50 protein-coding genes, 3 tRNA genes and 1 pseudogene (1 of these 54 running past the window's edge) are annotated in these 57,671 nt (G+C 61.3%); 24 read left to right on the top strand and 30 right to left on the bottom strand.

The window, feature by feature from the left end; all coding sequences use genetic code 11:
- The 8 genes from PQU95_RS10850 to PQU95_RS10815 form a co-directional block, all read right to left on the bottom strand.
- A protein-coding gene (locus PQU95_RS10850) for an ABC transporter ATP-binding protein (protein ID WP_227303020.1) crosses the window boundary here: on the bottom strand, positions 1-222 show its 5' portion. The gene continues 549 nt to the left of window position 1, outside the view; only the first 222 of its 771 coding nucleotides appear in the window; the start codon lies at positions 220-222; the stop codon falls past the left edge of the window.
- Positions 223-225: 3 nt separating this feature from the next.
- On the bottom strand, positions 226-1,290 hold the full coding sequence (locus tag PQU95_RS10845; protein WP_272752014.1) for an ABC transporter permease subunit: 1,065 nt from the start codon (positions 1,288-1,290) through the stop codon (positions 226-228).
- A 12-nt stretch (positions 1,291-1,302) separates the two neighbouring features.
- Entirely contained in the window at positions 1,303-2,232 is a 930-nt protein-coding gene (locus tag PQU95_RS10840) for a branched-chain amino acid ABC transporter permease (protein WP_272752013.1), read from the bottom strand.
- Between the two features lie 499 nt (positions 2,233-2,731).
- Positions 2,732-4,081 (bottom strand): N-succinylarginine dihydrolase, encoded by a 1,350-nt coding sequence (gene astB / locus PQU95_RS10835; RefSeq protein ID WP_272752012.1) that lies wholly within the window; start codon positions 4,079-4,081, stop codon positions 2,732-2,734.
- A complete protein-coding gene (gene astD / locus PQU95_RS10830; RefSeq protein ID WP_272752011.1) occupies positions 4,078-5,538 on the bottom strand; it encodes a succinylglutamate-semialdehyde dehydrogenase in 1,461 nt (486 codons plus the stop codon). The genes astB and astD overlap by 4 nt, the downstream gene beginning before the upstream one ends.
- Positions 5,538-6,569 carry an arginine N-succinyltransferase gene (astA, locus tag PQU95_RS10825; protein WP_272752010.1) on the bottom strand — a complete coding sequence of 344 codons (1,032 nt, stop codon included), beginning with the start codon at positions 6,567-6,569 and terminating at the stop codon, positions 5,538-5,540. Before astA ends, astD begins: the two co-directional genes overlap by 1 nt.
- Positions 6,566-7,603 (bottom strand): arginine/ornithine succinyltransferase subunit alpha, encoded by a 1,038-nt coding sequence (gene aruF, locus PQU95_RS10820; RefSeq protein ID WP_272752009.1) that lies wholly within the window; start codon positions 7,601-7,603, stop codon positions 6,566-6,568. The genes astA and aruF overlap by 4 nt, the downstream gene beginning before the upstream one ends.
- A gap of 107 nt (positions 7,604-7,710) precedes the next feature.
- Complete coding sequence (locus PQU95_RS10815) at positions 7,711-8,931, bottom strand: aspartate aminotransferase family protein (RefSeq protein WP_272752008.1); 1,221 nt, start codon at positions 8,929-8,931, stop codon at positions 7,711-7,713.
- Here PQU95_RS10815 and PQU95_RS10810 point away from each other — a divergent pair.
- The 3 genes from PQU95_RS10810 to PQU95_RS10800 all read left to right on the top strand — a co-directional run bounded on the left by PQU95_RS10810 (position 8,915) and on the right by PQU95_RS10800 (position 11,581).
- Positions 8,915-9,397 carry a hypothetical protein gene (locus PQU95_RS10810; protein WP_272752007.1) on the top strand — a complete coding sequence of 161 codons (483 nt, stop codon included), beginning with the start codon at positions 8,915-8,917 and terminating at the stop codon, positions 9,395-9,397. The genes PQU95_RS10815 and PQU95_RS10810 overlap by 17 nt on opposite strands.
- 58 nt (positions 9,398-9,455) lie before the next feature.
- Positions 9,456-10,439 carry a response regulator transcription factor gene (locus tag PQU95_RS10805; RefSeq protein ID WP_272752006.1) on the top strand — a complete coding sequence of 328 codons (984 nt, stop codon included), beginning with the start codon at positions 9,456-9,458 and terminating at the stop codon, positions 10,437-10,439.
- 101 nt (positions 10,440-10,540) lie between these two features.
- Positions 10,541-11,581, top strand: coding sequence for an oxidoreductase (locus PQU95_RS10800; protein ID WP_272752005.1), 1,041 nt, complete (start codon positions 10,541-10,543; stop codon positions 11,579-11,581).
- A 15-nt stretch (positions 11,582-11,596) separates the two neighbouring features.
- Here PQU95_RS10800 and PQU95_RS10795 read toward each other — a convergent pair whose 3' ends face one another.
- Together PQU95_RS10795 and PQU95_RS10790 are read right to left on the bottom strand one after the other, a co-directional pair.
- Entirely contained in the window at positions 11,597-12,340 is a 744-nt protein-coding gene (locus PQU95_RS10795; protein WP_272752004.1) for a response regulator transcription factor, read from the bottom strand.
- Positions 12,322-14,361: a PAS-domain containing protein gene (locus PQU95_RS10790; RefSeq protein ID WP_272752003.1), complete on the bottom strand. Its 2,040-nt coding sequence runs from the start codon at positions 14,359-14,361 to the stop codon at positions 12,322-12,324. Before PQU95_RS10790 ends, PQU95_RS10795 begins: the two co-directional genes overlap by 19 nt.
- 178 nt (positions 14,362-14,539) lie before the next feature.
- On the opposite strand from PQU95_RS10790, the gene PQU95_RS10785 reads away from it, so the two are divergent.
- The 3 genes from PQU95_RS10785 to PQU95_RS10775 all read left to right on the top strand — a co-directional run bounded on the left by PQU95_RS10785 (position 14,540) and on the right by PQU95_RS10775 (position 18,540).
- Positions 14,540-16,180, top strand: coding sequence for an acyl-CoA synthetase (locus PQU95_RS10785; protein WP_272752002.1), 1,641 nt, complete (start codon positions 14,540-14,542; stop codon positions 16,178-16,180).
- 387 nt (positions 16,181-16,567) lie between these two features.
- Positions 16,568-16,879, top strand: a complete 312-nt coding sequence (locus tag PQU95_RS10780; RefSeq protein WP_017510027.1) for a DUF485 domain-containing protein — start codon at positions 16,568-16,570, stop codon at positions 16,877-16,879.
- A complete protein-coding gene (locus PQU95_RS10775; protein ID WP_373321396.1) occupies positions 16,876-18,540 on the top strand; it encodes a cation acetate symporter in 1,665 nt (554 codons plus the stop codon). Before PQU95_RS10780 ends, PQU95_RS10775 begins: the two co-directional genes overlap by 4 nt.
- Positions 18,541-19,093: 553 nt before the next feature.
- On the opposite strand, the gene pnp is transcribed toward PQU95_RS10775, so the two are convergent.
- The 7 genes from pnp to rimP form a co-directional block, all read right to left on the bottom strand.
- Entirely contained in the window at positions 19,094-21,235 is a 2,142-nt protein-coding gene (gene pnp, locus PQU95_RS10770; protein WP_017510025.1) for a polyribonucleotide nucleotidyltransferase, read from the bottom strand.
- Between the two features lie 170 nt (positions 21,236-21,405).
- The gene (gene rpsO, locus PQU95_RS10765) at positions 21,406-21,675 is read right to left on the bottom strand and encodes a 30S ribosomal protein S15 (protein ID WP_026108156.1); all 270 of its coding nucleotides are present in this window, start codon (positions 21,673-21,675) and stop codon (positions 21,406-21,408) included.
- Between the two features lie 72 nt (positions 21,676-21,747).
- Positions 21,748-22,671 carry a tRNA pseudouridine(55) synthase TruB gene (gene truB, locus PQU95_RS10760; RefSeq protein WP_272752001.1) on the bottom strand — a complete coding sequence of 308 codons (924 nt, stop codon included), beginning with the start codon at positions 22,669-22,671 and terminating at the stop codon, positions 21,748-21,750.
- The gene (gene rbfA, locus PQU95_RS10755) at positions 22,668-23,105 is read right to left on the bottom strand and encodes a 30S ribosome-binding factor RbfA (RefSeq protein WP_272752000.1); all 438 of its coding nucleotides are present in this window, start codon (positions 23,103-23,105) and stop codon (positions 22,668-22,670) included. Before rbfA ends, truB begins: the two co-directional genes overlap by 4 nt.
- Positions 23,106-23,239: 134 nt before the next feature.
- Positions 23,240-26,170 (bottom strand): translation initiation factor IF-2, encoded by a 2,931-nt coding sequence (infB, locus tag PQU95_RS10750; RefSeq protein ID WP_272751999.1) that lies wholly within the window; start codon positions 26,168-26,170, stop codon positions 23,240-23,242.
- A gap of 47 nt (positions 26,171-26,217) precedes the next feature.
- Positions 26,218-27,693: a transcription termination factor NusA gene (gene nusA, locus PQU95_RS10745; RefSeq protein ID WP_272751998.1), complete on the bottom strand. Its 1,476-nt coding sequence runs from the start codon at positions 27,691-27,693 to the stop codon at positions 26,218-26,220.
- A gap of 48 nt (positions 27,694-27,741) precedes the next feature.
- Positions 27,742-28,170: a ribosome maturation factor RimP gene (gene rimP, locus PQU95_RS10740; RefSeq protein ID WP_272751997.1), complete on the bottom strand. Its 429-nt coding sequence runs from the start codon at positions 28,168-28,170 to the stop codon at positions 27,742-27,744.
- Between the two features lie 284 nt (positions 28,171-28,454).
- Between rimP and PQU95_RS10735 the strand changes: the two genes are divergently transcribed.
- The 4 genes from PQU95_RS10735 (at position 28,455) to dapE (ending at position 32,880) form a co-directional block, all read left to right on the top strand.
- The gene (locus PQU95_RS10735; protein WP_272751996.1) at positions 28,455-30,131 is read left to right on the top strand and encodes a long-chain-fatty-acid--CoA ligase; all 1,677 of its coding nucleotides are present in this window, start codon (positions 28,455-28,457) and stop codon (positions 30,129-30,131) included.
- Between the two features lie 150 nt (positions 30,132-30,281).
- Positions 30,282-31,397, top strand: a complete 1,116-nt coding sequence (locus PQU95_RS10730) for a PilT/PilU family type 4a pilus ATPase (RefSeq protein ID WP_272751995.1) — start codon at positions 30,282-30,284, stop codon at positions 31,395-31,397.
- Between the two features lie 8 nt (positions 31,398-31,405).
- On the top strand, positions 31,406-31,756 hold the full coding sequence (locus PQU95_RS10725; RefSeq protein ID WP_272751994.1) for an ArsC family reductase: 351 nt from the start codon (positions 31,406-31,408) through the stop codon (positions 31,754-31,756).
- A complete protein-coding gene (dapE, locus tag PQU95_RS10720) occupies positions 31,753-32,880 on the top strand; it encodes a succinyl-diaminopimelate desuccinylase (protein ID WP_272751993.1) in 1,128 nt (375 codons plus the stop codon). Before PQU95_RS10725 ends, dapE begins: the two co-directional genes overlap by 4 nt.
- 73 nt (positions 32,881-32,953) lie before the next feature.
- Here dapE and recR read toward each other — a convergent pair whose 3' ends face one another.
- The 5 genes from recR to hrcA all read right to left on the bottom strand — a co-directional run bounded on the left by recR (position 32,954) and on the right by hrcA (position 38,103).
- Positions 32,954-33,553, bottom strand: a complete 600-nt coding sequence (recR, locus tag PQU95_RS10715; protein ID WP_227302999.1) for a recombination mediator RecR — start codon at positions 33,551-33,553, stop codon at positions 32,954-32,956.
- Between the two features lie 68 nt (positions 33,554-33,621).
- A complete protein-coding gene (locus PQU95_RS10710; RefSeq protein WP_272751992.1) occupies positions 33,622-33,960 on the bottom strand; it encodes a YbaB/EbfC family nucleoid-associated protein in 339 nt (112 codons plus the stop codon).
- Positions 33,961-33,965: 5 nt separating this feature from the next.
- The gene (dnaX, locus tag PQU95_RS10705; protein ID WP_272751991.1) at positions 33,966-35,909 is read right to left on the bottom strand and encodes a DNA polymerase III subunit gamma/tau; all 1,944 of its coding nucleotides are present in this window, start codon (positions 35,907-35,909) and stop codon (positions 33,966-33,968) included.
- 105 nt (positions 35,910-36,014) lie between these two features.
- Positions 36,015-37,031: a lytic murein transglycosylase B gene (gene mltB / locus PQU95_RS10700; protein ID WP_272751990.1), complete on the bottom strand. Its 1,017-nt coding sequence runs from the start codon at positions 37,029-37,031 to the stop codon at positions 36,015-36,017.
- A 52-nt stretch (positions 37,032-37,083) separates the two neighbouring features.
- On the bottom strand, positions 37,084-38,103 hold the full coding sequence (hrcA, locus tag PQU95_RS10695) for a heat-inducible transcriptional repressor HrcA (protein WP_272751989.1): 1,020 nt from the start codon (positions 38,101-38,103) through the stop codon (positions 37,084-37,086).
- A 243-nt stretch (positions 38,104-38,346) separates the two neighbouring features.
- On the opposite strand from hrcA, the gene recA reads away from it, so the two are divergent.
- From recA to PQU95_RS10675, 4 genes are all read left to right on the top strand, one after another.
- Positions 38,347-39,411 carry a recombinase RecA gene (recA, locus tag PQU95_RS10690; protein ID WP_272751988.1) on the top strand — a complete coding sequence of 355 codons (1,065 nt, stop codon included), beginning with the start codon at positions 38,347-38,349 and terminating at the stop codon, positions 39,409-39,411.
- Entirely contained in the window at positions 39,411-39,875 is a 465-nt protein-coding gene (gene recX / locus PQU95_RS10685) for a recombination regulator RecX (RefSeq protein ID WP_272751987.1), read from the top strand. The genes recA and recX overlap by 1 nt, the downstream gene beginning before the upstream one ends.
- Before the next feature lie 205 nt (positions 39,876-40,080).
- Positions 40,081-42,711 carry an alanine--tRNA ligase gene (gene alaS / locus PQU95_RS10680; RefSeq protein WP_272751986.1) on the top strand — a complete coding sequence of 877 codons (2,631 nt, stop codon included), beginning with the start codon at positions 40,081-40,083 and terminating at the stop codon, positions 42,709-42,711.
- Between the two features lie 152 nt (positions 42,712-42,863).
- Positions 42,864-43,700 (top strand): transporter substrate-binding domain-containing protein, encoded by an 837-nt coding sequence (locus PQU95_RS10675; RefSeq protein WP_272751985.1) that lies wholly within the window; start codon positions 42,864-42,866, stop codon positions 43,698-43,700.
- Positions 43,701-43,792: 92 nt separating this feature from the next.
- On the opposite strand, the gene PQU95_RS10670 is transcribed toward PQU95_RS10675, so the two are convergent.
- The 4 genes from PQU95_RS10670 to PQU95_RS10655 form a co-directional block, all read right to left on the bottom strand.
- Positions 43,793-43,868 (bottom strand) — tRNA-Asn (locus PQU95_RS10670).
- 45 nt (positions 43,869-43,913) lie between these two features.
- A tRNA-Asn gene (locus tag PQU95_RS10665) sits at positions 43,914-43,989 on the bottom strand.
- 47 nt (positions 43,990-44,036) lie between these two features.
- Positions 44,037-44,112: transfer RNA gene (locus PQU95_RS10660), tRNA-Asn, on the bottom strand.
- A gap of 93 nt (positions 44,113-44,205) precedes the next feature.
- Positions 44,206-47,127 carry an Rne/Rng family ribonuclease gene (locus PQU95_RS10655; RefSeq protein ID WP_272751984.1) on the bottom strand — a complete coding sequence of 974 codons (2,922 nt, stop codon included), beginning with the start codon at positions 47,125-47,127 and terminating at the stop codon, positions 44,206-44,208.
- 514 nt (positions 47,128-47,641) lie between these two features.
- Here PQU95_RS10655 and PQU95_RS10650 point away from each other — a divergent pair.
- The 7 genes from PQU95_RS10650 (at position 47,642) to PQU95_RS10620 (ending at position 53,145) form a co-directional block, all read left to right on the top strand.
- On the top strand, positions 47,642-48,586 hold the full coding sequence (locus PQU95_RS10650) for an RluA family pseudouridine synthase (RefSeq protein WP_272751983.1): 945 nt from the start codon (positions 47,642-47,644) through the stop codon (positions 48,584-48,586).
- A 5-nt stretch (positions 48,587-48,591) separates the two neighbouring features.
- Positions 48,592-49,248, top strand: coding sequence for an HAD-IIIA family hydrolase (locus tag PQU95_RS10645; protein WP_272752086.1), 657 nt, complete (start codon positions 48,592-48,594; stop codon positions 49,246-49,248).
- Positions 49,227-49,583, top strand: coding sequence for a Rieske (2Fe-2S) protein (locus PQU95_RS10640; RefSeq protein ID WP_272751982.1), 357 nt, complete (start codon positions 49,227-49,229; stop codon positions 49,581-49,583). The genes PQU95_RS10645 and PQU95_RS10640 overlap by 22 nt, the downstream gene beginning before the upstream one ends.
- A gap of 14 nt (positions 49,584-49,597) precedes the next feature.
- Positions 49,598-50,539: a S49 family peptidase gene (locus PQU95_RS10635; protein WP_272751981.1), complete on the top strand. Its 942-nt coding sequence runs from the start codon at positions 49,598-49,600 to the stop codon at positions 50,537-50,539.
- Positions 50,540-50,604: 65 nt separating this feature from the next.
- Positions 50,605-51,399: a flagellar motor protein MotD gene (motD, locus tag PQU95_RS10630; RefSeq protein ID WP_272751980.1), complete on the top strand. Its 795-nt coding sequence runs from the start codon at positions 50,605-50,607 to the stop codon at positions 51,397-51,399.
- Between the two features lie 37 nt (positions 51,400-51,436).
- A complete protein-coding gene (locus PQU95_RS10625) occupies positions 51,437-52,027 on the top strand; it encodes a malonic semialdehyde reductase (protein WP_272751979.1) in 591 nt (196 codons plus the stop codon).
- A gap of 98 nt (positions 52,028-52,125) precedes the next feature.
- Positions 52,126-53,145: a quinone-dependent dihydroorotate dehydrogenase gene (locus PQU95_RS10620; protein ID WP_272751978.1), complete on the top strand. Its 1,020-nt coding sequence runs from the start codon at positions 52,126-52,128 to the stop codon at positions 53,143-53,145.
- A gap of 71 nt (positions 53,146-53,216) precedes the next feature.
- On the opposite strand, the gene PQU95_RS10615 is transcribed toward PQU95_RS10620, so the two are convergent.
- From PQU95_RS10615 to fur, 3 genes are read right to left on the bottom strand one after another with little or no spacing between them, the layout of a single operon-like run.
- Positions 53,217-53,948 (bottom strand): arginyltransferase, encoded by a 732-nt coding sequence (locus PQU95_RS10615; RefSeq protein WP_272751977.1) that lies wholly within the window; start codon positions 53,946-53,948, stop codon positions 53,217-53,219.
- Complete coding sequence (gene aat / locus PQU95_RS10610) at positions 53,935-54,636, bottom strand: leucyl/phenylalanyl-tRNA--protein transferase (RefSeq protein WP_272751976.1); 702 nt, start codon at positions 54,634-54,636, stop codon at positions 53,935-53,937. The genes PQU95_RS10615 and aat overlap by 14 nt, the downstream gene beginning before the upstream one ends.
- A complete protein-coding gene (fur, locus tag PQU95_RS10605) occupies positions 54,633-55,070 on the bottom strand; it encodes a ferric iron uptake transcriptional regulator (protein ID WP_272751975.1) in 438 nt (145 codons plus the stop codon). Before fur ends, aat begins: the two co-directional genes overlap by 4 nt.
- 87 nt (positions 55,071-55,157) lie before the next feature.
- Between fur and PQU95_RS10600 the strand changes: the two genes are divergently transcribed.
- The 3 genes from PQU95_RS10600 to PQU95_RS10590 all read left to right on the top strand — a co-directional run bounded on the left by PQU95_RS10600 (position 55,158) and on the right by PQU95_RS10590 (position 57,450).
- Positions 55,158-55,538 carry an outer membrane protein assembly factor BamE gene (locus PQU95_RS10600; protein ID WP_272751974.1) on the top strand — a complete coding sequence of 127 codons (381 nt, stop codon included), beginning with the start codon at positions 55,158-55,160 and terminating at the stop codon, positions 55,536-55,538.
- Positions 55,539-55,541: 3 nt separating this feature from the next.
- Entirely contained in the window at positions 55,542-56,348 is an 807-nt protein-coding gene (dapB, locus tag PQU95_RS10595; protein WP_017508889.1) for a 4-hydroxy-tetrahydrodipicolinate reductase, read from the top strand.
- Between the two features lie 562 nt (positions 56,349-56,910).
- Positions 56,911-57,450 carry a hypothetical protein gene (locus PQU95_RS10590; RefSeq protein WP_272751973.1) on the top strand — a complete coding sequence of 180 codons (540 nt, stop codon included), beginning with the start codon at positions 56,911-56,913 and terminating at the stop codon, positions 57,448-57,450.
- Here PQU95_RS10590 and PQU95_RS10585 read toward each other — a convergent pair.
- Positions 57,418-57,671: pseudogene (locus tag PQU95_RS10585) on the bottom strand (hypothetical protein); the annotation flags it as partial. The gene PQU95_RS10590 and the pseudogene PQU95_RS10585 overlap by 33 nt on opposite strands.

The raw sequence follows: 57,671 nt of genomic DNA, 5'->3' as shown, positions 1-57,671 counted from the left end.
CGGAGGGGCACGGAACAGGTCTTTTCCGTCAAAGGTAAAGGTACCTTCGTCCGGGGTGTACAGGCCGGTCAGCACGTTGAACATGGTGGTTTTACCGGCACCGTTCGGGCCGATCAGACCGTAGATTTCGCCTTTGTTAATGTGCAGGGCAACATTATTCAGGGCATGAAGGCCGCCAAAGCGTTTGTGGATGCCTTCGATTTTCAGCAGAACTTCAGCCATGGCTTAACCTTTCTTGGCATCTTCAAACTCGGCTTTGCGGCGCTTGGACGGCCACATGCCTTCTGGGCGGGTCAGCATCATGATTACCATGGCAAGACCGAACAGCAGCATACGTGCGTTTTCCGGGTCGACAATCATCCGGCCGAACGTGTGCATTTGCAGCGGGCCAATCACGTCACGCAGGATTTCCGGCGCAATGGTCAGCACGACAGCACCCAGGATGACGCCAGGGATATGACCCATGCCACCCAGTACCACCATGGCCAGAATCATGATGGATTCCAGCAAGCCGAAGGATTCCGGCGAAATGAAGCCCTGGAACGAAGCAAACAGACCACCTGCCACACCACCGGACAAAGCACCCAGTGCAAACGCCAGCAGTTTGATGTTGCGGATGTTCAGACCCATGGCCGAAGCGGCAATCTGGTCTTCACGCATGGCTACCCAGGCACGGCCGATACGCGAGTACTGCAGGCGGTAGGCCATGATCACCACACCCACGGTCAGCGCCAGGAACAGGTAGTAGTACATGTGTACCGGGTTCAGCGCAAAGCCGGCTACATCAATGGTTTTACCCATGGATAAGCCACCGATCTGGATCGGGTCGATCAGGTTGATACCCTGCGGGCCGTTGGTGATGTTGATCGGCGCGTTCAGGTTGTTCATGAAGATACGGATGATCTCGCCGAAACCCAGGGTGACGATGGCCAGGTAATCGCCCTTCAGCTTCAGTACCGGCGTACCCAGCAGCAAGCCGAACAAGGCAGCGCACAGCGCACCCAGCGGAATGCTGATGTAGAACGGCAGGTGAATATCGAAGTGCGGCGAACCCAGCAGCGCGAAGGTGTAGGCACCCACAGCGTAGAAGGCGATAAAGCCCAGATCCAGCAGGCCGGCAAAGCCCACCACGATGTTCAGGCCCAGGGCCAGCATCACGTACAGCAGGGCGAAATCGATGGTACGTACCCAGGAATTACCCAGGGTGCTACCCACCACGAAAGGCAACACTGCCAGCACGATGGCCGAGGCAATGAATACGCCGAGTTTTTTGTTGGCATTCATAGTCATACGTACCCCGTGTTAAGCGCGATCGGCCATCTTCTCGCCCAGCAGGCCAGAAGGACGGAAAATCAGCACCGCAATCAGCACCATGAAGGCAAAGATGTCCTGATAGTGCGAGCCCAGGAAACCACCGGTCAGGTCACCGATATAACCGGCGCCCAGACTCTCGATGATACCCAGCAGGATACCGCCGGCTACCGCGCCACCCAGGTTGCCGATACCACCCAGCACCGCTGCGGTAAACGCTTTCAGGCCGATCATGAAGCCCATGTAGTAGTGAGCCTGATCGTAGTTGGTAGCCACCATCACACCGGCAATGGCACCCAGTGCCGAGCCGATAACGAAAGTGGCAGAAATGATGGTGTTAACGTTTACGCCCATCAGGCCGGCCACGGCCGGGTTCTGGCTGGTAGCACGCATGGCGCGGCCCAGTTTGGTTTTTTCAACCACCACCAGCAGGCCAGCCATCAAGCTGATGCACAGCACCACAATGCCGACTTGCAGCTGGGTGATGGTAGCACCGAACACGTCGATGGTTTCGTGGTCCAGAATAGGCGGAAACGGGATGTAATTACGACCCCAGATCAGGATGGCAGCTTGCTGCAGCACGATGGACAGGCCAATCGCGGTAATCAGCGGCGCCAGTTTCGGTGCATTACGCAGCGGGCGATATGCCACGCGTTCGATCACGAAGCCCAGCAACATACACGCCGGGATAGCAACCAAGAGGCCGATAAGCACCAGAACGGGGCCTGGCAAGGTCACGCCTGCGCTGGTCAGCAGGGAAATAACGGTGATGGTAACCATGGCGCCAAACATCACTACTTCGCCGTGAGCAAAGTTGATGAGGCCCATGATCCCGTACACCATGGTATAGCCAAGTGCGATAAGGGCATAAATACTGCCCAGCACAAGTCCATTCAGGATCTGTTGCAGAAAAATGTCCACGGTGGGATCTCCTTAGATTGATGGTCCCGATAGCTTTATCCGGGGGTTTACCCTCTATATGCCATCTTGTTGGCCGCATCTCACAGACTGTCAACTGTAAGACAAGCCGAGCGGATTATGTAGGTGTATCCAATTGACTGTCAATCTTAAAGAAAGGCGGATTTCACCTTTTTGCAGCATTTTTTTATTTTTTTGCAAGCATTTGATTTTACTAGTGTTTTTTAGTCAAAACGGGGGCGGGGCAATATATTGCAGTGCAAAATATTACGCATTTGGAATGTTATTTTCGAATGTGCCGGGTTTTAAAAATTTTCGTTTGCAAACCTTAATAGCGCTATTAATTTTCCATTCCGAACAATACTGCGATCCCGACGTTTCGTTTTTGCGAATATGTGACGGCAACATTCTGTATACAATCTACCGTATTCGTTTGTGACCGCCAGACAGCAAAAAGCCGTAGCCCGGGAAGGCTACGGCTTTTCATGCCAAGTGGCAGTGATCAGGCCAGCTGGAACGGGTAAACCGCGCCAAGACCCAAAATGCCGGTGAGCTCATCCAGTGCAGTACGACACTCCACCAGCAGCTGTGGATCAGCCAGATCCTCGGGCGCCAGGCGGTCGCGATAATGCCGGTCTACCCAAGCATTAAGTGTGCCAAATAGCGTTTCGCTCATCATCACATTCGGGTTTACCGCTGCGATCTCGCTGGCAGACAGTGCCACGCGCAGGCGCAGGCAAGCCGGGCCACCACCGTTCTGCATGCTTTGCTTGAGGTCGAACACGCGGATTTCGGCAATCGGGCCGCCGCTGTGCACCAGTTTCTGCAGATAAGTCCAGACGCGCTCGATATTGCGGCACTCTTCCGGCACCACAATGATCATCTTGCCGTCGGCACGCGACAGCAGCTGGCTGTTGAACAGATAGCTTTTTACCGCATCTTCCACCGTCACCTCGGCCTGCGGCACTTCAATGGGGACAAACTGCCCGCCTACTGCGGCCAACTTGCGCGCCAGCTCGTCCAGTACATCCTGCTGCTGCAGGAAGGACTTCTCGTGATGGAACAGCACATTGCGGTTGCCCACCGAAATCACATCGTTATGGAACACGCCGGCGTCGATGGTGTCCGGGTCTTGCTGGGCGTACACCACGCCGCCTTCCTTCAGGCCGTGCAGGCGTGCTACCGCATGGCAGGCTTCCAGCGTCTGGCGCGCGGGGAAGCGTGCCGGTTTCGGGTAACGCGCGTCGAAAGCTGAAGCCCCGAACACGAAGAACTCCACCCCTGCCCCGTCGTACTCGTGACAGAAGCGCGTATGGTTGGCCGCACCTTCGTCGCCAAAGTGCATCTGTGCCGGCAGCGCCGCGTGCACGGCAAAGCGGCTTTCATCAGCAAACATGGCTTGCAGGATGCGGCGCGTGGTCGGGTGCTCGATGGAGCGGTGAAACTTGTTGTTCAGGTTGGCCGGGGTAAAGTGCACGCGCCCGTCGGCCGTATCGCCCGATGGGCTGACCGTGGCGGCGTTGGCCGTCCACATGCACGAAGCCGACGTAGCCGCAGCCAGAATGGCAGGGGCTTCCTTGGCAGCGCGGGCAATCACCTGCGCATCGGTACCGCCAAAGCCCAGCTGACGCAGGCTGGCGACATCCGGGCGCTCGTGCGGAGCGAGTACGCCCTGCTTGAAGCCCAGATCGTGCAGCGCCTTCATTTTGGCCAGACCCTGCTTGGCCGCCAGCTTGGGGTTGGACGCCGCACGCTGGTTGCCGGTAGAGGCCACATTGCCGAACGACAAGCCGCTGTAGTTGTGCGTCGGGCCCACCAGGCCATCAAAGTTCACTTCAAAGGCTTGGCTCATAGCGTCATCCCCGGGGAAAGTTGCGCCGGTACGCTCAGGCTGTCGCACTCCAGCGAGGCCACCGGCCAGGCGCAGTAATCAGCCGCGTAGTAGGCGCTGGGGCGATGGTTGCCCGAGGCGCCGATACCGCCAAAGGGTGCCGCGCTGGAGGCGCCGGTCAGCGGCTTGTTCCAGTTCACCACGCCGGCACGCGCTTCCAGCAGGTAGTCTTCGTACTGCGCGCGGTCGTCGGACAGCACACCGCCGGCCAGGCCAAAGCGGGTGTCGTTGGCAATATCGATGGCTTGCGCAAAGTCGTGGTAGCGGATGACTTGCAGCAGCGGGCCGAAGAACTCGTCGTCCGGGCGCTGCGCGTGGGTGGTATCGATAATACCGGGGCTCAGCAGCGCGCCGGTGGCCGACAGCCGTGTCATTTCCAGCAGTACCTTGCCGCCACTGGCCTGCAAGCTGGCCTGTGCGGCCAACAGTGCCTCGGCGGCGGCATTGGAAATCACCGAACCCATGAATGGCTGCGGCTCGTCGTTATACAGGCCTACTTTAAGGTTGGCCGCTACCTGCACCAGGCGCGCGATAAACGCATCGCCTTCGGCGCCGGCAGCCACCAGCAAGCGGCGGGCGCAAGTACAGCGCTGGCCGGCCGACACAAAGGCCGACTGGATAACGTGGTGCACTGCGGCATCCACATCGGCGACCTTGCCCACGATCAGCGGGTTGTTGCCCCCCATTTCCAGCGCCAGGATTTTCTCCGGCTGGCCACCGAAGGTCTTGTGCAGCAGGTTGCCGGTGGCAGAGCTGCCGGTAAAGAACAGGCCGTCGATACCGTCGTGGTTGGCCAGCGCGATACCGGTTTCCTTGGCGCCTTGCAGCAGGCTGATCACACCAGCCGGCAAGCCGGCTTCGGCCCACAGGCGCACGGTTTCCTGCGCAGTCCACGGTGTCAGCTCGGATGGTTTGAACACCACGGTGTTACCGGCGATCAGCGCGGGCACAATGTGGCCGTTGGGCAGGTGGCCAGGGAAATTATAGGGGCCGAACACCGCTACCACGCCGTGCGGCTTGTGGCGCAATACTGCCTGGGCATCGCCCATGGGGGCGGCGCGCTCGCCGGTGCGCTCGTGGTAAGCCTTGATGGAGATGTCCACCTTGTTCACCATGGTGGTGACTTCGGTTTGCGCTTCCCACATCGGCTTGCCGGTTTCGCGGGCAATGATCTCGGCCAGCTGGGCCTTGTTGGCCGCCAGCAGTTCACCAAAGCGGCGGATGATGGCCAGGCGCTCGTCCAGCGGCAGGCGTGCCCAGGCTTTGAAAGCAGCGCGGGCGGCGGCCACGGCGCGGCCAACTTGTGCCGCGCTGGCTGCCTGGCCTTGCCAGATCACCTCGCCGGTGGCCGGGTTGGTTTTGTTCAGCAGCTCGCCTTCGCCGGCGAACCAGCTGCCATCGATAAACTGGGTAGTCACTATGCACTCTCCTTGGGCGACAGTGTGACAATACGCACGGGGTCGCCCTGCTTGATATTCAATGCGCCGGCCTGTTCGGCGCTCAGCGTTACACCCTCCGGCCCGCGTACCAGCTCGGCCAGAATCACGCGGAAACTGTCGTAGCCGGTATTGGCTACCAGGTACCAGTCGGCTTCGCCAGCCGGCTGGCTAGCGATGCTGGCCGGCAGCAGGCGGCTATCGCGTACGGCACGCACGTCCTGTACGTAGGCCTGTACGGTAGGGCCGGCGTCGAAAATGTCGACGTAGCCTTCGTAGCGGAAGCCCTCGCTATGCAGCATGGCCACCGCAGGGCGCGTGTTGTCGTGAGTCTTGCCGATAACGTCTTGCGCGGCTTGCGGCAGAAAGTCGATATACACCGGAAACTTGGGCATCAGCTCGGCCACGAAGGACTTCTGCCCCACGCCGGTCAGGTAGTCGGCCTCGGCAAACTCCATCGAGAAGAAATGGCGGCCCAGCGCTTCCCAGAACGGCGATTTGCCGTGCTCGTCGGACACGCCACGCATTTCGGCCACCACCACCTTGCCAAACAGCTGGTGGAATTGCGCCAGAAACAGGAAGCGGCTCTTGGACAGCAGGCCGCCGTTCTTGTTGACGCGGAAATCCGGGTGCAAAAACAGCGTGCACAGCTCGCTGTAACCAGTGTGGTCGTTGGACAGGAACAGTGTTTCGTGGCGGGTGTAGACGTCCAGCTCTTCGGACGCGTGCACGATATTGCCCACGCGGTAGTTGTACCAGGGCTCTTTCAGGCCCACGGCCGCTTCCAGTGCACAGATGCCGCCAACGCGGCCGCTATCGGTGTCTTCCAGCACAAACACGTAGCCACGTTCGGCCAGTTCGGCTTCGCCGCTAAAGCTGCGCTCGGAGCGCGCAATGCGTGCGGCCAACCTGTCTTCGTTTACTGGCAGGCTGGTGAGCCCAACCCCGGCGCTACGCGCCAGGTCCATCAAACCGGGCAGATCCCCTGCCCGTACGGGGCGAATCACCATCATGCTTGCGCCCTCCCGGCTTCAGGCAGCAACGGGGCAGTGCAAATGCGCTGACCGCTGCTGACAGACAGCGCGCGGGCTGTCTCCTGGGTAATGAACATCACATCGTCTACCAGGCTGGCGTGCGCCTGCGTGGCGGCAAACTGGCCACTGCGGTGGTTGGACAGCAGCATTTCCTGTGCGCCGGCCGGCAACACCGGGGCCACCTCTACCTGGTAGATACCCTGCTGACGCAGCGAGAACAGCTGGTCTACTTCGGCAGTCAGCACCGCGCCGCCGTCGAAGATGTCGATATAGTCGTCGGCCTCGAAACCCTCGCGCGACAGAATGCTGAACGGGCGCTCGAAATCGGGGTGAATCTGGCCAATGGCGTTCTGCGCCGCATCCGGCAGCAGGGGCACGTAGATAGGGTAAGTAGGCATCAGTTCGGCAATAAAGGTCTTGCTGCGCTGGGCAAAGGCCTGCTCTACCTGCGGAAAATCCATATTGAAGAAGCGGCGGCCAATGGCATCCCAGAACGGCGACTGGTCGTTTTCGTCCAGCATGCCCTGCATTTCTACCAGGATGCGGCGGCCAAAGCGTTCGCGCGCTGCAGCCATGTACAGCAGGCGGGCACGCGACAGCAGCTCGTAGGCGCGCAGCTGGTACTGCGGCGAACAGAAGAAACCGCACAGCTGCACCATGCCGGTCAGGTCGTGGCACATGGTCAGCACGTGGATGCGGTTATTGACCTTCAGCGCACGCGAGGCGTGCACCATGGTTTCGCTGCGGTAGCTGTAGAACGGCTCTTCAAAACCGGCAGACGCGCTGATGGACGCGGTGCCGATCACCCGGCCTTCGTCTTCCAGCACGAACATATAGTATTCACGCCCCGTGCCGGCGATGGCTTCGTGTTCGAAAGCCCCCAGCGAGGTCTGGATTTTTTCGTAAAGCTTTTCCCGATTGTTCGGCAAGCTGGTAACGCCAATGCCACTCTCCACCGCCATGGTTTCAATGAGCGGCAGATCGGAAATGCGTACTGGGCGCACGATCAGCATGAAAGCCTCTCTCTCGTTGTGTTCATGAGGCAGGCGCAGCCTGCCCCGCACCGCTGCCTGTCCGGCAGCGGCGTTCCTTTGTATTGTTGGTATTGACGGACTAAGGCTTAGTGGCGGCTGGCAGCAACTACGGCAGCCACCGCGGCGTCGAAGCGCGCCAGGCCGTCGTCGATGTCCTGCTCGGCAATCACCAGCGACGGGGCAAAGCGCACCACCGACAGGCCGGCAACCAGCACCATCAGCTGCTCGGCTTCGGCTGCTTTCAGGAAGTCACGCGCGCGGCCGGCAAACTCGTCCGACACCACGGCGCCAATCAGCAAGCCCATGCCGCGTACTTCTTTAAAGACGTTGTACTTGGCATTGATGGCGTTCAGGCCATCCACAAAGCGCTGATGCTTGGCGCGTACCCCCGCCAGCACTTCCGGGCGGCTGACAATTTCTACGACCTTGCCGGCAACCGCAGACGCCAGCGGGTTGCCGCCGTAGGTGGTGCCGTGGGTACCTACTGCCAGGCTCTTGGCAATGGCAGCAGTGGTGAGCATGGCACCGATAGGGAAACCGCCGCCCAGGCCTTTGGCGCTGGACAGGATATCCGGCGTTACGCCGTATTCCTGGTAGGCGTACAGCGAGCCGGTGCGGCCCACACCGGTTTGTACTTCGTCGAACACCAGCAGCGCGTTGTGCGCAGTGCACAGCTCGCGGGCGGCCTGCAGGTACGCCGGGTCGGCCGGCAGCACACCGCCTTCGCCCTGTACCGGCTCGATCACCACCGCGCAGGTCTTGTCCGAGATAGCCGCCTTCAGTGCGTCGATATCGTTGAACGGCACGTGGGTAATACCGGCCGGGTTCGGGCCAAAGCCTTCGGCGTACTTGGGCTGGCCGCCTACGTTCACGGTAAACACGGTACGGCCGTGGAAGGAGTTGGTGCAGGAGATGATTTCGTACTTGTCGGCGCTGTAGTGGTCGGCTGCGTATTTACGCGCCAGCTTGAACGCCGCCTCGTTGGCTTCGGCACCGGAGTTACAGAAGAACACGCGCTCGGCAAAGGTCTTTTCTACCAGCGCGCTGGCCAGCTGCAGGGCCGGCTCGTTGGTAAATACATTGGACACGTGCCACAGCTTGCCGGCTTGCTCGGTCAGGGCGGCCACCACTTCCGGGTGGCAGTGGCCCAGCGAGTTCACGGCAATGCCACCGGCCAGGTCGATGAATTCGCGGCCCTGCTGATCCCACACACGGGAACCTTCCGCCTTTACCGGGATAAAACCGGCCGGGCTGTAGTTGGGCACCATGACCTGGTCGAATGTGTCGCGAGTGACAGTGTTGCTCATTGATGGGTTCCTTCCTGCAATTTGTCGCAATTATTGTTTGTCCACAGCCCGCGCTGCGTACGCCGCGCACTGTTACATCAGTCTTGCAACGATTCTAATCGAATCTCTGCAGCAGGCCATATCCTCTTTGCGACATGCGCTTACACATTTACCAGCCTTGTCCAACAATGTGCCAATCCATAAAAGTGTTTTAATTTCAGCCATTTACAATATTGAAATGCAAAATCGCGTCACGCATTTCAGCTTTTGGGCCACGCCCAGCGGCAACGGCAATGCCACCACCCCCTGCTGTCCGCGCTCGGCAAACCATGCGGCCAACCTTGGCCAGGTGCGCCGTGCGCTGGCCAACACGGCGCAACACCAGCGCTCACCCGCTATCTGTCAGCCAGAATCACTACAATTCGGTCAGCAAAATATCGAAATAACATCTAACTTTTACAACAGATGCAGTAAAGTTACGGGCTAATTGACAAGCAGCCGCCACGGCAGGTCTGCGCATTCCAGATTCAAGCAAGGAGATAGGCATGTCAGAAGCAAAGCTGCTGGTCGTCGAGGACAGTAAAACCCAGCGTGCTTTTTACGCCAGCGTACTGGAGGGGCACTACGCCACGCGCTTTGCCACCCAGGGCAAGGAAGCACTGGCACTGGTAGAGGATGACACTCCGGATGTGATCCTGCTGGACGTGGAAATGCCGGAAATGGACGGCTACGAAGTGTGCCGCCGGCTACGCGAGCAAGGGTTGGACATGCCCATTCTGTTCATCTCGGCCCATGTGGAGCTACAAGAACGGCTGCAAGGCTACGACGCGGGCGGCAATGACTTTCTGTGCAAACCCATCGACCCGCGCGAACTGCTACTGAAACTGGCCCTGGTACTACGCCAGCGGGACGAACAGCGCCAGCTGCAGGAAAACGGCCGCAGCGCCTTTTCTGCCGCGATGACCGCCATGAGCGCCATGTCGGAAATGGGTGTGCTGGTAGACTTCATCCGTAACATCAACAAACTGGACAGCTACCAGGACATCACGCAATCCATTGGCAATACGCTGGAAGCGTACGGCCTGCATGGCTGCATGCAGGTATACGGCAGCCAGGGTGAACACCTGCACGCTACCGATGGCCAGGCCACACCGCTGGAAGCCAGCATCATCAGCAATGCGCGTACGCTGACGCATATCTACTCGTCCGGCAGCAACACCTCCTTCAACTACCCGCACTGCTGCCTGGTGGTACGCGACATGCCGCTGGACGACGAAGACCGCTGCGGCCGCCTGCGCGACCACCTGGCGATCCTGGCCGAGGTGGCCGCCTCGCGCGCGCAAGGCCTGGACGAGCTGCACCGCGAAGTCTCTGCCCTGCAAGCCCGCATCCAGGCGCAGCAAGCCAGCCTGGTAGAGCTGCGCCGCCAGCTACCGGGTGCCAGCGCTACGCTGGGCCTGAGCCCGGACCAGCAAACTGCCGTTGGCCGCCTGTTCGACCAGCTGATGCTGAGCCTGCAAAAAAGCTAAGCTCCGCGCCCATCGCCAGCCCGTGTACTTGCTAGCGTACACGGGCTTTTTCATGCAAGCTTTGCTACCGGCCACACGGCCAGCCTTACTGTGGAGCGCGCATGAAAACCCACCTGAATGTTGCCCTGATCGGCTACGGCTACGCCGGCCGCACCTTTCACGCCCCGCTGATTCGCGCCGAATCACGCCTGCGCCTGCATACCATCGTCAGCAGCAAAGGCGAACAGCTATTGGCCGAGCAACCCGGCGTACAGCTTGTCAGCGACCTGGCACAAGCCCTGGCCAACCCCGACATCGACCTGGTGGTGATTGCCAGCCCCAACGACTGCCACTATCCGCAAGCGGACGCCGCACTGCGCGCCGGCAAACACGTCGTGGTGGACAAGCCCTTCACCACCACGCTGGCCGAAGCACGTCAGCTGCAAGTACAGGCCAGCCAGCATCAGCGCCTGCTATCGGTGTTTCACAACCGCCGCTGGGACGCCGATTTCCTCACCCTGCGCCAGTTGCTGGACGCTGGCTCCCTGGGGCAGATCAGTCTGTTTGAATCGCGGTTCGAGCGCTACCGCCCGCAGGTACAGGCGCGCTGGCGCGAGTCCGCCGTGGCCGGTGGCGGCCTGTGGTTCGACCTGGGGCCACACCTGCTGGACCAGGCACTGCAGCTGTTCGGCCTGCCGCACGCGCTGCACGCCGACCTGGCCACGCAGCGCAATGGCGCCGTGGCCACCGATTACTTCCACGTCACCCTGCACTACCCGCGCCTGCGTGTACTGCTGTCGGCCAGCTGCCTGGTGAGCGGTGGCTCACCGCGCTTTGCCGTGCACGGCACCCTAGGTAGCTACGTGAAATACGGCCTGGATACACAGGAAAGCCAGCTGAAGCTGGGCGAGGTGCCCGGCTGCGCCGGCTGGGGCCACGACCCGCTGCCGGGCCTGCACTATGTACAGCAAGACGGGCAGGAACACGGCCACGCGGTACCGATGCTGGCCGGTGACTACCGCCACTACTACGCCGGCGTGGCGGCGGCCATTCTGGCGGGTGCGGCCAACCCGGTGCCCGCCAGCCAGGCTATCGACGTGATGCAGCTTATCGAGCTGGCCAGCGCCAGCGCCGCGCAGGGCCATACGCTACCGGTACGCTAGCCCGGCGCTTGGGCATCAGACCCACTCCACCTTGCTGACAAACAGATAGCCCGCACCGTATACCGTCTTGATCAGGCGCGGGTTGTAGCTGTCGTCTTCCAGCTTGCGGCGCAGACGCGAAATGCGCACGTCGATGCTGCGGTCGTAGGGCGAAATGTCATCCTGGCCCAATAGCTGCTCGCGCGGCAATACGCGGTTCGGCCGCTCCAGAAAGCGCTGCAGCATCTGGCCTTCGCCGGCGCTAAGCGTGCGTTCGCTGCCATCGGCGGCCAACAGTTTGTAGCTGTCCATTTCGTAGCGCCAGCCGGCAAAACAGGCACAGCGGGTTGGGTTGGCCGCACCGCCTTCGGCCGGCTTGTCGCAGCGGCGCAGGATGCTGCGTACCCGCGCCACCAGCTCGCGCGGCTCGAACGGCTTCATGATGTAGTCGTCGGCGCCGGTTTCCAGCCCCATCACGCGGTCGCCCACGTGGCCGCGCCCGCTCAGGATGATCACGCCACAGCGCTGCTGCTCGCGCACCTGGCGCACAATGGCCATGCCGTCCATATCCGGCAGGCCCAGGTCGACAATGACCAGGTCTGGCGGCTGCTGGCGCACACGCTGCAGCAGTGATGCACCGGTACGGAACGACTCGCAGCGAAACTGGTAATCGCGCAGTATGGTGACAATCAGCCGCGAAATGGACAGATCGTCTTCTACCAGGTACACCAGCTTGTCGCCGATGGCTGGCTCGGCAGGGCTCAGGCTTGCGGTGGGCACAACATTACCTCGTCTAGCAAAGCGGCCAACTCGGCCGGGGTGAAGGGTTTTTCCAGCTTGGGAAAGCCGCTGCTGGCATGGTGGCCGCTATCGTCGTAGCCACTCATCAGTACCACGCGGATTCGCGGTAGCAGGCTGCGCGCCAGTTGTGCCAGCGCGCGGCCATCCAGCGTACCGGGCATGACAATATCACTGAGCAGTAAGCCGATATCCGGAATGTTTTCCAGCATCAATGCCGCTTCGTCGCCGCTTTCCGCCTCCAGCACCGGGTAGCCCAGGCTGGTGAGCTGCAGGCGCACCACGCGGCGCACGTCGGCATTGTCTTCTACCAGCAGGGTAAGCGGCCGCTCGCGCCCGCCGGCCTTGCCGCTGAAGTTCAGCCGCCCGGCCGGCTGCGCAGCAGGCTGGGTGTGCGGCAGGCGCAGGGTAAAGCGTGTGCCTTTGCCCGGCGTGCTGCTCACGTGCACAGCCCCGCCAGACTGGCGGGCAAAGCTGTACACCATGGCCAGGCCCAGACCGCTGCCGCTACCAAAGCGCTTGGTGGTAAAAAAGGGCTCGAACACACGCAGCAGCAGCTCGGGAGACATGCCGCAGCCGGTGTCGGCGACCTCGATACACACGTAGTCGCCCGCTTGCAGCTGCCATTCAGCCGCCTCGCGCTCGCCCAGCCGGGCCAGGCTGGCCGACAGCTGCAGGCTGCCGCCGTCGGCCATGGCGTCGCGCGCATTCAGTACCAGGTTCAGGATGGCGCTTTCCAGCTGGTGCGGGTCGGCCATGGCAAACAGCGGCGCCGGCGGCAGCTGGCTTTGCAGGGCAATGCTTTCGGGCAGCGAACGGCGTATCAGCTGCAACATGTCCTGCAACAGCGCGCCGATATCCACCGCGCTGGGCAGCAGCGGCTGCTGGCGGGCAAAGGTCAGCAGGCGGCGCACCAATGCTACGCCACGCTCGGCCGCTTGCAGCGCTGGGTCGAGGTAGCCCAGCAGTGCCGTGTTGCTTTGCTCGTGCCGGCGCAGCTCGGCCAGATTGCCGATGACCACGGTGAGCATATTGTTGAAGTCGTGCGCCAGGCCGCCGGACAGCTGGCCTACGGCCTCCATTTTTTGCGCCTGCACCAGCGCCGACTGGGTTTGCTTTTGTTCGGTAATGTCAAAAGACAGTACAAAGCAGCCCAGCACCTCGCCATCGGGGGCGATCTCCGGCACCAGCGTACTGCGCGCAAAAATATGCGTGCCGTCGTCTTTCTCCATCGAGTATTCGTAGGTCACCTGCTTGCCGGTGAGCGCCTCGTTCACATAGCTCACCACCGCCGCGTAAAACTTGCTGCCCAATGCGCCCTCGATGCGCTGCCCCACGATGTGCTCGTTGCGGCGGCCAAACCAGTCGCTATAGCCCTTGTTGGCATAGCGGTACACGTGGTCTTTATCGAAGTAGGCAATCAGTGCCGGGATGGTGTCGGTAATCAGCCGTAGCCGCTCTTCGCTACGCTGCAGCGCGGCGGTGATCTGCACGTTGGCCGCATGCGCCTCGCGCAGGCGCTGGTTGGCGGCCTCCAGCTCGGCGGTGCGCGCACGCACGTGCGATTCCAGGTCGGCCTTTTGCTGCTGCTGTAGCCGCTCGTAAGCCTGCTGCTGGGTTTTGTCGGTGTACAGTGCGATAAAGCCGCCCGATGGCAGCGGCTCGCCACGCACGCGCAGCACCGAGCCGTCCGGGCGGATGCGCTCGGTATCGTGCGGCTCGAAGCGCATGGCCAGTGCCACACGCTCGGCTACCTGCTGCTCGGGGTCGCCGGGGCCGTACTCGCCACGGTAGGCGTTATAGCGCATGTAATCGGCAAACGGTGTCCCCACCTGCCCCAGCTCGGCGGGAAAATCCAGCAAATCCAGAAAGCGCTGATTACACGCCAGCAGGCGCAGCTGGGCGTCAAACACGGTGACGCCCTGGTCTAGCAAATCCAGCCCGTATAGCAGCATGGCATTACGCTGCGAGCTGTCCAGCCCGGCCTCGGAGTGTTGCAGCATGACGACGTTTTCCCCGCCCATGGCAATGGCTTATCGAAATAAAGCCCGATTTTAGGCCAGCTTGCACCACAAAAGCGCGACTGAAATCATTCGTTACAATTGCCACAAACTTGCGCAAGGGTTGGGGGCAATCATCGTGTAGATAATGACAGCAACACAGACAGAGGAGTGTGACCGGATGTCCCTGCACAGCTACCAGCAAGACCTGCCCCAAACTGCGGCCAACCATGTGCCGCTGTCGCCGCTGAGCTATATCGAACGCGCGGCGGCGGTTTACCCGCACCGCACCGCCATCGTGCACGGCAGCCAGCGTTTTAGCTGGCAGCAGGCCTACGAGCGCAGCCGCCGCCTGGCCAGTGCGCTGGCCAGCCATGGCATCAGCAAAGGTGACACCGTGGCGGTGATGCTGCCCAATATCCCGGCCATGCTGGACTGCCACTTTGGCGTGCCGATGTGCGGTGCCGTGCTGAACACCCTGAACACCCGCCTGGACCCGGAAGCCATCGCCTTCATGCTGCAGCACGGCGAGGCGCGGGTGCTGATTACCGACCGCGAATTCTCGTTCACCATCGCCCCGGCACTGGCGCTGCTGGACAAGCCGCTGCTGGTGATTGATGTAGACGACCCGGAATACGCCGGCCCGGGCCAGCGCCTGGGTAGCATCGAATACGAAGCCTTTATCGCCGGTGGCGACCCGGACTACGCCTGGCAGCTGCCGGACAACGAATGGGACGCTATCTCGCTGAACTACACCTCCGGCACCACCGGCAACCCCAAAGGTGTGGTCTACCACCACCGCGGCGCCTACCTGAACGCCAGCTGCAATATCCTGGACTGGGGCATGCCGCGCCACGCCACCTACCTGTGGACGCTGCCGATGTTCCACTGCAACGGCTGGTGCTTCCCGTGGACCATGGCGGCCAACGTAGGCACCAATGTGTGCCTGCGCCGTGTGGACCCACGCCTGATCTTCGAGCTGATCAAGACCCACCGCGTGAGCCACTACTGCGGCGCACCGATTGTGCACAATATGCTGATCAACGCGCCGGACGACTGCAAACAGGGTATCGAACACCAAGTGAACTGCCTGGTGGCCGGCGCCGCGCCGCCATCGGCGGTGATCGAAGGCATGGAAACCCTGGGCTTCAACATTACCCACGTGTACGGGCTGACCGAAACCTACGGCCCGGCGTCGGTATGCGCCAAGCAAGACGAATGGGCGGACATGGATATCGGTGGCCGCACCGAGCGCAATGGCCGCCAGGGCGTGCGCTATACCATGCAGCAAGGCATGACCGTGATGGACCCGGCCACCATGACCGAAGTCCCGCACGATGGTGAAACCATGGGCGAGATCATGTTCCGCGGCAATCTGGTAATGAAGGGCTATCTGAAAAACGCGCGTGCCACCGAAGAATCGCTGGCCGGCGGCTGGTTCCACACCGGCGATCTGGCCGTGATCCAGCCGGACGGCTACGTGAAGATCAAGGACCGCTCCAAGGACATCATTATTTCCGGTGGCGAGAATATCTCGTCCATCGAGGTAGAAGACGTGCTGTGCCGCTTCCCCGGCGTGATTTCCGCCGCCGTGGTGGCGCTGCCGGACCCGAAATGGGGCGAGGTGCCGTGTGCCTTCCTGGAAATGCGCGAAGGCGTAGACGGCGACGAGGCCGCGGTGATCGAACACTGCCGCGCCCACCTGGCGCGCTTCAAGGTGCCCAAGCGCATTATCTTCGGGCCTATCCCCAAGACCTCTACCGGCAAGATCCAGAAGTTTCTGCTGCGCCAGCAAACCAACGCTGCCGCAGCCATCCAGTAACCCGCCGCACCGGCAGCGCCTGCGGCCAACCCTGCAACAGGGGTGTTCTGGTTGGCCGCATCGTGCCGGCATGGCAGGCCTCGTAGCTACGCTGCGAACATTTCCCCCTTATTCCCCCGCCTCGGCGGGGATTTTTTTTGCCCTGCCGCCCGCCGCATTTTGTTGCAAGGCTGCCACGCCCACAGGCCCGCACAGGTGGCCACAGCCAGCAAAAACCCCTGCCAGAGCGCGCCTGGCAGCCAAACAGGCCGCATTCATGTTTCGTTACATTTCACACACAGTTGCGCAAGGTTGACAGGGAATCATCAGGCATAAGCGAGCAAAAGCTCGAGACCAGCCGCCACAGAGCGGCCCCCGCAGCAATACAACCGAGAAACAGGAGAGATCATGACTGGCAATGCAACACACGCCATCCGGCAACACCCGCAATTCGCTACCCTGGTGAAAAGGCGCTCTACCCTGGCCTGGACTCTGGCCGCGCTCACGCTGGGCACCTATTACCTGTACATGCTGGTGGTAGCACTGGCACCGGACACCTTGCACCAGGCACTGCACAGCGGCGGCGTGCTGTCTGTCGGCGTACCGGTAGGCGCCGCCATCATCGTGTTTACCTGGGCGCTCACCGGCTATTACGTGTACCGCGCCAATACCGAGTTCGACCGCCTGACCGCCACCATTCTGCAGGAGAGCCAGCCATGATGCGCACCCTCGCTACCCTGCTGGCGCTCTCTGCCAGCCCGCTGGCCCTGGCTGGCCCTGCCATGGCCGGTGCCGTGGAGAAACAGCCGTTGAATGTGGCCGCCATCGGCATGTTCATGGTGTTTGTGGTGCTGACGCTGGGCATTACCTACTGGGCTTCGCGCCGCACCCGCTCCGCCAGTGACTTCTACACCGCAGGCGGCGGCATTACCGGCTTCCAGAACGGCCTGGCCATTGCCGGCGACTACATGTCTGCCGCCACCCTGCTGGGCCTGTCCAGCATGGTGTTTGCCAAAGGCTACGATGGCTTTATCTACACTGTCGGCTTCTTTGTAGGCTGGCCCATCATTACCTTCCTGATGGCCGAGCGCCTGCGTAACCTGGGCCGCTTCACCTTTGCCGACATCGCCAGCTACCGGCTGGACCAGACCAAGATCCGCACCTTTGCCGCCTTCGGCTCGCTGACCGTGGTGAGCTTCTACCTGATCGTACAGATGGTGGGTGCCGGCCAGCTGATCCAGCTGCTGTTTGGCCTGGATTACCCGGTAGCCGTGGTGGTGGTTGGCGTGGTGATGATGGCTTATGTGATCTTTGGCGGCATGATCGCCACCACCTGGGTACAGATCATCAAGGCCGTGCTGCTGCTGGCTGGCGGCACCACGCTGGCCTTCATGGCCATGTCGCGCTTTGGCTTCAGCTACGAAACGCTGGCACGCGAAGCCATCACCGTACACAAAGATGGCCTGGGCATGATGGGCCCGGGCAGCATGCTGGCCGACCCGGTGAACGTGGCGTCGATGTCGCTGGGCCTGGTATTCGGTATTGCCGGCCTGCCGCACATCCTGATGCGCTTCTTTACCGTGCCCAATGCCAAGGAAGCACGCAAATCGGTGTTCTACGCTACCGGGTTTATCGGCTTCTTCTTTCTGGTGGTATGCACACTGGGCTTTGCTGCGGTGGTGATCATCGGTAAAGACCCGCAGTACTTTGTGAACGGCGAGCTGGGTGGCAAGCTGGTAGGCGGCGGCAATATGGTGGCCATGCATCTGGCCAAAGCCGTGGGCGGCAACCTGTTCCTGGGCTTCTTGTCTGCCGTGGCCTTTGCCACCATCCTGGCGGTGGTCGCCGGCCTCGCGCTGGCAGGCGCGTCGGCCATCTCGCACGACTTGTACGCTACCGTGATCAAAAAGGGCAAGGCGGATGAAAAGAGCGAGCTGAAAGTGTCGCGCATTGCCGCGGTCGCCATCGGCGTGCTGGCGATTGTATTGGGCATCCTATTCGAGAAGCAGAACGTGGCCTTCCTGGTAGGCCTGACCTTTGGTGTGGCAGCGTCCACCAACTTCCCCATCCTGATCCTGTCCATGTACTGGAAAGACCTCACCACCCGCGGCGCGCTGCTGGGCGGCTTTAGCGGCCTGATTTCGGCGGTGACGCTGGTAATCCTGTCCAAGGCGGTATGGGTCACGGTACTGGGCAACGAAACCGCCATCTTCCCGTACGAGCACCCGGCACTGTTTTCCATGCCGCTGGCCTTTGCCGTGAGCATTGTGGTGTCGCTACTGGACCGCAGTGCCGCCGCGGCAACCGAGCGCGCCCGCTTCGACGACCAGTTTGTGCGCGCACAAACCGGCCACGGTGCCGCGGGCGCACACAAGCACTAAGCAGAGCACTTGCGGCCAACCTTGGCCGCAAGCCAGTGCAGCCACCCTGCGGGGTTAATGCCAGTCAGTTAACGCTGACTGGCGCTTTTTTTGGCTAGGGGTTTGTTGTGTTTGAAGAGTGCTATTGTGTCCGCGATGCGGACGATGATTAGATGCCGGTTCCGCCCGGCAAACGGGAAAGGGGGCGGATTGCCGCCCCCTTTTCATTCCCCCGCAACCCGGGGCTGCTCGAAACCCCGGTCAAAATGGCACGCCCCAGGCGCCGCCGAACTCGCATCGCTGAGCAAATCAAAGATTTGCACGCAGATCGCTAACGGCTCGGGGCTCAAACAAATCGGCGTCTTAAAACCTGGGGCGCACCATTTTGACCGGCTCGCGCCAACGGGATGGAGCGCTACACTCACGCCCTCCTACCTGATGGCCAAGCACATTCGCCTAACTGACTGGCATTACCCTGCGGGGTGGCTTTTTCATGCGGGCCACAAAGCAAAACCGCCTGCCAGCTTGCGCTGACAGGCGGTTTATCTACCCTGCCGTAACAGGGCTATCTGGCTTAGGCGCCGGATTTCAGACCGAAGTCACCCTGGGCAGCCGGGGCTGCCGGGTTGTCCAGCAAAGCCTTGATCGACAGGCGAACGCGGCCGCGGTCGTCCATCTCGATGGCCTTTACTTTCACGATCTGGCCTTCTTTCAGGTAGTCGGACACGTTCTTGATGCGCTCGTGAGCGATCTGCGAAATGTGTACCAGACCATCTTTGCCCGGCATGATGGACACGATGGCGCCCACGTTGTTGTCCAGAATCTTCACTACCGGGCCTTCGTAGACTTTGCCTACTTCAACTTCAGCGGTGATTTCTTCGATACGCTTCTTGGCAGCTTCAGCACCTTCGTTGGATACGGAGGCGATGGTGATGGTGCCGTCTTCTTCGATGTTGATCTCGCAGCCGGTATCTTTGGTGATGGCGCGGATGGTTTCACCACCTTTACCGATCACTTCGCGGATTTTCTCCGGGTTGATCTTCATCACGTACAGACGCGGCGCGTGAGTGGACAGCTCTTGCGGGCCTTCGATGGCTTCTTTCATGTGACCCAGGATGTGCAGACGGCCGTCTTTGGCTTGTTCCAGCGCGATCTGCATGATTTCCTTGGTGATGCCCTGGATCTTGATATCCATCTGCAGGGCAGTCACGCCAGCGGCGGTACCGGCTACCTTGAAGTCCATATCGCCCAGGTGATCTTCGTCACCCAGGATGTCGGTCAGCACGGCAAAACGGTTGCCTTCCAGGATCAGGCCCATGGCGATACCGGCCACGTGGGCTTTCAGCGGTACACCGGCAGACAGCAGTGCCAGGCAGCCGCCACACACGGAAGCCATCGACGAGGAGCCGTTGGATTCGGTGATTTCGGAAACCACACGCATGGTGTAGCCGAATTCGGTTTCGGACGGCAGTACTTGTGCCAGAGCACGCTTGGCCAGACGGCCGTGGCCGATTTCGCGGCGTTTTGGCGGGCCCATGCGACCAGCTTCACCGGTGGAGTACGGCGGGAAGTTGTAGTGCAGCATGAAGCGGTCGGTGTATTCGCCGGCCAGTGCGTCGATGATCTGCTCGTCCTGCTTGGTGCCCAGGGTGGTGGTCACGATAGCCTGGGTTTCACCGCGGGTGAACAGCGAGGAGCCGTGTACACGTGGCAGCACGCCGGTGCGGATGGCGATCGGGCGTACGGTACGGGTGTCGCGGCCATCGATACGTGGCTCGCCGGACAGGATCTGGCCACGAACGATTTCGGCTTCCAGCGACTTGAAGATGCCCTTGATCTCGTTGGCCACCAGGGTATCGGTGTCTTCGTTGATCAGTGCGGCCTTCACGGCAGCCCAGGCAGCATTCAGCGCTTCGGAACGTGCGCCTTTCTGGCGGATGCGGAAGGCGTTGGCGATGGCTTCACCGGAGATGTCACGGATCTGGGCGATCAGTGCTTCGTTCTTGGCCGGCGCTTCCCAGTCCCACATTACCGGGTTCACTTCGTCAGCAAACTCGTTAATGGCGGTAATGGCAGCCTGCATCTGGTCGTGGCCGAATACCACGGCGCCCAGCATCACGGCTTCGGACAGTTCTTTGGCTTCGGACTCAACCATCAGTACGGCACGCTCGGTACCGGCTACCACCAGGTCCATTTCCGAAGTCAGCAGCTCGGTTTTGGTCGGGTTCAGGATGTACTCGCCGTTGGCGTAACCTACGCGCACGGCACCGATCGGGCCATTGAACGGCAGACCGGAAATGGCCAGCGCGGCGGAGGCACCGATCATGGCTGGCACGTCGGAATCCACTTCCGGGTTCAGCGACATCACGGTGGCCACGATTTGTACGTCGTGGTAGAAGCCTTCCGGGAACAGCGGGCGGATCGGGCGATCGATCAGGCGGCTGGTCAGGATTTCTTTTTCGGACTGTTTGCCTTCACGCTTGAAGAAACCACCCGGGATCTTGCCAGCAGCGTAAGTACGCTCCAGGTAGTCCACGGTCAGCGGGAAGAAATCCTGGCCTGGTTTCACGTTTTTGGAGCCGACAACCGACACCAGAACCACGGTATCTTCTACCGATACCAGTACTGCGCCGGAGGCCTGACGCGCTACTTCACCGGTTTCCAGGGTAACGGTGTGTTTGCCGTACTGGAACGACTTGGTAATTTTGTTAAACACTTGAGGTGCCCTTCATTAGGTACTTTATGCAACGGGAACCCCTACGAATCGGCACCAGCTTGATGCAGATTTATAGAGGCTCCCCCCGTTGACTCAATAACTTACAGATACTGCCACTGCAGAAACGAAAAAGTCGCAGACGGGCTGCGACTTTTTCGAATTCAAACCGATTACTTGCGCAGACCCAGACGAGCGATCAGAGCGCGGTAGCTTTCAGCGTCAGTGCGCTTGAGGTAGTCAAGCAGACGACGACGACGGCTCACCAGTTTCAGCAGGCCACGACGGCTGTGGTGATCTTTGGTGTTGGCTTTGAAGTGCGGAGTCAGGTCATTGATACGAGCGGTCAGCAGGGCTACTTGAACTTCGCTGGAACCGGTGTCGTTTTCTTTACGCTGGAAATCTTTAACGATGACTGCTTTTTTTTCGGCGTTCATTGCCATGAGGAATTACTCCAATATCGGTTTAGGGCGGTAAAGCCCGACAAGTGCGGCGAGCCGGAACCCACCTACACTTCACACAGCGGCTGCCGGAGCAGCCGTTACCCGGACAGGGTGCAACAGACTGTCGTCTCTTGCCTCGGCCAGCCCGAGAAATTCTCGCGTTGCCTCGCGGTATACACGAAAACGGCGCATTGTCTCACACTTTTCCGGCGCACGCACGGCCTGGCCGTGACAAAAACGCTCGGCGTCGCGCGCAGGCAGGGCCTGCTCGCCAAAATGCGCCACCAGCACGTCTATCGGCAGCAATAGTTGGCCGCGCGCCTCGGGCGGCGTAGCCTCCAGCTGCTCCAGCGTGATGGCGTTTTCCAGCAAAAAACCACCCGTCGTGGTGCGGCGCAAACCGGTCAGGTGCGCACCGCAACCCAGCATCTCGCCAATATCCTGCCCCAGCGTACGGATATAGGTGCCCTTGCTGCACAGTACGTCGATCACGGCAGTCGTGCCGTCAAACGAGATCAGGTCGATGCGGTGAATGGTGACATCGCGCGCCTCGCGCTTGATCTCGATACCTTCGCGCGCGTACTCGTACAGCGCCTTGCCCTGATGCTTCAGCGCCGAATACATCGGCGGCACCTGGCTGATGGGGCCGGTATGCGCAGCAATGGCGGCCTGCAGCTGCGGCAGCGTAAACGCTACCGGGCGCTGCAATAGCACTTCGCCCTCGATATCGCCGGTGGTGGTGACCTCGCCAAACTTGACGGTGGCGCGGTAGCCCTTGTCGGCATCCAGCAGATACGAGGAAAACTTGGTAGCCTCGCCAAAACACAGCGGCAGCAAGCCGGTAGCCAGCGGGTCCAGCACGCCGGTATGGCCACCTTTGGCCGCACTGTACAGCCAGCGCGCACGCTGCAAAGCGGTGTTGCTACTTAGCAGATAAGGCTTGTCCAGCAGCAGCACGCCATTGATAGGCAGCTTTACGCGACGCGGTGCACTCATGCTTTATCGCTACCCTCTTCGCCCTCGTCGCCGTCATCTGCGTCAAGGTTGGCCGCATCGTCGTGCTCGACGGTGGTGGCATTGCCGTTCACTTCGTCAATCAGGCGGCTCATGTATACACCGCGCTCGATGGAGTCGTCGTAAACAAAGTGCAGCTGCGGGGTGGTAAAGATCTGCAGCACACGGCCAATACCGTTACGCAGGTAGCCGGCGGCGCTTTCCAGCGCTTCCTGGGTAATTTCGCGCTTGTTCTCGTCCATCACGGTGTAGAACACCTTGGCGTGCGAGTAGTCACGGGTAACGTCTACCGCAGTAATGGTGACCCAACCCACACGCGGGTCTTTCAGGCCCTTGCGGATCAGCTCGGCCAGCTCGCGCTGGATCTGCTCGGCGATACGGTCCGAGCGGGAAAAACCTTTTTTGGCTTTAGCCATGATCTGATACTCCTGGCCACCCCACCCGCCATGGCACACAGCCCTGCCCAGGCGGATTTTTGTGGCTTAAACAAGAAAAGGCGAGTGCCCGCCGGCCATGCGGCCAACCTGGCACCCGCCTCTATATCACTGCATTACAGAGAACGTGCGACTTCCACGATCTCGAACACTTCCAGCTGGTCGCCTTCCTGGATATCGTTGAAGTTCTTCAGCATCAGGCCGCATTCGTAGCCTTGCTTCACTTCTTTCACGTCGTCCTTGAAGCGCTTCAGGGAGTCCAGCTCGCCAGTGTGAACCACCACGTTGTGACGGATCAGGCGGATGCTGGCTGCACGCTTGATGATGCCATCGGTCACCATGCAACCTGCAATGTTGCCCACCTTGGACACGGAGATCACCTGACGGATTTCCACGGTACCAATGATCTGCTCTTTACGCTCTGGCGCCAGCATGCCGGACATGGCGGCCTTCACGTCGTCCACCACATCGTAAATGATGTTGTAGTAACGGATTTCCACGCCTTCGCTCTCCGCCAGCTTGCGCGCTGCCGCATCGGCGCGGGCATTGAAGCCCACCACGATAGCCTTGGACGCGATCGCCAGGTTGATGTCGGACTCGGAAATGCCACCCACACCGGAGTGCAGGATGTTGACGCGCACTTCTTCGGTAGACAGCTTTTGCAGGCTGCCGGCCAGTGCTTCGTACGAACCCTGTACGTCTGCCTTGATGATGATAGGCAGGTTCTGCACTTCGCCTTCGGACATCTGGGCAAACATGTTTTCCAGCTTGGCAGCTTGCTGCTTGGCCAGGCGCACATCACGGAACTTGCCGGCACGGAACAGGGCGATTTCACGCGCCTTCTTCTCGTCGGCCAGTACCATGGCATCTTCACCGGCAGACGGCACGTCGGACAGACCCAGGATTTCTACCGGGATAGCCGGGCCGGCTTCGTCGATCGGCTTGCCGTTTTCGTCCACCATGGCACGCACGCGGCCAAAGGCGGTACCAGCCAGCACGATGTCGCCCTTCTTCAGGGTACCGGACTGTACCAACAGGGTCGCTACCGGGCCACGGCCTTTGTCCAGACGCGCTTCCACGATAATGCCCTTGGCAGGTGCATCGACGGCAGCGGTCAGCTCCAGCACTTCAGCTTGCAGCAGGATGGCTTCCAGCAGCGCATCGATGTTCAGACCCATTTTGGCCGACACTTCGATGAACTGGGTATCGCCACCCCAGTCTTCCGGCACCACTTCGTGGGCAACCAGTTCCTGGCGGATACGCTCGGCGTTGGCGCCTTGCTTGTCGATCTTGTTCACGGCAACCACGATAGGCACACCGGCCGCTTTGGCGTGGTGAATCGCTTCGATGGTTTGCGGCATTACGCCGTCGTCGGCGGCCACTACCAGTACCACGATATCGGTCGCCTTGGCACCACGGGCACGCATGGCGGTAAACGCTTCGTGACCCGGGGTATCCAGGAAGGTGATCATGCCGCGGTCGGTTTCTACGTGGTAGGCACCGATGTGCTGGGTAATGCCACCGGCCTCGCCTGCAGCTACTTTGGCGCGACGGATGTAGTCCAGCAGCGAGGTTTTACCGTGGTCAACGTGACCCATTACGGTTACCACCGGCGGACGGGCAATCTGCTCGGCCACTTCGATGGTTTCACCATCGGCCAGGTAGGCTTCCGGATCATCCGCCTGGGCAGCTTTACCCACGTGACCCATTTCTTCCACGATGATCAGCGCGGTTTCCTGATCCAGCACCTGGTTGATGGTCACCATCATGCCCATCTTCATCAGCACCTTGATCACCTCGGCAGCTTTCACCGCCATACGGTGGGCCAGATCACCAACGGTGATGGTTTCCGGCACCAGTACTTCGTGCACGATAGGCTCGGTTGGCGCCTGGAATGCATGCTGGTTATTACTGTTTTTGTGCTTGCCACCGGACTTGCGCGATTTCCAGTCGTTGCTGGTATCGCCACCACGGGTTTTCAGGCCTTTGCCTTTTTTACCGTCGTTCCAGTCTTTGCTGCCACCCTTCTTGGCCGGGCCGCGCTTGTCGCCTGGACGCGCATCACCAGCAGGGGCCGGCGCAGTCGTCGCTGCAGCTGGGCCGCGGGCCGGGGCCGCACCACCTGCCGCAGGGCGTGCACCCTGGCCGGCCGGACGTTGCTGACCACCCTGACCAGGGCGCTGCCCCTGGCCTGCCGGGCGCTGACCCTGACCTGCCGGGCGGTCGCCACGCGGTGCATCGGTACGCTGGCCGGCAGCAGCAGGCTGCATGCGCGGCTGGGTAGGCTTGGCCGAACGCGGCAGCTCTTCCGCTTTAGGCTCTGGCTTCACTTCCACAACCGGCTTGGCCGGGGCAGCAGCTTCGGCCTTGGCCGCCAGACGACGCGCTTCACGCTCCTGCTTTTCACGCAGCAATGCCTGCTGGCGTGCACGGAATTCTGCCTGACGACGCTCTTCAGAGGCGCGGGCATCCATTTCTTCCTGGCTCAGGATGGAAGTCGGCGCCGGACGTGTCAGCGTAGGCTGCTTCACCGGTGCAACCGGTGCGGCAACTTCGGCTGCCGGCTTGGCGGCTGGCTTGGCTTCTGCCTTTTTCTCTTCCACTTTCTTTTCTTCGGCTTTTGGCTCGGCAACCGGCTTGGCAGCTACTGGCGCGGCAACCGGCTTGGCGGCTTCCACTACCGGGGCTGCGGCCTGCGGTGCAACAGCTACCGGCTCGGCCGCCTTGGGGGCTTCAGCGGCAGGTGCCGCTGCGGCAGGCTGGTCTTCCGGGCGTACAAAAGTACGCTTCTTGCGCGTTTCCACTTTGACGGTACTACCTGCGGCAGTGTGGATCTCGCTGGTTTGCTTACGGGTCAGCGTTACCTTGCCTTCGTCACGCGCGCCATGCGACGTTTTCAGAAAGTCCAGCAACTGCTTTTTATCCTGCTCGGTCAGCGTGTCATCAAAGCCACGCTTGCCTACACCTGCGTTTTTCAACTGTTCCAGAAGACGTTCCGGGGACAAGTTCAGCTCACTCGCAAACTGCTTTACATTCGTTAAAACCATGCGTATTCCTAATTCCTTCTAGCAATCGATCCGTTTGCGGGGCTGGCTCAGTTGAACCAGTGTTCGCGGGCTTTCATGATGAGCGCGCGCGCCGCATCGGCCTCAATGCCTGTCATGTCGACCAGATCGTCAACGGCGAGATCGGCCAGGTCGTCACGGGTGGTCACGCCGTTTTCGGCCAGTTTGCGTACCAGCTCGGCATCCAGTCCTTCCAGATCCTTGAGCTCGTCGGCCACTTCTTCCACTTTTTCTTCCGAAGCAATTGCCAGGGTCAGGATGGCATCGCGCGCACGGCTACGCAGCTCGTTTACCAGCGCATCGTCAAAGCCATCGATTTCCAGCATTTCGGAAATTGGCACATAGGCCACTTCTTCCAGTGTTGCAAAGCCTTCCTGCACCAGCAGGGCAGCCATTTCTTCATCGACACCCAGATGGCGGATGAAGTGCTCGCGCAGCTTGGCATCTTCTTCCAGGTGTTTTTCTTCCGCCTCGGTCACCGTCAGGATGTTCAGGTTCCAGCCGGTCAGCTCGGCAGCGAGCTTGACGTTCTGGCCACCACGGCCAATCGCCAGCGCCAGCTGCTCTTCCTCTACCACCACGTCCATGGTGTGGCTGTCTTCGTCCACCATGATGCGGTTCACTTCAGCCGGGGACAGCGCATTGATTACAAACTGTGCTGGCTCGGGCGCCCACAGCACGATATCGATACGCTCGCCAGCCAGTTCCTGGGTTACGGCCTGAACGCGGGAGCCGCGCATGCCGATGCAGGTACCTTGCGGGTCCAGACGCGGGTCATTGGACTTGACGGCCATCTTGGCTCGCATACCCGGGTCACGGGCAGCTTCCTTGATTTCCAGCATGCCTTCTTCGATTTCCGGTACTTCCAGCTCGAACAGCTTGGCCAGGAACTCGCGCGAAGTACGCGACAGCACCAGCTGCGGGCCACGGCCCAGGCGGTCGATACGCATCAGGTAGGCCTTCACGCGGTCACCCACGCGCAGGTTTTCCTTTGGAATCATCTGGTCGCGCGGCAGCACGGCTTCCAGCTTGCCGCACTCCACGATGGCATTGCCACGTTCGATGCGCTTGATGGTGCCGGTAACAAGGCTTTCGCGGCGCTGCAGAAACTCGTTCAGCACCTGTTCGCGCTCGGCATCACGGATTTTCTGCAGGATCACCTGCTTGGCAGCCTGGGCACCAATACGGCCGAACTCTACCGCTTCCATCGACTCTTCGATCACGCCACCCAGCTCGGCGCGCGGGTCACGCTCGCGGGCTTCTTCCAGGCTCAGTTCGCGGTCTTCGTATTCCAGTGCCTCGGCATCCACCACGGTCCAGCGACGGAATGTCTGGTACTGACCGTTATGGCGGTCGATCTCTACACGGACATCCAGTTCGTCTTCGTTAAACTTCTTTTTGGTGGCAGAAGCCAGTGCCAGCTCCAGCGCGGAAAAAACCACCTCGCGGCTAACGTTTTTCTCGCTTGCCAGAGCATCAACCAACAGCAAAATCTCGCGACTCATGCAATCCTCCAAATTCCGTATTCTTGTTCGCGGCCAACGTCCTGCGAATTAAAACTCCGGTTCCAGCCGGGCTTTATCGATATTCGCCAGGGGAATGGCCACGGTGCGACCATCTTCCACGACCAGGCTGACAACGCCATCGGCGATACCTGCGATACGACCCTGAAACCGCTTCTGCTGTTCGACAGGCAGGCGGGTACGGATCTTGGCAAGGCTACCGGTGAAGCGCACGTAGTCCGCTTCTTTCTTCAGCGGACGGTCCAGGCCGGGCGAGGAAACTTCCAGACGCTCGTAGTCAACATTTTCGACCATGAACAGACGCGTCAGGTGATTACTCACGCTAACGCAATCTTCTACGGTAATGCCGCCCGGTTTATCCATAAACACGCGGAAACCACCCCCCGGGGTCATTTCAAAATCTACAAGCTCATACCCCAAACCGGGCAGCGTGTTCTCGAGCAGCAAACGTACATCCATGGGCATCCAATTCCAGAAAAGAAAAATGGGCGAAGAACCGCCCATCCCTAAAATGCCGCGATTATAAACCACTCTGCGACAAAAGAAAACTGAGGTCTGAGGCCGCAAACCAAGCACATGCTTTGCACCAGATGAGACATACGGTACAGTTGCCCTGCGTTCCGAAACGAACGTTTGCCAAAACAATCTATATTTGAGTCTGCATGCAAGCAGATCCCCACCGACGCCACCCGCGAATCACAAGAGGTGGCAGTAAATCCAACACGATGGAGAAGACTATTGCCATGGAAAAAATCTGGCTGAAGAATTACCAGGCAGGTGTTGCCGCCGAGATTGACATCAACGAATTCCAGTCGGTGTCCGAGGTTTTCGAGCGCAGCGCCGCCAAGTTCCGTGACCGCCCGGCGCTGGCCTGCATGGACAAGATCCTGAGCTACGGCGAGCTGGACCAACTGTCGGCCAACTTTGCTTCCTACCTGCAAAACACGCTTGGCCTGGCCAAAGGCAGCCGCGTGGCGATCATGATGCCCAACCTGCTGCAGTACCCGATCGCCGTATTCGGCACCCTGCGCGCCGGCTGCACCGTGGTCAACGTCAACCCGCTGTACACCCCCCGCGAACTGGAACACCAGCTGAAGGATTCCGGCACCGAAACCATCATCATCCTGGAAAATTTTGCCAACGTACTGGAGCAGGTTCTGCCGCGCACGCCAGTCAAGAATGTGGTGATCGCCAGCATTGGCGACCTGCTGGGCTTCCCCAAGCGCCTGATCGTCAATTTCGTGGTACGCAAGGTCAAGAAAATGGTGCCGCCCTGGCACATTGCCCGCCACACCGGCTTCAATGACGCCCTGGCTGCCGGTGCGCGCCAACCGATGCGCAAGGTCGACATCGACCACGACGACATCGCCTTCCTGCAGTACACCGGCGGCACCACCGGCGTCTCCAAGGGCGCCATGCTGACCCACGCCAACATCATCGCCAACATGTTGCAAGCCGGCGAATGGGTAAAACACGCCGTGCGCGAAGGCCAGGAGATCATTGTCACTGCCCTGCCGCTGTACCATATCTTCTCGCTGACCGCGAACCTGATGGTGTTTACCGAGCTCGGTGCCATGAGCATCCTCATCACCAACCCGCGCGACATCCCAGGCTTTGTAAAAGAGCTGAAAAAATACAAGGTTACCGCCATCACCGGCGTCAACACGCTGTTTAACGCCCTGCTGAACAACCCGGACTTCAAGACCGTAGACTTCTCCACCTGGCGCCTGGCGCTGGGCGGTGGCATGGCGGTGCAGAAAGCAGTGGCCGACAAATGGAAGGACATCACCGGCACGCCGCTGATCGAAGCCTACGGCCTGACCGAAACCAGCCCGGCCGCCTGCATCAACCCGCTGGATCTGAAAGCCTACAACGGCACCATTGGCGTACCGATTCCGTCCACCGACATCCAGCTCCGCGACAATGAAGGCCGCGAAGTCGCCCCGGGCGAATCCGGCGAGCTGTGCATCCGCGGCCCGCAAGTGATGAAAGGCTACTGGCAGCGCCCTGAAGAAACGGCCAAAGTCATCGACAGCCAAGGCTTCCTGGCCACCGGCGACATAGCCATCATTACGCCAGAGGGCTACGTGAAGCTGGTAGACCGCAAGAAAGACATGATTCTGGTGTCCGGCTTCAATGTGTACCCGAACGAGATCGAAGACGTGGTGGCCTTGCACCCGGGCGTGCTGGAAGTAGCGTGCATCGGCATTCCGGACGAGAAATCGGGCGAGGTGGTAAAGGTGTTCGTAGTAAAGAAAGACCCGGCGCTGACCGAGGCCGATGTGCTGAGCCATTGCCGCACCAACCTGACCGGCTACAAGGTGCCGAAATTGGTAGAGTTTCGCCAGGAGCTGCCCAAGACCAACGTGGGCAAGATCCTGCGCCGCGCACTGCGCGATACCGAGGTCAAACCGAACTGAACAGCCGCCACGGCTTGTACACAACCCGCCGCCAAGGCGGGTTTTTTCTTGCCTGCGGCCAAGCCCGCGGGCAACACGATAAATGCCATCGCGCCGTGTTTCGCGTTAGACTAAGCGCATGAACGTCACCTGCCCCGCGCACCGTTTACTATGCTGATGCTGCCGTTTTTCAAGCTGATGGCCGACAAAAAGGCCAGCGATCTGTTTTTCTCCTGCGGTACGCCACCTCAAATCAAGATAGACGGGCAAACCGTGCCCGTGAATGACAAGGCATTGAGCGCAGAAAACGTCAAGCGCCTGGCCTACAGCCTGATGGGCGAGGACGACATCACCCGCTTCGAAGCCGAGCTGGAAATGAACTTTGGCCGCCAGATAGATGGCCTGGGCAATTACCGCGTCAACATCTTCCGCCAGCGCGGGCACGTGGCCATGGTGATACGCTACATCACCCCCACGGTCCCCAGCCTGGACACCCTGAACCTGCCCGACTCGCTACAAGATCTGATCCGCCAGCGCCGCGGCCTGATCTTTATCGTGGGCTCCACCGGCTCCGGCAAAAGCTCCACCGTGGCCGCCATGCTGGAATACCGCAACCAGAGCCAGGCCGGGCATATCCTCACCGTAGAAGACCCGGTGGAATTCATCTTCGAACACAAGCGCTCCATCATCAACCAGCGTGAAATCGGGGTGGATACGCACAGTTATGAAAACGCACTGAAAAACGCCATGCGCGAGGCGCCGGACGTGCTGATGATCGGCGAGATACGCGATGCAGAAACGCTGACCTACGCCATCAACTACGCCCAGTCCGGCCACCTGTGCATCTCTACACTGCACGGCAATAACAGCTACCACACGCTGAACCGCATCATCAGCTTCTTCCCGCTGGAGAACCGCACCGCCCTGCTGATGGACCTGGCTGCCACACTGAAGGCGGTAGTATCGCAACGGCTGGTGCAAACCGTAGACGGCAAGCGCCGTCCGGCGATGGAAATCATGTTCAACACCGCCCACGTGTCGGAGCTGATCCGCAACGGCGACATCGACAAGATCAAGGAAGCCATCGAAAGCAGCATGAGCGAGGGCTCGCAAACCTTCGAGCAATCGCTGTTCCGCCTGTACAAGGACGGCATGATTACGCTGGACGAGGCACTGCAGAATGCCGACTCGCCCACCAACCTGTTCTGGCTGGTCAACCACGACAGCGCCAGCGGCCAGAGCAAGCAAGACACCACCACCTTTACCGGCTTTACACTGAACCACTGACCCCACCCATGATTACCCTCTACGGCATTCCCAACTGCGATACCGTCAAGAAAGCCCGCACCTGGCTCACACAACAGGGGCTGGATTTCACCTTCCACGACTTCAAGAAACAGGGCATAGACGAAGCCACGCTGCGCAGCTGGATTACCAGCATTGGCCTGAACAAGCTGATCAACCGCGCCGGCACTACCTGGCGCGCACTGGATGACGCCGAAAAAGCCCTGGCGGCCCACCCTGACAGCGCCATTGCATTACTGCAGGCCAAGCCCTCGCTGATCAAGCGCCCGGTACTGGATAACGCCGGCCAGCTGAGGGTAGGCTTCAAGGACACAGATTACACAGCGGAGTTCAAGCGATGAGCAGCACACTGGAACTGACACGGGCACTGATTCGCCAGGATTCCATCACGCCACGCGACGAAGGCTGCCAGGACATGATGATCACCCGGCTGGAAGACCTGGGCTTCACCATCGAACGCATGCCGTTTGGCGACGTGAGCAACTTCTGGGCGCATCGCGGCCATGGCGCGCCGGTGCTGTGCTTTGCCGGCCATACCGACGTGGTGCCCACCGGCCCGCTGGACAAATGGGACAGCCACCCGTTTGAGCCCACCATTCGCCACGGCCACCTATTCGGCCGCGGCGCCGCCGACATGAAAGCCTCGCTGGCCGCCTTCATCACCGCCAGCGAACGCTTCATTGCGGCCAACCCCGAGCATGCCGGCACCCTCGCCTTCCTGATTACCTCGGACGAAGAAGGCGTAGCCGCCGACGGCACGGTGCGTGTGGTAGACGCGCTGGCAGCACGCGGCCAACAGCTGGATTACTGCATTGTGGGCGAGCCCACCTCGTCGCAAGTATTTGGCGACACTATCAAGAACGGCCGCCGCGGCTCGCTGTCCGGCCACCTGATCGTGCACGGCATCCAGGGCCATATCGCCTACCCGCACCTGGCCAAGAACCCCATCCACCTGGTGGCACCGGCGCTGGCCGAGTTGGCCGCAGAGGTATGGGACCACGGCAACGACTACTTCCCGCCTACCAGCTGGCAAGTGTCCAATATCCATGCCGGCACCGGCGCCACCAACGTGATTCCGGGCAGCTGCGAGATCAAGTTCAACTTCCGCTTCTCTACCGAAAACACGGCAGAATCGCTGAAAGACCGCCTGCACGCCATTCTGGACAAACACCAGCTGGCTTACGAGCTGCACTGGGCGCTGTCGGGCAACCCGTTCATCACCGCCCCCGGCGCGCTCACCGACGCCATCAGCCAGGCCATCGTGGACACCTGCGGCGTCACCCCGGAGCTGAACACCACCGGCGGCACCTCGGACGGCCGCTTTATCAAGCGTATCGCGCGCGAGCTGGTGGAGTTCGGCCCGATCAACGCCAGCATCCACAAGCTGAACGAATGCGTGTGCGTGGACGATATCGAGCCGCTGGCCTGCGTCTACGAAAAAACGCTGCACACCCTGCTGCGCTAAGCCACACCGGGCAAAACGCAAAAGCCAGCCCCGCGAGGCTGGCTTTTTTACTGCCTGAACACCGGCCTGCGGACTAGCTCACGCTACGCCGCTCGTACATGGCCTGGGCCAGCGTGCCCGGGTCCACGTTTTCCAGTTCGCCGCCCACCGGCATGCCACGCGCGATGCGGCTGACGCGCAGGCCGTGCGCCTGCAGCATCTCGCTGATCAGGTGCGCGGTGACCTCGCCCTCGGCAGTAAAGTTGGTGGCAATAATCACCTCCTGCACCACGCCGTCCACAGCGCGGGCAATCAGCTTTTCCAGGTCGATATCCTTGGGGCCGATGCCATCCATGGGCGACAAGCGCCCCATCAGCACAAAATACAGGCCGTCGTAGCAGCGCGTCTGCTCCAGCATCAGCAGGTCGGCCGGCATTTCCACCACGCACAGCAGGTCCTGGCGGCGCTCGGCGTCGGCGCACACATTGCACAGCGGGCTTTCGCTAAAGGTATGGCAACGCTGGCAATGGCGCAGATTCAGCAGCGCGTGGTCCAGCGCCCGCGCCAGCTTGTCGGCACCGCCACGGTCTTTTTGCAGCAAGTGGAAAGCCATGCGCTGCGCGGATTTGGGGCCGACGCCGGGCAGCACTTTCAGCGCCGCGATCAGCTGGTCGAGCGAGGGCGGGTTCTTCATGGGCGCTCCAGTAAAAAAGGTTGGCCGCAAGCAGCAGCCTGCGGCCAACCTTTCAGGTCATCAAGCGATCAGAACGGCAGCTTCATGCCGGCCGGCAGGTTCATGCCAGCGGTAAAGCCGGACATGCGCTCGGACGAGGTGGCTTCGGCCTTGCGGCTGGCGTCGTTGAACGCGGCAGCGATCAGGTCTTCCAGCATGTCTTTATCTTCCTTGGCATCGGCCAGCAAGTCGTCGCTGATGATGACACGGCGGGTAACGTGCGCGCAGCTTATCACCACTTTTACCAGGCCGTTACCCGCCTGGCCTTCTACGTCGATCTGCGCCAGTTCTTCCTGGGCCTTCTTCATGTTTTCCTGCATTTGCTGCGCCTGCTTCATCAGGCCTGCGATACCGGCTTTACCAAACATTGTTTCTACTCCTGTACGGGTTGTACTGTCTCGGCGAGCAGCATGGCGCCCATTTCCTGCACCAGCTGCTGTACCACCGGGTCGTTTTCCATGTGTTGACGCGCACCGGCCAGCTGCTCACGCTTGAAGCGTGCATCGCGCATGGCGGGGGTCTCCATATCGAGGGTCTCTATCGACACCCTCAGTTCAATGCTCTGGCCGAGATACTCGCCCAGAACGCTTTTCAGCTTGTCCTGATAATCGCGCGTGGCCATATTGCGGAAGCCTTCCGGCACCGCCAGCTCGAACACCTTGCCATCCCATTGTTTCAGCGCGGCGTTTTGCGCCAGCATGCGCGCGGCACCCAGCTTGTTGCCCAGGCGGCCGATCAGGCTGGCCCAGTCGCCGTCGAACACCGGTGCTTCGCTTGCCAGCTCACCCGGGTCTTCGTCCATCATCATGGCGTAGGCCGGCAGCTCGTCGTCGCTATCAGCAGCGGTATCCAGCACCTCGGGCTCGGCATCGTCATCGGCCTCCTCCGGCGCTTCTTCTACGCGGGCAGACACAGGCTGGCGGGCGGGCGACGCAGCGGGGGCAACAGCTGCCACGGCGGCAGGCTGCTCGTCCCATGGCGCAGGCTCACGCGGTGCGGCCTGCGGTACAGGGGCTGGCGCAGCGGGCCGCGCGGGCTCGGGTTCCGGCTCGGGCGCGGCCGGTTTTTCAGCGGCCGCCGGGCTACGCTCGGCAGGCTTGCCGCCTAGCTGCGCCAAGGCAGCACGCGCTGGCGACACGCCGGCAGGCAAGGCTGCGCTACTGGCGCCAGGGTTGGCCGCAGGCACCGGCGGGCGGGCGGATGGCAGCGGACGCGCCGCACTCTCACCACCGCTTACCGGGTGAAAGGCCAGCATGCGCAGCATGCTCATGCTGAAGCCGGCGTGCTCGTCCGGCGCCAGCGCCAGGTCACGGCGGCCGTGCAGGGCAATCTGGTAGTACAGCTGTACGTCTTCTGCTGCCAGGCGCTGCGCCAGGGCAAAGATAGCGTCGCGCTCGGGCTCGTCGCTGGCAATGGCGGCCGGCACGGTTTGCGCCAGCGCCAGCTGGTGCAGCAGGCTGGCCAGCTCGGCCAGCGCGCTGTCAAAACCGATGCCGCGTGCGGCCAACGCTTCTACCTCGGCTACCAGGCGGGCGCCGTCGGCGTCGGCCAGGGCGTCCAGCAGGGCAAACAGGTAGCGCTTGTCTACCGCGCCCAGCATGGCGCGCACGCCGTCTTCCTTGACCTCGCCCAGGCCGTAGGCAATGGCCTGGTCCAGCAGCGACTGCGCGTCGCGCATGGAGCCGGCGGCGGCGCGGCCCAGCAAGGCCAGCGCAGGGCTTTCGTAGGCAATGCCTTCCACGTCCAGCATATGTGCCAGATGGCCGGCTACCTGCTGCGGTGTCATATTGCGCAGGCTGAACTGCAGGCAGCGGCTCAATACCGTTACCGGCACTTTTTGCGGGTCGGTGGTGGCCAGGATGAACTTGACGTGCGCCGGCGGCTCTTCCAGCGTCTTGAGCATGGCGTTGAAGGCACTTTTGGACAGCATGTGCACTTCATCGATGATGTAGACCTTGTAGCGCCCCATGGTGGGGGTGTACTGGGCGTTTTCCAGCACTTCGCGGATATTGTCGATACCGGTATTGGAGGCGGCGTCGATCTCCAGCAGGTCGACAAAACGGCCGGCGTCGATCTGGGTGCACGCCTGGCACACGCCGCACGGCTCGGCGGTGGTGCCGGTTTCGCAGTTCAGGCTCTTGGCCAGAATACGGGCGATGGTGGTTTTGCCCACACCACGGGTACCTGTCAGCAGGTAGGCGTGGTGCAGGCGGGATTCTTTCAGCGCATTGGACAGGGCGCGTACCACGTGCTCCTGGCCAACCAGGTCGGCAAAGCGCTTGGGGCGCCACTTGCGGGCGAGAACTTGATAGGTCATGGCGCGGAATTCTAAAGGGATTCGCCAGGGATGGCGACTATTTCAGCGCAGCGGCCTGCTACCCGGCACATCACCAGCCATACGGGTAGCAAGCTGGGTTTTGCACTATTGCCCCGCAGGCACCGCCATGCGCGCCTGCACGAATCGGGCGCGCATTTCCTGCGCCAGCTCGTGCGTCACCATGGCGTACAGCGTGCTCTTGTTGTAGCGCGTAATGGTGTAAAAATTATTGAGCCCCAGCCAGTAGCGCATTTCGCCCGGCGCCACTTCCAGCGGCACCAGCACCGCCAGCGCGTCGTCACGCAGCGGGGCTTGCGGCAGCACCCCGCGTGCTTTCAGCTCGGCCACGGTGTAGTGCAGGTTGAATTTGTCTGCTACCAGCTCGTCCGGCACCGTACCCGGCGCCAGCTCGGCCGGAATCACCACGTCGTCACCGCCCAGCCAGCCGTGCTCGCGGAAGTAGTTGGCCACGCTGCCGATGGCGTCCACCGGGTTGCTCCAGATGTCTTTGTGGCCGTCGCCGTCAAAATCCACCGCCCACTTGCGGTGGCTGGACGGCATGAACTGCGGCAGGCCCATGGCACCGGCGTAGCTGCCCTTCAGGGTAAGGGCGTTCACGTTTTCACTGCGCGCCAGGCGAAAGAACTCGGACAACTCGGCGCGGAAGAAATCGGCACGGCGCGGGTAGTCAAACGCCAGCGTGGACAGCGCATCGGCCAGACGGAAGCCACCGGTATTGCGGCCGTAGCGTGTCTCGATACCGATAATCGCCACGATGATTTCCGGTGGCACTTTATAGGTGTCTGCTGCCTTTTGCAGGGTGGCTTCGTGCTGCTGCCAGAACGCCACCCCCTCCTGCATCAGCTTGTCGTTATAAAAACTGGGGCGGAACTGATACCACGGCCGCGCGGTGGAAGGCTTATCCATGATGGCGATAATGTTCGGCTTGAGCTCCACATTGGCAAACACGCTTTCCAGCTCGGCGCGCGACAGCTCGCCGCTGGCAACCTGCTCGTCGATATAGCGCTGCACGTCCGGGCGCATCAGCAAAGCCACGTCAGCATGGGCAACGCTGGCCGCCAGCAGGCTGGCAGCGGCCAGCAGGTTTTTCAGCAAACTCATGGTGTTGGTGTCATCCAGGGTTGGCCGCAACAGTCAGGCTGCGGCGCAGAGGTCAATCGTTGAAATTCAGCGCGCTGGATACCAGGCGCGCGGTGATGTCCACAATCGGGATCACCCGCTCGTAGGCCATGCGCGTGGGGCCCACTACGCCCAGCGCACCCACTACCTGGCCGTTTAGCCGGTACGGGGCAATCACCACGCTGCAATCGTCCAGCGTCACCACGCCGGACTCGTCGCCAATGAAAAGGTTCACGCCGGGGGCGCGGCGGCTTTGCTCCAGCAGCTGCAACAGCTCGGTCTTGCGCTGGAAAGTATCAAACAGCTCGCGCAGGCGGTTCAGGTCGCCGGAAAAGTCGCTCACGTTCAGCAGCTTGCCCTGCCCGCTAATCACCAGGTCGTCGCCGCCGTGCAGCGCTTGCTGGCCAAACTGGATAGCCAGCTGCATCAGCTCGGAAATATCCCCGCGCAAACGCTGCAGCTCCTCCCCTACCCGGCTGGCCACACCACCCAGCGCCTGCCCGGCATAGTGCTGGTTCAGGAAGTTGGCCGCTTCGATCAGCTCGCTACCGCTGTAATCGCGTGCGGTATTGAACAGGTGGTTCTGCACGTCGCCTTCCAGCGTGACCAGGATCAGCAATACCCGGCGCTCGGACAGGCGCAAAAACTCCACCTGCCGAAACGCGGCGTCAGCGCGCTGCGGTGTCATCACCACACCGGCAAACTGCGTCAGCTCGGCCAGCAGCTGCGATGCCGCCTTCACCACGCGCTTGGGGCTATCCGGCTGCAATGTATGGCGCAGCTCGGCCACGGCAGGCTCGGCCAGCTGCTGCACGGTCAACAGGCGGTCGACAAACAGCCGGTAGCCACGCGGCGTGGGGACGCGCCCGGCCGAGGTGTGCGGCGAGGCAATCAAGCCCAGCCCTTCCAGGTCGGCCAGCATATTGCGGATGGACGCCGACGACAGCTCCAGCCCGGATACCGTCGCCAGGGTTTTGGACGCCACAGGCTGGCCATCGGCGATGTAGCGCTCTACCAGCACCTTGAGCAAATGTTGTGTGCGATCGTTCAGCATGCTGCCATTCTGTCACAGCTTGCCTGCCAGCCAAAGGCTTTGCCGCATCAAGGCGCAACACGGTGCCCGGCGACTTGGTAGCCCCGCCTTTTGTGCGATAATCCGCTGATTACACTTATGGTCACCACCTCTTTGTGGTGCGTTTGCATCGCTGCCTGTGTTTTTATTTGGCAGGCAGGATGAAAACGTACATAATCAAACCCATCACGAATTTGAACTCAACGATTTCCGATTGGAGCAAGCATGGCAGAGCGTTCCGAAGACAAAAGCAAGGCACTGAGCGCAGCGCTGGCGCAGATTGAAAAGCAGTTCGGCAAAGGCTCGATCATGCGCATGAGCGACAACCAGATCACCGAGAACCTGCAAGTCATCAGCACCGGCTCGCTGGGCCTGGATCTGGCACTGGGCGTGGGTGGCCTGCCACGTGGCCGCGTGGTGGAAATCTACGGCCCGGAATCGTCCGGTAAAACCACGCTGTGCCTGCAAGTGGTGGCTGAAGCACAAAAACTGGGCGGCACCTGCGCCTACATCGACGCCGAAAACGCGCTGGACCCGCAGTACGCACAAAAACTGGGCGTATCGGTAGAAGACCTGCTGATCTCGCAGCCGGATACCGGCGAGCAGGCACTGGAAATCTGCGACATGCTGGTACGCTCCGGCGGCGTGGACGTGATCGTGGTGGACTCGGTTGCCGCGCTGGTGCCCAAAGCCGAAATCGAAGGCGAGATGGGCGATAGCCACGTGGGCCTGCAAGCCCGCCTGATGAGCCAGGCACTGCGCAAACTCACCGGCAACATCAAGCGCACCAACACCCTCGTGGTATTCATCAACCAGATCCGCATGAAGATCGGCGTGATGTTCGGCAGCCCCGAGACCACCACTGGCGGTAACGCGCTGAAATTCTACGCCTCGGTGCGCATGGATATCCGCCGCATTGGCGGCATCAAGAAGGGCGATGAAATCATCGGCAATGAAACCCGCGTGAAAGTGGTGAAGAACAAGGTATCGCCACCATTCAAGCAAGCCGGTTTTGACATTCTGTACGGTGAAGGTATCAGCCGCGAAGGCGAAATCATCGAGCTGGGCGTCGAGCACGGCTTTATCGACAAATCCGGTGCCTGGTACGCCTACAACGGCCAGAAAATCGGCCAGGGCAAAGACAACACCCGCGAGTGGCTGAAATCCAACCCGGCCATTGCCCAGGAAATCGAGCGCAAGATCCGCGAAGCCGTGGGCATCAAGGTAGAAATCACCGAAGGCAAGCCGGACGCTGACGAAGAGCTGCTGGACGACACCTTCGACGCCTGATGGAAAAACCGGGCAAAAGCCTGAAGGCAAGAGCCGTCGACCTTCTGTCCCGCCGCGAATACACGCGGCTGGAGCTGAGGCGGCGGCTTTCGCCTTTTGCAGAGAGCGCTGAAGAAGTCGACGCCCTGCTGGACGAGCTGGCCGCCAGCCGCTGGCAAAGCGACGCCCGCTTTGCCGAACAGTTCGCCGACAGCCGCAGCCGCAAGTACGGCAGCCGCCGCGTGGCCATGGAAATGCGCGAACGCGGCGTAGACAGCGACACCATCAAGCAGACCCTGTCCGGCCACAACGACCTGGCCGCCGCGCGCAGCCAGTGGCTGCGCAAATTCGGCCAGCCCGCCAGCGACGCCGCCGGGCGCGCCAAACAGATGCGCTTCCTGGCCAGCCGCGGCTTTGGCATGGACATCATCCGGCAAGTCATCAAAGGCAGTGACGAATGGCCGGACGATGACAGCGACAGCTAGCGCACCACCGCCACCGCCACCAGTATCCGCCGCGGCCAACCCCAGTCCGGCCAGACCGCTGCACACCAGGGCCGAAAATATGCCCCGGCGCGCACAAGGTTGGCCGCAAGGCTTGCCAGCACGGTGCGCAGTTGCCACAATCGACCGATATTCACGCGTCGCGTGTCGCCGTTTTCAGAATCCGACCCAATACGACCCATAAATCATGAAAACCTCCGCCATTCGCCAGAAGTTTCTGGACTTTTTTGCTTCCAAAAATCACCAGGTTGTTTCCTCCAGCAGCCTGATTCCGGGCAACGACCCTACCCTGATGTTTACCGTGGCCGGCATGGTGCAGTTCAAGGACCTGTTCCTGGGCTTTGAAAAACGCGACTACACCCGCGCCACCACCAGCCAGAAATGCCTGCGCGCCGGCGGCAAGCACAACGATCTGGAAAACGTGGGCTACACCGCCCGCCACCACACCTTCTTCGAGATGCTGGGCAACTTCAGCTTTGGCGACTACTTCAAGCACGACGCCATCACCTTTGCCTGGGAATTCCTTACCGGCGAACAGTGGCTGAACCTGCCGAAAGACAAGCTGATGGTAACCGTGTACGCCAGCGATGACGAAGCGTACGACATCTGGCACAAAGTCGTCGGCGTGCCGGCCGACAAGATTGTGCGCATTGGCGACAACAAGGGTGCACCGTACGCATCCGACAACTTCTGGACCATGGGCGATACCGGCCCGTGCGGCCCGTGTACCGAGATCTTCTACGACCACGGCCCAAGCGTGGCCGGCGGCCCTCCGGGCAGCCCGGACGAAGACGGCGACCGCTACATGGAAATCTGGAATAACGTGTTCATGCAGTTCAACCGCGACGAAACCGGCACCCTGCACCCGCTGCCGAAACCGTCGGTGGACACCGGTATGGGCCTGGAGCGCCTGTCCACTGTGCTACAAGGCGTGAAATCGAACTACGAAACCGACGCCCTGGCCTGCCTGGTACGCGCTGCTGCGCGTGAAACCGGCGTAGCCTACAGCCAGGACGTGCCATCGCTGAAAGTGATCGCCGACCACATCCGCGCCTGCTCCTTCATGATCGCCGACGGCATCCTGCCGTCCGCCGACGGCCGCGGCTACGTGCTGCGCCGCATCGCCCGCCGCGCCATCCGCCACGGCTACAAGCTGGGCCAGAAAGGCCTGTTCTTCCACAAGATCGTAGCCGACCTGGTGGCAGAGATGGGCGATGCCTACCCCGAGCTGCGCCAACAACAAGCCCAGATCGAGGACGCACTGCGCGCCGAAGAGATCAAGTTTGCCGAAACGCTGGATACCGGCATGGCGCTGGTTGACGCTGCACTGGCCGGCGGCAAGACCGCCATGGACGGCGACACCATCTTCAAGCTGTACGACACCTACGGCTTCCCGGTGGACCTGACCGCCGACATCTGCCGCGAACGCAATATTGACGTAGACATGGCAGGCTTCGAGCGCGCCATGGAAGCGCAGCGCACCCGCGCCCGCGCCGCGTCTGCCTTCAAGGTAGCCGGCAGCCTGAGCTACGAAGGCAGCGACACCACCTTCCATGGCTACACACAAAACAGCACCGATGCCCGCATCGTAGCGCTGTACAAGGGCACCGAGCAGGTAGACAGCCTGGCAGCCGGTGACGAAGGCGTGGTGGTGCTGGACCACACCGCCTTCTACGCCGAGGGCGGTGGCCAGGTCGGTGACGTGGGCGAAATCTCGCTGACCGGCGGCGTGGACGCGCTGTTCGACGTGGCCGACACCCAGAAAGTGAAAGCCGCCGTCTTCGGCCACACCGGCCGACTGGCCCGTGGCGCGCTGAAAGTAGGCGACACCGTACAGGCCACCATCGACCTGCACCAGCGCCTGGCCACCACCCGCAACCACTCGGCCACCCACCTGCTGCACGCTGCACTGCGCAAGGTACTGGGCAGCCACGTGGCGCAAAAAGGCTCGCTGGTGAACCCGGAGCGTACCCGCTTCGACTTCGCCCACGGCCAGCCGGTTACTGCGGAAGAAATCGCCGAAATCGAACGCCTGGTGAACCACGTGATTGCGGCCAACTACGAAGTCAAAGCCCAGCTGATGAGCTTCGACGACGCCGTGCGCGCTGGCGCCATGGCGCTGTTTGGCGAGAAATACGGCGACGAAGTACGCGTACTGAGCATGGGTGATTTCTCTGCCGAACTGTGCGGCGGTACCCACGTACAGCGCACCGGCGACATCGGCTTCTTCAAGATCGTGGCGGAAGGCGGCGTAGCCGCTGGCGTACGCCGTATCGAAGCGGTAACTGGCGAAGGCGCGGTAGCCCACGTACAGGCACAGGACGCCCTGCTGAAGGCCGCTGCGGCCAACCTGAAGGCCCAGAGCAGCGACGAAGTGCTGAACAAGATTGGCAGCCTGCAAGCCGACCTGAAAGCGCTGGAAAAAGAGCTGGCTGCCATCAAGGGCAAACTGGCCGCCAGCGCGGGCGACAGCCTGGCCGAGCAAGCCAGCGAAGTCAACGGCGTGAAGCTGCTGGCCGCCGAGCTGGAAGGCGCCGATAACGCCACCCTGCGCGACACGCTGGACAAGCTGAAAGACAAGCTGGGTTCCGCCGTGATCGTGCTGGGCAGCAAGGCCGAAGGCAAGGTAGCGCTGATCGCCGGCGTGACCAAAGACCTGACCGGCCGCTTCAAGGCCGGCGAGCTGGTGAACCACGTAGCACAGCAGGTAGGCGGCAAAGGTGGTGGCCGCCCGGACATGGCCCAGGCCGGTGGTACCCAGCCGGACAACCTGGCTGCCGCGCTGGCCAGCGCCAAAGACTGGGTAGCGGCCAAGTAAGTACCAGCCGCCCCAAAAAAACACCCCCGTGCGCGCAACGCCCGGGGGTGTTTTTCATTATCCATCGGCAGCCAGGCACACGAAGCACAACACGCCTTGCAGTTCAGCCAGCATCAGCCACACTGAGGAAGCAGCCAGCCGGAAGACACACCATGCCCAAGCCCAAGCTCAGTACGATACACCCCCGCCGCCTTGCAGGTGGGCTACTGCTACTGGCGAGTATCACCACACAAGTGCTAGCCGCCGACAATACGCTCATAGCCGTTACCGAGCCCTGGCCGCCCTACAACACCTTCAGCAATGCCGATACCGCCGACGGGGCACACGCCCTGATCTTGCAGCGCGCACTGGCGCTCAGCGGCCTGACAGCACCGATCAGCGTTTATCCCTGGGCCCGCGCCATGGCGCTGGCGCAATCACGGCCAAACACGCTGCTATTGAGCGTAGCGCGCACGCCAGCACGCGAGCAGCAGTTTATCTGGATAGGCAAACTCAGCCAGACACAGCAGTTCCTCTGGCGTCTGGACACTGCCACACACGGGCCGGAAGCATCACTGCAACAGATCCTGCGCTGCTGCAGCATTTGCACGATAAGGAAAGATGTCAGCGAGGAGGCCTTGCGACAGCAAGACAGCGAACACAGCATGCAGCTGGTGCTCACCGGCAGCCATCACGACTGCCTGCGGCTGCTACGCAGCGGCAGCGTGGCCTATATGGCAGGTTCGCCCTACCGCATACAGACCACTTTGCAACAAAGCAGCCTGCCAGCCACGCTCCTGCACAAAACGACGGCCATTGCACCTGTACGCACCCTGTTTCTGGCAGCCAGCCACGGCACACCCGGCGTGACCGTAAGCAAGCTGCAGCAGGCCATGCAGCAATTGCAACAAAGCGGCGAGCATGACCGCATCTTGCAGCAGATACTGTCACGCCCCTTGCCAGCAGCTGCCGACAGCAATGCGGCCAACCCGCCGGCAAACCCACCCTAGCCGCCAGAAACCGCACTCCGCGCCCGCCCCGCACACCGGCACACAATGCCAAAAGACAAAACCCGCCATAAGGCGGGTTTTGTCTTTGCATCTGGCTCCCCGAGCAGGGCTCGAACCTGCGACCTGCGGATTAACAGTCCGTCGCTCTACCGACTGAGCTATCAGGGAACACAACTTGTTTGAAGTACTACCGGGGTAATACTTCCGAATTTTTGGCTCCCCGAGCAGGGCTCGAACCTGCGACCTGCGGATTAACAGTCCGTCGCTCTACCGACTGAGCTATCAGGGAACACAACTTGCTTGAAGTACTACCGGGGTAATACTTCCGAATTTTTTTGGCTCCCCGAGCAGGGCTCGAACCTGCGACCTGCGGATTAACAGTCCGTCGCTCTACCAACTGAGCTATCAGGGAATTGCCTTAGAGAGGTGCGCATTGTAGGCAGCGCCTGCCTTTTCGTCAAGCCTGAATCGATAAACTTTTCAGGCCTGACGACGGAACAATGACTTAGCTATCGTCGCGTGCAGTTTGCACCTGCACCAACTCCAGCGGTGCTACCTCAGCCACCTCGCGCACCACCTCACGGCGGCGTTTGCCTTTCACTTCCACCGGGGCAGCTTCCACTACCGGCAGCTCGGATGCAGGGCGCGTGGTTACCAGCACCAGACCACCCAGATCGGCGACTGGCTCGGCTGCCACCACCGGCTCGGCAACCACGGCAGTCTCGGCTACGGCTACGGCTTCAACCACTGCCTGCGCCACAGGCTGCACTTCAACCACAGCCACTTCTTCAGCCTGCACGGGTGCTTCGGCCACGGCTTCTACTGCGACTTGCTCGGCGGGCGCCACCGGCTCGACCTGCGGCTGCACTGACTCTACAGCCACTTCTGCCACAACCTCAACAACTACCGGGTCCGCCTCCACAGTAACAGGCGCTACAGCCACCACAGGCGCTGCTACAGCTTCGACAGCAGCCGTTTCCACCGCCACAGGCGCTGCTTCAGCTACCGGGGCTACAGCTTGCCCGGCTGCCTCTGCCGCAACTTCAGCGGTTTCTGCCAGCGCCTCACCCTGCTCTGCCACAACGGCATCATCACGACGATCACGACGGGAACGGCGACGACGACGCTCACGCTGCTCGCCACCAACTGCCTCACCAGCCACCACGGCCGCATCGGCTACAGCTTCAGCCGCCTCTTCCTGCACTGGCACCAACGCTACCGGCTGCAGCTCTTCGGCCACCTGCGGCGCCTGCACCTGCTCTTTGCCCTCACGGGAGGCGTCACGGTTACGTTCGCGGCGGCGCTCGTTACGCGGAGCGGTTTCACGCTCTTTCGGTGCGGCATCACCCAGCTCGGCACGCTGCACGTTTTCACGTGGCTCACGCGGCTCGCGCGGTTCACGTTCGCGGCGCGGTGCGCGCTCCTGGCGTGGCTGCTGCTCGCTGCGCGGCTCGCGCTCATCGCGCTGTACGGCATCAGCCGCCTGCGGGCGGCGACGCTGCTCGTCGGCCTGACGTGGCTGGCGCTCTTCACGCGGTTCGCGGTTGGCACGATTTTCATCGCGATTACCACGGCCGTCTTCACGATCACGGCGGGCACCCGGACGACGGTCGTTACGCTGGCGCGGGTTGCGCGCTTCGCGCTGCGGTTTTTTCACTTCGGCCACCGGGGCTGGCGCGGCAGCGGCCGGCTCTTCACCCAGCAAACCTTTGAACCAGCCAACGATCTTGGCGATCAGGCCTGGCTCGTCACGGCGGGCAACCGGCGCAGCCACGGGGGCCGCTGGCGCTGCAGCTGGCACCGGGTCAGCTGCCATCGGGGCTGGCTGGGCCGGGGTAATGCCTTTTACTGCCGCTTCCTGGCGCTCTACCTTCGGCTTTTCCTGGCCAAACGGGTGGGCGGCGTCTTCTTCCGGCAGCTCGACACGGCGATAGCTTGGCGACTCGCTGACTTCGGCCAGATCATCGTGGCGTACGCGCACGATCTTGTAGTGCGGGGTTTCCAGATGCAGGTTCGGGATCAGCACCACGGCCACGTCGAGACGTGCCTCGATGGAGTAGATCTCTGCACGCTTCTCGTTCAGCAGGAAGGTCGCCACATCCACAGGCACCTGTGCGTGCACCGCACCGGTGTTTTCCTTCATGGCTTCTTCCTGGATGATGCGCAGGATGTGTAGGGCGGACGATTCGATACCACGGATGAAGCCGATACCGTGGCAACGCGGGCACGGCACGTGGCTGGTTTCACCCAGGCTAGGCTGCAGGCGCTGACGCGACAGCTCCAGCAGGCCGAAACGCGACAGCTTGCCCATTTGCACACGGGCACGGTCGTGCTTCAGCACCTCGCGCAGACGGTTTTCCACGTCGCGCTGGTTCTTCTGGCTTTCCATGTCGATGAAGTCGATCACGATCAGGCCACCCAGGTCGCGCAGGCGCAGCTGGCGGGCGATTTCTTCGGCGGCTTCCAGGTTGGTACGGAAGGCCGTGTCTTCGATATCGGAACCCTTGGTGGCACGCGCCGAGTTCACGTCTACCGACACCAGGGCTTCGGTGTGATCGATCACGATGGCACCGCCGGACGGCAGGGTAACCGCACGCGAGAAAGCGGTTTCGATCTGGTGTTCGATCTGGAAACGCGAGAACAGCGGCACCGGGTCTTTGTACAGTTTCACGCGGCCAACGTTGTTGGGCATCACGTGGCTCATGAACTGGCGGGCTTGTTCGTAGATTTCTTCGGTGTCGATCAGGATTTCGCCGATGTCAGGCTGGTAGTAATCGCGGATGGCGCGAATCACCAGGCTGCCTTCCTGCAGAATCAGGAACGGCGCAGACTGTGCACCCGCGGCGCCGTCCACGGCACGCCACAGTTGCAGCAGGTAGTTCAGATCCCATTGCAGCTCTTCCAGGCTGCGGCCGATACCGGCGGTACGGGCGATCAGGCTCATGCCGTTGGGCACTTCCAGCTGCGACAGCAGGTCTTTCAGCTCCTGACGCTCTTCGCCTTCGATGCGGCGCGACACGCCACCACCACGCGGGTTGTTCGGCATCAGCACCACGTAGCGGCCAGCCAGGCTGACGTAAGTGGTCAGGGCTGCGCCCTTGTTGCCACGCTCGTCTTTTTCTACCTGAACAACCACTTCCATGCCTTCGCGCAGCACATCCTGGATGCGCGGGCGACCGCCGTCGTAGTTCTGGAAATAGCTACGGGAAACTTCTTTGAAAGGAAGGAAACCGTGACGCTCGGTGCCGTAATCGACAAAACAAGCTTCCAGGGAAGGCTCGATACGGGTGATCGTGCCTTTGTAGATGTTCCCTTTGCGCTGTTCTTTACCTACTGTCTCGATATCGAGGTCGATGAGTTTTTGCCCATCAACGATGGCGACGCGCAGTTCTTCTGCCTGCGTCGCATTGAAAAGCATGCGTTTCATGTAATAACAATCCCTACGCGTGCACTCACGGGAGGGGTACAGCAAGTATTTGACGGCCCAGTGATTGAGATGGGCGCATGCCGAAAGAAGTGTTCAGTAAAGAGCGAAATGACTGCGATGGCTAAGCCGACTTCCTGTTGTTATTTCACGTGGCCCCTGTAGTGCCAACTGCGCACTTGCGATGGTTCTGTCCCGTCCAGCACCTGGCCGGGAAAAAGAGGCGTGCGGGCCACGCCGGGTCAAATTTTGCTGCGAACCCCGGAACGGGCTTGATCGTTCCGGAATGGAAACTGGCGTGAGTGCGTCATGCATGTAAATGCATTAACATCGCTACTTTTGGGTGAGCGAGATAACCTTGGCTGCGACCGGGAAACCGGCATCAGGTCAGGCGCGTAGCCTGCCGGCCGGTTGATGTTGCGCAGCAGCGCCGCAATCGATAACTCTGCGACCCTAAACCGGTGTGCTTTCTGCCGCTGCAATTTCTGCGCGACAAAGCCCACGAAGTATAAGCAATATGACTGATATTCGCAAAGATTCCGTGACACTTCACAAGGTAGACGAAAATGGCGCCGACCAGCGCCTGGATAACTACCTGGTGCGCCTGCTCAAAGGCGTACCGAAAAGCCATATTTACCGCATCATCCGCTCCGGCGAAGTGCGCGTGAACAAAGGCCGCGCCGACGCCCAGCACCGCCTGAACCTGGGCGACGAGCTGCGCATTCCGCCGATCCGCATTGCCGAGAAGCCTGCTGCGGCCACCAGCCACATTCCGCAGCACGAGTTTCCCATCGTGTATGAAGACGAGGCCCTGCTGGTCATCAACAAACCGGCCGGTGTCGCCGTACACGGCGGCAGCGGCGTGTCGTTTGGCGTGATCGAACAGCTGCGCCGTGCGCGCCCGGATGCGCGCTATCTGGAGCTGGTACACCGCCTGGACCGCGAAACCTCCGGCCTGCTGATGATCGCCAAGAAACGCTCGGCGCTGGTGAAGCTGCACGAGATGATCCGCAACGACGTACCGCAAAAGCGCTACTTCGCGCTGGGCCTGGGCCAGTGGCCTGGCAATGTGCGCCACGTCAAGCTGCCACTACACCGTTTCCACACCCCTAGCGGCGAACGTATGGTGCGTGCGGACGAAGACCAGGGCATTTACGCGCACACCATCTTTACCGTGCAGCAGCGCTACACCGACCTGACGCTGGTAGAAGCCCTGCTGCGCACCGGCCGCACGCACCAGATCCGCGTGCACATGCAGGCCAATGGCTGTGCCATCGCCGGTGACGAGAAATACGGCGACTTCGCCGCCAACCGCGAGCTGCAACGCCGCGGGCTGAAGCGCATGTTCCTGCATGCGGCCAACCTGAGCCTGCCGCACCCGCTTACCGGCGAGCCACTGCAGCTGCACGCGCCGCTGCCAAAAGAGCTCAGCCGCTTCCTGGACACCCTGGACAAGATTTGACCGCCATGCGACACGCCTACGACCTGATCGTCTTTGACTGGGACGGCACCCTGATGGACTCCACCGCCCACATCGTGCGCAGCATCCAGCGCGCCTGCGTACAGCTGGGCCTGCCCGAACCCAGCCGCGAGGCCGCCAGCCACGTCATCGGCCTGGGCCTGATCGACGCCATGCGCCACATCCACCCGCAGCTGCCGGACGCCACCCACCACGCCATGGCCGACGCCTACCGCCACCAGTACGTACACCAGGAAGAAACCGTCGAGCTGTTTGATGGTGTGCTGGCAGGGTTGGCCGCGCTGGAAGACGCCGGCTACCTGCTGGCCGTGGCTACCGGCAAAAGCCGCAGCGGCCTGAACCACGCCCTGGCCAGCACCGGCCTGCAATCGCGCTTTGTCACCACCCGCACCGTGGACGAATGCCACAGCAAGCCGCACCCGGACATGCTGCTGCAGATCTGCGAGCAAACCGGCATGCAGCCCGCCCGCACGCTGATGGTAGGCGACACCAGCCACGACCTGCTGATGGCGCGCCACGCCGGCACCCACGGCGCCGGCGTGAGCTACGGCGCCCACCCGCTGGAGGTGCTGGAGGATTGCAGCCCGCAGGCCATCTTCCACAGCTACCGCGAGCTGCAGCAATGGCTGATGCACAGCAACTGATCGCCAGCAGCAGCGAGCTGGCCAACGGCGGCAAGGGCGTGCGTTTTACCGTGCCTTGGCAAGGGGAGCAGGCTGCCGCCTTTGCCGTACGCCACCAGGGCGTAGTGCACGCCTACCTGAACCGCTGCCGTCACGTGCCTACCGAACTGGACTGGCAAGACGGCCGCTTTTTCGATAGCAGCGGCCTGTACCTGATCTGCAGCCTGCACGGTGCACTGTACCGGCCCGACAGCGGCCTGTGTGTGGCCGGTCCCTGCACCGGGCGCAGCCTGCAGCAGCTGCGCACGGAAGAATGCGATGGGCATGTATACTATCTGCCTGATTCGGCCCCTTAAAACAAAGGAATAGCGTGGAACAAGACCGCACCTGGGAACGCCAGCTGATCGAAAAACTGGCTACCGCCTCCCTCACCGAGCAACGCCGCGCCCGCCGCTGGAAGATTTTCTTCCGCCTGACCTGGCTGGCCGTACTGGCCGGCTTTGTCGGCCTGATGTTTGTCGACATGGAAAGCCGCAACAACAGCAAGGCCATGGGCCAGCCGCACACTGCCGTGGTATCGCTGGATGGTGCCATCGACAGCGAAAGCAACGTTACCGCCAAGATGCTGGACGGCCTGAACGCCGCCTACGAAGACAGCAACACCCGCGGCATCATCATCCGCGCCAATAGCCCCGGCGGCAGCCCTGCCCTGTCCGGCATGGCCAATGATGAAATCCTGCGCCTGAAAAAGCTGCACCCCAAGGTGCCGGTATACATGGTGGTAGAAGAAGTGTGCGCCTCGGGCTGCTACTACATTGCCGCCGCTGCCGACCGCATCTATGTTGATAAGGCCAGTATCGTCGGCTCCATCGGCGTGATTTCGGACGGCTTCGGCTTTGACAAGGCCATGGACAAGCTGGGCATCGAACGCCGCCTGGCCACCGCCGGCAGCAACAAGGGCATGGGCGACCCGTTCTCGCCGAAAAACCCGCAGCAGGAAGCCATCCGCCAGGGGCTGCTGGACGAAATCCACGGCCAGTTCATTGCCGTGGTCAAGCAAGGCCGCGGCAAGCGCCTGGCCGATGACCCGGACCTGTTCAGCGGCCGTGTATGGCTGGGCAGCAGCAGCATCAAGCTGGGCCTGGCGGACGGGCTGGGCTCGGTGGGCTCGGTAGCCCGCGACGTAATCAAGGCCGAAGAGCTGGTGGACTTCACGCCGGACGACGACCTGGCCAGCCGCGTAGCACGCCGCATCGGCGTATCGTTCAGCGGTGGCGTACGTGCCATGCTGGGTGACACCCGGCTGCACTAAGCCACCCTACCGAGCAACCCACGTTGGCCGCACCCTGCGGCCAACCTTTTTGCAGGAAGCGCACCATGGCCCGACGCCGACGCGAGGAAGAAGAACACGAGAACCATGAACGCTGGCTGGTTTCCTACGCCGACTTCATCACCCTGCTGTTCGCCTTTTTTGTGGTGATGTACGCCATCTCGCAGGTCAACGAAGGCAAATACCGCGTACTGTCCAGCGCCATGACCGACGCTTTCCGCAGCGGTAACCTGGCGATCCAGGTAACGCCCCCCAGCGGCGGCGCCAACACCATGATCGAGATACCCGATACCAAGCCGATTGCCACCGCCATCAAGAGCGAAGCGCGCATGAAAGAGCGGCGCAAGCTGGAAACGCTGTCCAGCGGCCTGGCCAAGAGCCTGGCGCCGCTGATCCAGGGCGGCCAGCTATCGATGCGCCAGGACGAGCAAGGCGTGCACATCGAGATCAAGGACACCGCGCTGTTCCCTGCCGGCCAGGCCGCGCCCAACGGCACCTCGCCCGCGCTGCTGGCCGATGTGGCACGCCAGCTGGCCACGGTAGACAACCAGGTACAAGTGGAAGGCTTTACCGACAACACGCCAATCCGCAACGCCTTCTTCCCGTCCAACTGGGAGCTGTCTGCCGCCCGCGCCGGCAGCATCGTGCGCCTGTTCATGGAAAACGGCATTGCGCCCGAGCGCCTGGTGGCGGTTGGCCGCGGCGAAACCAAACCCAGCGCCGACAACGATACCCCGGAAGGGCGCGCGCAAAACCGCCGCGTGGCCATTACCATTATTTCCAATACCACGAGTGGCCAGGGCAGCCTGCCTGGCGGCATCGAGGTAAAAATACCGCAGTAAGCCCCCGACAAGACCTACAGCACGGAGACAACACGCCATGACAACGCACATCAGCCAATCTGCCCTGGAACAACTGTTCAGCAACGCGCGCAGCCACAATGCCTGGCAAGAGCGCGCCATCAGCGACAGCACCCTGCACCAGCTGTACGACCTGCTGAAGATGGCCCCCACCAGCGCCAACTGCAGCCCGGCCCGTTTTGTATTCGTGCAGTCGGAAGCCGCCAAGGCCAAGCTGAAACCCTGCCTGATGGAAGGCAATGTGGAAAAAACCATGACCGCGCCGGCATGCGTGATCGTGGGCATGGACATGCAGTTCTACGACCAGCTGCCCAAGCTGTTCCCGCACGCCGACGCCCGCAGCTGGTTTGCCGGCAACGACGCCGCCATCCAGGCTACCGCTTTTCGCAACAGCAGCCTGCAAGGCGCCTACCTGATCATGGCGGCGCGCGCACTGGGGCTGGATTGCGGCCCGATGTCCGGCTTTGACGCCGCCGCTGTGGAAGCCGCTTTCTTCCCGCAAGGCAATGTAAAAGCCAACTTCCTGATCAACCTGGGCTACGGCGACGCCACCAAGGTCTACCCGCGCTCGCCGCGCCTGGGCTTTGACGAGGCGTGCCAGATCGTCTAGCGCTGTGGCCGGCTGCGCCACAGCCCCGCGCACGGCGCAGCCCCAAAACACCCCCGCCCGGTTATAATGCCGGGCGTTTTTTCGCCCACGGAGACCCTATGCTTTACCCCTTGCTACGCCCCTTGCTGTTCCGCACCGATGCCGAGTCTGCACACGAAACCACGCTGAAAATGCTGGATACCGCCCACCAGTTGCAGCTCACCGGCCTCGTTACCCGCAAGGTTGGCCGCAACCCGGTTAAAGCCATGGGCCTGACTTTCCCCAACCCGGTAGGCCTGGCCGCCGGGCTGGACAAGAACGGCGACCACATCGACGCGCTGGCGGCGCTAGGCTTCGGCTTTATCGAAATCGGCACCATCACCCCGCGTCCGCAAGACGGCAACCCCAAGCCACGCCTGTTCCGCGTGCCCGAGCACCAGGGCATCATCAACCGCATGGGCTTTAACAACAAGGGCGTGGACGTACTGCTGGAGAACGTACGCCACAGCCGCTTCAAGGGCATTCTGGGCATCAACATCGGCAAGAACGCCGCCACGCCGATCGAAAACGCCAAGGACGACTACCTGACCTGCCTGGACCGCGTGTACGAGTGCGCCAGCTACGTGACGGTGAATATTTCCTCGCCCAACACCAAGAACCTGCGCCAGCTGCAGCAAGCGGATGAACTGTCCGACTTGCTGGGCGCGCTGAAAAACCGCCAGTCGCGCCTGGCCGACCAGTACGGCCGCTACGTGCCGCTGGCGGTGAAGATCGCCCCCGACCTGGACGCCGAGCAAACCGACGACATCGCCCGCCTGCTGACCCAGCACCGCCTGGACGCGGTAATCGCCACCAACACCACGCTGTCGCGCAGCGAGATCGCCGGCCACGCGCTGGCCGGCGAAGCTGGCGGCCTGTCCGGCGCACCGGTGCGCGAGCGCTCCACCGCGCTGATCCGCAACCTGGCGCGCGCACTGGACGGCGCGCTGCCCATCATCGGCGTGGGCGGCATCCTGTGCGGTGACGACGCGCGCGAGAAGATCGACGCCGGCGCCACGCTGGTGCAGCTGTACTCCGGCCTGATCTACCGCGGCCCGGGGCTGATCAGTGAGTGCGCCGACGCGCTGCAGCGCAAGTAAGCGGCACAGCTGCAAAGCACAAGGCCCGGCTATGCCGGGCCTTGCTGTTTGTGCGGCCAACCTTTGTTGCGTCAGCACACATCGTCACGAAACGCTACCCAGCGCCCGTTATCCAGCATCTGCAATGGCTTGTAATGCTGCTTGTACACCATCTTGGGCGACGCTTTGATCCAGTAACCCAGATACACATAAGGCAAGCCCAGCTGGCGCGCCAGCTCTACCTGCCACAGCACGTTGTACACACCGTAGGATGCACCGGGCACATCGGGCTCAAAAAAGGTATACACCGCGGACAGGCCATCATCCAGCCGGTCGATCAGGCTCACCATGCGCAGCACGCCGTCTTCGCGAAACTCCACCAGCCAGCTATCCACCCGGCTTTTCAGGATGAACTCGGCGTACTGCACCGGGTCGTCGTCCGACATGCCGCCGCCGTCGTGGCGGGCGTGCTGGTAACGGTAGTACAGCTGGTAGTGCTCGTCGGAAAACGCCAGCGGCAAAATGCGGGTAGACAGATGGCCATGCGCCTTGGCCGCGCGGCGCTGGCTGCGGCCGGGGCGGAACTCGGCCGCCATCAAGCGCACCGGTACGCAGGCGCGGCAGTCATCGCAATACGGGCGATAGGTAAAGTGGCCGCTGCGGCGAAAACCCAGCCCCACCAGGCGCGAGTACACGCTGCTGTCTATCGCGTCAGCAGGGATAGCCACCTGGGAGCGGGCCTGGTGGCCTTCCAGATAGCTGCAAGGGTAAGGTGCCGTGGCATAGAAATGCACAACGGCAATCGCGTCATCACGGTGGCTCATGGCGGAATTCGTCCTCCCACATGCCTGGCGGCTGCGGTAGATGGATGGCTTTTTCCAGTCTAGCAATAAATTCGCCACGCGAAATCAGCTGCGCGCCCAGGCTTTCCAGGTGCGGCGTAAACATCTGGCAATCCACCATGGCAAAACCGTGGCGGTGCAAATGCCGCGCCATGCTGACAAAGGTAATCTTGGACGCATCGGTAGCGCGGTGGAACATGGACTCGCCGTAAAACATGCGGCCAACGGCTACCCCGTACAGCCCGCCGGCCAGCTGGCCATCCTGCCAGCACTCGTAAGAATGCGCGTAGCCCTGGCGGTGCAGCTCGCTGTAGGCTGCCACCATCTCGTCGGTAATCCAGGTACCAGCCTGGCCACCGCGTGGCGCGGCACAGGCCCGCATCACCGGCTCAAAAGCCTGGTTGATGGTGATGTGGTAAGCGCGGTTGCGCAGCACCTTGGCCAGCGAACGGGTAACGCGCACCCGCGCCGGCTCCAGCACCATGCGCTGCGACGGCGACCACCACAAGATGGGGTCACCGGGGGAAAACCAGGGGAAGACAGCACTGCGGTAGGCCGCCAGCAAGCGGCCAGGCGACAAATCGCCGCCCGCCGCCAGCAGGCCATCGGGCTCGGCCAGCGCACGGCTTACCGGCGGAAAGGCATGGGCGGTACCCAGTACCGGGATCATCGTTTGAAGTATTTAGGCTCGCAGTTTACGCAGTCGCTGCACTCGCCATAGAGGTACAGCGAGTGATCCTTGATCTTGAAACCGTGCTGCTCGGCAATGCGGTTTTGCAGCGCCTCGATTTCCGGGTCGAAAAACTCGGTGACCTTGCCGCAGCGGTAGCACACCATGTGGTCGTGGTGGCCGCCCTGGTTCAGCTCGTATACTGCTTTGCCGGACTCGAAATGGTGGCGAATCAGAATGCCCGCCTGCTCGAACTGCGTCAGCACGCGGTAGATGGTGGCCAGGCCGATATCGGCATCCTCGGAGATCAGCTTCTTGTAGACGTCTTCAGCCGACATATGGCGGTCTTCGCTGGTCTCGAACAGGTCGAGAATACGCAGGCGCGGACCGGTGGCTTTCAGGCCGATCCCCTTCAAATGGCTGGCTTTGTTCATGTGGTGTATGTATATCGTGGTTGGCGGTCTTACAGTATGATAAAACCTTTTCACCGATTCCCCAACAGTGACCCTGGCGCCATGGCTATGATGCTCAAGTCTTTCCCCCTTATTGCAGTCCTGTTCCTGTCTGCCTGCAGCTCGTTTAACCCTACGACCTGGCTGACCGCACACCGCATGGACGTGCAACAAGGCAATTATGTAACGGAAGATGCCGTTTCTCGCGTCAAAACCGGCATGACCCGCCCCCAGGTAAAATTCCTGCTGGGTACCCCGCTATTGGCCGATATTTTTCACGGCGACCGCTGGGACTACGCCTACCGCATAGAACGCCAGGGCAAACCTACCGAAGAAAAGCGCCTGACCGTCTATTTCGATAAAGACGCCGTCAGCCGTATCGAAGGCCAGGCCTTCCCTGCCCTGCGCCCGACACTGGATAACACCAACCCTAATGCCGGACAAAGATAAAGCATGAGCACCTTGAACATCGTCATCGTTGGCGCCGCAGGCCGCATGGGCCGCACGCTGATCGAATCCGTCCTTGCCGCCCCTGGCGCCCGCCTGCACGCCGCCATCGACCGCGCCGAATCGCCGTTCATCGGCCAGGACGCCGGCCTGTTCATGGGCCGTGACACCGGCGTGAAGATCAGCAGCGACTTTACCGCCGCGCTGGACGGCGCCCACGTGGTGATCGACTTCACCCGCCCGGAAGCCACCCTGCAATACCTGGCCGCCTGCGTGCAGCACAAGGTGCAGATGATCATCGGCACCACCGGTTTCGACGACGCCGGCAAAGCCGCCATCCAGGCCGCCGGCGAGCACATCGGCATCGTGTTTGCGGCCAACTTCAGCGTGGGCGTGAACCTCACCTTCAAGCTGCTGGACATGGCCGCCCGCGTGCTGAACGAAGGCTACGACATCGAAATCACCGAAGCGCACCACCGCTTCAAGGTAGACGCCCCGTCAGGCACCGCGCTGCGCATGGGCGAAGTGGTGGCTAACGCGCTGGGTCGCGACCTGAAAGACTGCGCCGTATACGGCCGTGAAGGCGTTACCGGCGAACGCGACCCCGGCACCATCGGCTTTGCCACCGTGCGCGCCGGCGACGTGGTGGGCGACCACACCGTACTGTTTGCCGCCCTGGGCGAACGCGTGGAAATCACCCACAAAGCCAGCAGCCGCGCCACCTTCGCCAACGGCGCCGTACGCGCCGCCGGCTGGCTGGCCGCCAAACCGCACGGCCTGTTCGACATGCAAGACGTGCTGGGCCTGCGCTAAGCCACCCTGCACCACGCAAAAGCCAGCCCGAGGGCTGGCTTTTTTCATGGCTGGCGGTTTGTATCTGATGCGGTGGTAGTTGGGCTTCGCTTCGCTCAAGCAGGCATGCCGTGCCATAGCCACATTACCGGATGCGCCGTTGGTTTATCCGGGCAATGCGCTATACCTTATCCGGGTTACGTGCTGCTTTGGGCTTTGACCGACAGCTCATCACACAAGATCGTCGGCACACGCTTTCTCATACACAAAGCGACCTCAAGAACCACGCGCTACAGGGTTAATTCATCCATGCCCCACCGGCAATTTTTGCCGGTGTCGCACCGTTGAGAGTCGCTATCGCTTTACTTGATCCAGAACACGCTCAGCTTTCCTGCTCGAGTCATACCTTAATCGGCCAGAAAGCAAGCCAAATGCATAACTGGCGCGATTTTTGCTGACACCGGCAACATGGCTATGACGTTAGCGTTGTTGAGTACCTCAGGGATCTCGATCGACCGCACAGATTGCCTAGATTCAGTATCTTGACTTCCACGGGCATCTCCCTGCCTAGAAGGAGAAAGCAATGCAAATCGGTAACACACGGGCTATTGTCGGTGCTTTTTATACCTCCGATACCAACCGCACAAATTCAAACTTGTCGTCCCCAACTAACCAAGGGGAATTCAGCAAAATTTATACAGACACCGTGAGCATTTCTGACACGTCCAATCAGGCTACGACCACAGAAGAAGTACTCACTCAAAGGAAAAATCTTCAGGGTACAACTGACCAAATCGACTCTGTAGAAAAGTATCAAGTTCCGTCTTGGTATGCCCATTACGGGGAAGAAGTAGCAAACAAACTAGGTACCAGTGCAAATTGGCATGCCGAAAAAGACAAATCGATGCTATCAGCATCCTCGGCAGATCGCAGTGAATTTGCGGCCCTCATAGACAAGCATTACCAAGAAGTTCTAAGTAGCAATGGAATAAAAACAACCGAACAGCACTACAACGCAACCATCCTCAACAGGGAATTAAGCGAGAGTTTGCGTAAACAGATGTTAGAGCGAGTCAGGAATGATCCGAAGCTAGTTGACCTTTCCTACAAAATGGGCAAATAGGCATAAAGTACGGTAGCTATCTAGTCCCGGATGATTACGCACCTGCTTTTTGAACAGTTCGGGATGTGATTTCTGCCACTGTTTCATCGCCAGCAAGGGGGGCTGATGCGCCAGCATCCTTTGCGGCAGATGCTGGTTGTACAACAAGACATAACGCAGCAGCGTCGCCGCCAGATCTTGCCCAGACTCAAAGCGGTGCGTGGCCAGCATCTCACTGATAC

Source organism: Vogesella aquatica, from assembly GCF_028548455.1.
Taxonomy (GTDB): domain Bacteria; phylum Pseudomonadota; class Gammaproteobacteria; order Burkholderiales; family Chromobacteriaceae; genus Vogesella; species Vogesella aquatica.
The sequence above is the reverse complement of the archived record's forward strand: the minus strand, read 5'-3'. Positions and strand labels throughout refer to the sequence as shown.

Bases quoted from the DNA above. Each gene is read 5' to 3' on its own strand.
- PQU95_RS10845 (WP_272752014.1), bottom strand. From the start codon at position 1,290: ATGACTATGAATGCCAACAAAAAACTCGGCGTATTCATTGCCTCGGCC.
- astB (WP_272752012.1), bottom strand. From the start codon at position 4,081: ATGAGCCAAGCCTTTGAAGTGAACTTTGATGGCCTGGTGGGCCCGACG.
- astA (WP_272752010.1), bottom strand. From the start codon at position 6,569: ATGATGGTGATTCGCCCCGTACGGGCAGGGGATCTGCCCGGTTTGATG.
- aruF (WP_272752009.1), bottom strand. From the start codon at position 7,603: ATGCTGATCGTGCGCCCAGTACGCATTTCCGATCTGCCGCTCATTGAA.
- PQU95_RS10815 (WP_272752008.1), bottom strand. From the start codon at position 8,931: ATGAGCAACACTGTCACTCGCGACACATTCGACCAGGTCATGGTGCCC.
- PQU95_RS10805 (WP_272752006.1), top strand. From the start codon at position 9,456: ATGTCAGAAGCAAAGCTGCTGGTCGTCGAGGACAGTAAAACCCAGCGT.
- PQU95_RS10800 (WP_272752005.1), top strand. From the start codon at position 10,541: ATGAAAACCCACCTGAATGTTGCCCTGATCGGCTACGGCTACGCCGGC.
- PQU95_RS10790 (WP_272752003.1), bottom strand. From the start codon at position 14,361: ATGCTGCAACACTCCGAGGCCGGGCTGGACAGCTCGCAGCGTAATGCC.
- PQU95_RS10785 (WP_272752002.1), top strand. From the start codon at position 14,540: ATGTCCCTGCACAGCTACCAGCAAGACCTGCCCCAAACTGCGGCCAAC.
- PQU95_RS10780 (WP_017510027.1), top strand. From the start codon at position 16,568: ATGACTGGCAATGCAACACACGCCATCCGGCAACACCCGCAATTCGCT.
- PQU95_RS10775 (WP_373321396.1), top strand. From the start codon at position 16,876: ATGATGCGCACCCTCGCTACCCTGCTGGCGCTCTCTGCCAGCCCGCTG.
- rpsO (WP_026108156.1), bottom strand. From the start codon at position 21,675: ATGGCAATGAACGCCGAAAAAAAAGCAGTCATCGTTAAAGATTTCCAG.
- truB (WP_272752001.1), bottom strand. From the start codon at position 22,671: ATGAGTGCACCGCGTCGCGTAAAGCTGCCTATCAATGGCGTGCTGCTG.
- rbfA (WP_272752000.1), bottom strand. From the start codon at position 23,105: ATGGCTAAAGCCAAAAAAGGTTTTTCCCGCTCGGACCGTATCGCCGAG.
- infB (WP_272751999.1), bottom strand. From the start codon at position 26,170: ATGGTTTTAACGAATGTAAAGCAGTTTGCGAGTGAGCTGAACTTGTCC.
- nusA (WP_272751998.1), bottom strand. From the start codon at position 27,693: ATGAGTCGCGAGATTTTGCTGTTGGTTGATGCTCTGGCAAGCGAGAAA.
- rimP (WP_272751997.1), bottom strand. From the start codon at position 28,170: ATGGATGTACGTTTGCTGCTCGAGAACACGCTGCCCGGTTTGGGGTAT.
- PQU95_RS10735 (WP_272751996.1), top strand. From the start codon at position 28,455: ATGGAAAAAATCTGGCTGAAGAATTACCAGGCAGGTGTTGCCGCCGAG.
- PQU95_RS10730 (WP_272751995.1), top strand. From the start codon at position 30,282: ATGCTGATGCTGCCGTTTTTCAAGCTGATGGCCGACAAAAAGGCCAGC.
- PQU95_RS10725 (WP_272751994.1), top strand. From the start codon at position 31,406: ATGATTACCCTCTACGGCATTCCCAACTGCGATACCGTCAAGAAAGCC.
- dapE (WP_272751993.1), top strand. From the start codon at position 31,753: ATGAGCAGCACACTGGAACTGACACGGGCACTGATTCGCCAGGATTCC.
- recR (WP_227302999.1), bottom strand. From the start codon at position 33,553: ATGAAGAACCCGCCCTCGCTCGACCAGCTGATCGCGGCGCTGAAAGTG.
- PQU95_RS10710 (WP_272751992.1), bottom strand. From the start codon at position 33,960: ATGTTTGGTAAAGCCGGTATCGCAGGCCTGATGAAGCAGGCGCAGCAA.
- dnaX (WP_272751991.1), bottom strand. From the start codon at position 35,909: ATGACCTATCAAGTTCTCGCCCGCAAGTGGCGCCCCAAGCGCTTTGCC.
- mltB (WP_272751990.1), bottom strand. From the start codon at position 37,031: ATGAGTTTGCTGAAAAACCTGCTGGCCGCTGCCAGCCTGCTGGCGGCC.
- hrcA (WP_272751989.1), bottom strand. From the start codon at position 38,103: ATGCTGAACGATCGCACACAACATTTGCTCAAGGTGCTGGTAGAGCGC.
- recA (WP_272751988.1), top strand. From the start codon at position 38,347: ATGGCAGAGCGTTCCGAAGACAAAAGCAAGGCACTGAGCGCAGCGCTG.
- recX (WP_272751987.1), top strand. From the start codon at position 39,411: ATGGAAAAACCGGGCAAAAGCCTGAAGGCAAGAGCCGTCGACCTTCTG.
- alaS (WP_272751986.1), top strand. From the start codon at position 40,081: ATGAAAACCTCCGCCATTCGCCAGAAGTTTCTGGACTTTTTTGCTTCC.
- PQU95_RS10675 (WP_272751985.1), top strand. From the start codon at position 42,864: ATGCCCAAGCCCAAGCTCAGTACGATACACCCCCGCCGCCTTGCAGGT.
- PQU95_RS10655 (WP_272751984.1), bottom strand. From the start codon at position 47,127: ATGAAACGCATGCTTTTCAATGCGACGCAGGCAGAAGAACTGCGCGTC.
- PQU95_RS10650 (WP_272751983.1), top strand. From the start codon at position 47,642: ATGACTGATATTCGCAAAGATTCCGTGACACTTCACAAGGTAGACGAA.
- PQU95_RS10645 (WP_272752086.1), top strand. From the start codon at position 48,592: ATGCGACACGCCTACGACCTGATCGTCTTTGACTGGGACGGCACCCTG.
- PQU95_RS10640 (WP_272751982.1), top strand. From the start codon at position 49,227: ATGGCTGATGCACAGCAACTGATCGCCAGCAGCAGCGAGCTGGCCAAC.
- motD (WP_272751980.1), top strand. From the start codon at position 50,605: ATGGCCCGACGCCGACGCGAGGAAGAAGAACACGAGAACCATGAACGC.
- PQU95_RS10625 (WP_272751979.1), top strand. From the start codon at position 51,437: ATGACAACGCACATCAGCCAATCTGCCCTGGAACAACTGTTCAGCAAC.
- PQU95_RS10620 (WP_272751978.1), top strand. From the start codon at position 52,126: ATGCTTTACCCCTTGCTACGCCCCTTGCTGTTCCGCACCGATGCCGAG.
- PQU95_RS10615 (WP_272751977.1), bottom strand. From the start codon at position 53,948: ATGAGCCACCGTGATGACGCGATTGCCGTTGTGCATTTCTATGCCACG.
- aat (WP_272751976.1), bottom strand. From the start codon at position 54,636: ATGATCCCGGTACTGGGTACCGCCCATGCCTTTCCGCCGGTAAGCCGT.
- fur (WP_272751975.1), bottom strand. From the start codon at position 55,070: ATGAACAAAGCCAGCCATTTGAAGGGGATCGGCCTGAAAGCCACCGGT.
- PQU95_RS10600 (WP_272751974.1), top strand. From the start codon at position 55,158: ATGATGCTCAAGTCTTTCCCCCTTATTGCAGTCCTGTTCCTGTCTGCC.
- dapB (WP_017508889.1), top strand. From the start codon at position 55,542: ATGAGCACCTTGAACATCGTCATCGTTGGCGCCGCAGGCCGCATGGGC.
- PQU95_RS10590 (WP_272751973.1), top strand. From the start codon at position 56,911: ATGCAAATCGGTAACACACGGGCTATTGTCGGTGCTTTTTATACCTCC.